49 protein-coding genes and 4 tRNA genes (2 of these 53 cut by a window edge) are annotated in these 57,671 nt (G+C 67.1%); 22 read left to right on the forward strand and 31 right to left on the reverse strand.

What is annotated here, in order from left to right; all coding sequences use genetic code 11:
- A protein-coding gene (locus OK17_RS02565) for an FdhF/YdeP family oxidoreductase (RefSeq protein ID WP_461416572.1) crosses the window boundary here: on the forward strand, positions 1-2,076 show its 3' portion. The gene continues 231 nt to the left of window position 1, outside the view; the window shows 2,076 of its 2,307 coding nt (coding positions 232-2,307); its start codon lies beyond the left edge, outside the window; the stop codon is at positions 2,074-2,076.
- Positions 2,077-2,161: 85 nt separating this feature from the next.
- Here OK17_RS02565 and clpX read toward each other — a convergent pair whose 3' ends face one another.
- The 5 genes from clpX to OK17_RS02590 all read right to left on the reverse strand — a co-directional run bounded on the left by clpX (position 2,162) and on the right by OK17_RS02590 (position 6,773).
- Positions 2,162-3,442 (reverse strand): ATP-dependent Clp protease ATP-binding subunit ClpX, encoded by a 1,281-nt coding sequence (gene clpX, locus OK17_RS02570; RefSeq protein ID WP_232719093.1) that lies wholly within the window; start codon positions 3,440-3,442, stop codon positions 2,162-2,164.
- A gap of 198 nt (positions 3,443-3,640) precedes the next feature.
- Entirely contained in the window at positions 3,641-4,339 is a 699-nt protein-coding gene (locus OK17_RS02575; protein WP_461416573.1) for an ATP-dependent Clp protease proteolytic subunit, read from the reverse strand.
- Positions 4,340-4,394: 55 nt separating this feature from the next.
- Positions 4,395-4,994, reverse strand: coding sequence for an ATP-dependent Clp protease proteolytic subunit (locus OK17_RS02580; RefSeq protein WP_006866776.1), 600 nt, complete (start codon positions 4,992-4,994; stop codon positions 4,395-4,397).
- A 257-nt stretch (positions 4,995-5,251) separates the two neighbouring features.
- Positions 5,252-6,613: a trigger factor gene (gene tig, locus OK17_RS02585; RefSeq protein WP_461416574.1), complete on the reverse strand. Its 1,362-nt coding sequence runs from the start codon at positions 6,611-6,613 to the stop codon at positions 5,252-5,254.
- Positions 6,614-6,699: 86 nt separating this feature from the next.
- Positions 6,700-6,773, reverse strand: a tRNA-Pro gene (locus OK17_RS02590).
- 198 nt (positions 6,774-6,971) lie between these two features.
- Between OK17_RS02590 and OK17_RS02595 the strand changes: the two genes are divergently transcribed.
- Positions 6,972-7,045 (forward strand) — tRNA-Gly (locus tag OK17_RS02595).
- A gap of 114 nt (positions 7,046-7,159) precedes the next feature.
- On the opposite strand, the gene OK17_RS02600 is transcribed toward OK17_RS02595, so the two are convergent.
- Complete coding sequence (locus tag OK17_RS02600; protein ID WP_232719095.1) at positions 7,160-7,429, reverse strand: hypothetical protein; 270 nt, start codon at positions 7,427-7,429, stop codon at positions 7,160-7,162.
- Between the two features lie 211 nt (positions 7,430-7,640).
- Between OK17_RS02600 and OK17_RS02605 the strand changes: the two genes are divergently transcribed.
- A complete protein-coding gene (locus OK17_RS02605) occupies positions 7,641-7,826 on the forward strand; it encodes a hypothetical protein (RefSeq protein ID WP_232719096.1) in 186 nt (61 codons plus the stop codon).
- Between the two features lie 289 nt (positions 7,827-8,115).
- Complete coding sequence (locus OK17_RS02610) at positions 8,116-8,814, forward strand: L,D-transpeptidase (protein WP_232719097.1); 699 nt, start codon at positions 8,116-8,118, stop codon at positions 8,812-8,814.
- Positions 8,815-8,915: 101 nt separating this feature from the next.
- Here OK17_RS02610 and OK17_RS02615 read toward each other — a convergent pair whose 3' ends face one another.
- The 4 genes from OK17_RS02615 to OK17_RS02630 form a co-directional block, all read right to left on the reverse strand.
- The gene (locus OK17_RS02615) at positions 8,916-9,878 is read right to left on the reverse strand and encodes a PE-PPE domain-containing protein (protein WP_232719098.1); all 963 of its coding nucleotides are present in this window, start codon (positions 9,876-9,878) and stop codon (positions 8,916-8,918) included.
- An 83-nt stretch (positions 9,879-9,961) separates the two neighbouring features.
- Positions 9,962-10,399 carry a cupin domain-containing protein gene (locus OK17_RS02620; RefSeq protein ID WP_232719099.1) on the reverse strand — a complete coding sequence of 146 codons (438 nt, stop codon included), beginning with the start codon at positions 10,397-10,399 and terminating at the stop codon, positions 9,962-9,964.
- A gap of 94 nt (positions 10,400-10,493) precedes the next feature.
- Positions 10,494-11,297 (reverse strand): Fpg/Nei family DNA glycosylase, encoded by an 804-nt coding sequence (locus OK17_RS02625; protein WP_461416575.1) that lies wholly within the window; start codon positions 11,295-11,297, stop codon positions 10,494-10,496.
- A 3-nt stretch (positions 11,298-11,300) separates the two neighbouring features.
- On the reverse strand, positions 11,301-11,780 hold the full coding sequence (locus OK17_RS02630; protein WP_039880516.1) for a ribose-5-phosphate isomerase: 480 nt from the start codon (positions 11,778-11,780) through the stop codon (positions 11,301-11,303).
- A 22-nt stretch (positions 11,781-11,802) separates the two neighbouring features.
- Between OK17_RS02630 and OK17_RS02635 the strand changes: the two genes are divergently transcribed.
- Complete coding sequence (locus OK17_RS02635) at positions 11,803-12,828, forward strand: M48 family metallopeptidase (RefSeq protein ID WP_461416576.1); 1,026 nt, start codon at positions 11,803-11,805, stop codon at positions 12,826-12,828.
- Between the two features lie 47 nt (positions 12,829-12,875).
- Here the strand turns inward: OK17_RS02635 and OK17_RS02640 are convergent, their stop codons facing one another.
- Positions 12,876-13,499 carry a mycothiol-dependent nitroreductase Rv2466c family protein gene (locus OK17_RS02640; protein ID WP_461416577.1) on the reverse strand — a complete coding sequence of 208 codons (624 nt, stop codon included), beginning with the start codon at positions 13,497-13,499 and terminating at the stop codon, positions 12,876-12,878.
- Between the two features lie 206 nt (positions 13,500-13,705).
- Here OK17_RS02640 and OK17_RS02645 point away from each other — a divergent pair, with 206 nt between their 5' ends.
- Positions 13,706-14,941 carry a TetR/AcrR family transcriptional regulator gene (locus OK17_RS02645; RefSeq protein WP_461416578.1) on the forward strand — a complete coding sequence of 412 codons (1,236 nt, stop codon included), beginning with the start codon at positions 13,706-13,708 and terminating at the stop codon, positions 14,939-14,941.
- Positions 14,942-14,970: 29 nt separating this feature from the next.
- Positions 14,971-17,556 carry an aminopeptidase N gene (pepN, locus tag OK17_RS02650; protein WP_461416579.1) on the forward strand — a complete coding sequence of 862 codons (2,586 nt, stop codon included), beginning with the start codon at positions 14,971-14,973 and terminating at the stop codon, positions 17,554-17,556.
- A gap of 27 nt (positions 17,557-17,583) precedes the next feature.
- Here the strand turns inward: pepN and OK17_RS02655 are convergent, their stop codons facing one another.
- Positions 17,584-18,264, reverse strand: a complete 681-nt coding sequence (locus OK17_RS02655; RefSeq protein ID WP_461416580.1) for a response regulator — start codon at positions 18,262-18,264, stop codon at positions 17,584-17,586.
- Positions 18,261-19,826, reverse strand: coding sequence for a sensor histidine kinase (locus OK17_RS02660; protein WP_232719106.1), 1,566 nt, complete (start codon positions 19,824-19,826; stop codon positions 18,261-18,263). The genes OK17_RS02655 and OK17_RS02660 overlap by 4 nt, the downstream gene beginning before the upstream one ends.
- A 177-nt stretch (positions 19,827-20,003) precedes the next feature.
- On the opposite strand from OK17_RS02660, the gene OK17_RS02665 reads away from it, so the two are divergent.
- Both OK17_RS02665 and OK17_RS02670 read left to right on the forward strand, forming a co-directional pair.
- On the forward strand, positions 20,004-21,404 hold the full coding sequence (locus OK17_RS02665; protein ID WP_232719107.1) for a cation:dicarboxylate symporter family transporter: 1,401 nt from the start codon (positions 20,004-20,006) through the stop codon (positions 21,402-21,404).
- Positions 21,405-21,597: 193 nt separating this feature from the next.
- Positions 21,598-22,662 (forward strand): fatty acid desaturase family protein, encoded by a 1,065-nt coding sequence (locus tag OK17_RS02670; RefSeq protein ID WP_232719108.1) that lies wholly within the window; start codon positions 21,598-21,600, stop codon positions 22,660-22,662.
- Positions 22,663-22,753: 91 nt separating this feature from the next.
- On the opposite strand, the gene OK17_RS02675 is transcribed toward OK17_RS02670, so the two are convergent.
- The 3 genes from OK17_RS02675 to OK17_RS02685 form a co-directional block, all read right to left on the reverse strand.
- On the reverse strand, positions 22,754-23,248 hold the full coding sequence (locus OK17_RS02675; RefSeq protein WP_006866759.1) for a DUF5130 domain-containing protein: 495 nt from the start codon (positions 23,246-23,248) through the stop codon (positions 22,754-22,756).
- Positions 23,235-23,483, reverse strand: a complete 249-nt coding sequence (gene ctaJ, locus OK17_RS02680; RefSeq protein ID WP_232719109.1) for an aa3-type cytochrome oxidase subunit CtaJ — start codon at positions 23,481-23,483, stop codon at positions 23,235-23,237. Before ctaJ ends, OK17_RS02675 begins: the two co-directional genes overlap by 14 nt.
- 152 nt (positions 23,484-23,635) lie before the next feature.
- On the reverse strand, positions 23,636-24,235 hold the full coding sequence (locus tag OK17_RS02685; RefSeq protein ID WP_461416581.1) for an HNH endonuclease: 600 nt from the start codon (positions 24,233-24,235) through the stop codon (positions 23,636-23,638).
- Positions 24,236-24,385: 150 nt separating this feature from the next.
- On the opposite strand from OK17_RS02685, the gene OK17_RS02690 reads away from it, so the two are divergent.
- Both OK17_RS02690 and OK17_RS02695 read left to right on the forward strand, forming a co-directional pair.
- A complete protein-coding gene (locus OK17_RS02690; protein ID WP_461416582.1) occupies positions 24,386-24,814 on the forward strand; it encodes a globin in 429 nt (142 codons plus the stop codon).
- A gap of 100 nt (positions 24,815-24,914) precedes the next feature.
- Entirely contained in the window at positions 24,915-26,948 is a 2,034-nt protein-coding gene (locus OK17_RS02695) for a glycoside hydrolase family 13 protein (protein WP_461416583.1), read from the forward strand.
- Between the two features lie 7 nt (positions 26,949-26,955).
- On the opposite strand, the gene OK17_RS02700 is transcribed toward OK17_RS02695, so the two are convergent.
- The 6 genes from OK17_RS02700 to OK17_RS02725 form a co-directional block, all read right to left on the reverse strand.
- On the reverse strand, positions 26,956-27,642 hold the full coding sequence (locus OK17_RS02700) for a hypothetical protein (RefSeq protein ID WP_232719113.1): 687 nt from the start codon (positions 27,640-27,642) through the stop codon (positions 26,956-26,958).
- Positions 27,642-28,112 carry an acyl-CoA thioesterase gene (locus OK17_RS02705; protein ID WP_461416584.1) on the reverse strand — a complete coding sequence of 157 codons (471 nt, stop codon included), beginning with the start codon at positions 28,110-28,112 and terminating at the stop codon, positions 27,642-27,644. Before OK17_RS02705 ends, OK17_RS02700 begins: the two co-directional genes overlap by 1 nt.
- Positions 28,113-28,228: 116 nt before the next feature.
- Positions 28,229-30,511, reverse strand: coding sequence for a molybdopterin-dependent oxidoreductase (locus OK17_RS02710; protein WP_461416585.1), 2,283 nt, complete (start codon positions 30,509-30,511; stop codon positions 28,229-28,231).
- 79 nt (positions 30,512-30,590) lie between these two features.
- On the reverse strand, positions 30,591-35,333 hold the full coding sequence (locus OK17_RS02715; RefSeq protein WP_461416586.1) for an NAD-glutamate dehydrogenase: 4,743 nt from the start codon (positions 35,331-35,333) through the stop codon (positions 30,591-30,593).
- A 39-nt stretch (positions 35,334-35,372) separates the two neighbouring features.
- Positions 35,373-37,046, reverse strand: coding sequence for an energy-dependent translational throttle protein EttA (gene ettA, locus OK17_RS02720; RefSeq protein WP_232719117.1), 1,674 nt, complete (start codon positions 37,044-37,046; stop codon positions 35,373-35,375).
- Positions 37,047-37,317: 271 nt separating this feature from the next.
- Positions 37,318-37,752, reverse strand: a complete 435-nt coding sequence (locus tag OK17_RS02725; RefSeq protein WP_461416587.1) for a single-stranded DNA-binding protein — start codon at positions 37,750-37,752, stop codon at positions 37,318-37,320.
- 158 nt (positions 37,753-37,910) lie between these two features.
- Between OK17_RS02725 and OK17_RS02730 the strand changes: the two genes are divergently transcribed.
- Positions 37,911-38,504, forward strand: coding sequence for a chorismate mutase (locus OK17_RS02730; RefSeq protein ID WP_461416588.1), 594 nt, complete (start codon positions 37,911-37,913; stop codon positions 38,502-38,504).
- Positions 38,505-38,517: 13 nt separating this feature from the next.
- On the opposite strand, the gene OK17_RS02735 is transcribed toward OK17_RS02730, so the two are convergent.
- Positions 38,518-40,542 (reverse strand): cytochrome c oxidase assembly protein, encoded by a 2,025-nt coding sequence (locus tag OK17_RS02735; RefSeq protein ID WP_461416589.1) that lies wholly within the window; start codon positions 40,540-40,542, stop codon positions 38,518-38,520.
- Positions 40,543-40,686: 144 nt separating this feature from the next.
- Here OK17_RS02735 and OK17_RS02740 point away from each other — a divergent pair.
- Positions 40,687-40,760 (forward strand) — tRNA-Arg (locus OK17_RS02740).
- A 67-nt stretch (positions 40,761-40,827) separates the two neighbouring features.
- Here the strand turns inward: OK17_RS02740 and OK17_RS02745 are convergent.
- Complete coding sequence (locus OK17_RS02745; RefSeq protein WP_461416590.1) at positions 40,828-41,328, reverse strand: nitroreductase/quinone reductase family protein; 501 nt, start codon at positions 41,326-41,328, stop codon at positions 40,828-40,830.
- A gap of 63 nt (positions 41,329-41,391) precedes the next feature.
- Complete coding sequence (locus OK17_RS02750; protein WP_461416591.1) at positions 41,392-41,901, reverse strand: GNAT family N-acetyltransferase; 510 nt, start codon at positions 41,899-41,901, stop codon at positions 41,392-41,394.
- A gap of 255 nt (positions 41,902-42,156) precedes the next feature.
- On the opposite strand from OK17_RS02750, the gene OK17_RS02755 reads away from it, so the two are divergent.
- Both OK17_RS02755 and OK17_RS02760 read left to right on the forward strand, forming a co-directional pair.
- Positions 42,157-42,432: a hypothetical protein gene (locus OK17_RS02755; protein ID WP_461416592.1), complete on the forward strand. Its 276-nt coding sequence runs from the start codon at positions 42,157-42,159 to the stop codon at positions 42,430-42,432.
- Positions 42,432-44,087 (forward strand): alpha/beta hydrolase, encoded by a 1,656-nt coding sequence (locus tag OK17_RS02760; protein ID WP_461416593.1) that lies wholly within the window; start codon positions 42,432-42,434, stop codon positions 44,085-44,087. The genes OK17_RS02755 and OK17_RS02760 overlap by 1 nt, the downstream gene beginning before the upstream one ends.
- 74 nt (positions 44,088-44,161) lie before the next feature.
- Here the strand turns inward: OK17_RS02760 and OK17_RS02765 are convergent, their stop codons facing one another.
- Positions 44,162-45,460: a uracil-xanthine permease family protein gene (locus OK17_RS02765; protein WP_461416594.1), complete on the reverse strand. Its 1,299-nt coding sequence runs from the start codon at positions 45,458-45,460 to the stop codon at positions 44,162-44,164.
- Between the two features lie 125 nt (positions 45,461-45,585).
- On the opposite strand from OK17_RS02765, the gene OK17_RS02770 reads away from it, so the two are divergent.
- The 3 genes from OK17_RS02770 to cmrA all read left to right on the forward strand — a co-directional run bounded on the left by OK17_RS02770 (position 45,586) and on the right by cmrA (position 49,170).
- Positions 45,586-46,134 carry a PadR family transcriptional regulator gene (locus OK17_RS02770; RefSeq protein ID WP_461416595.1) on the forward strand — a complete coding sequence of 183 codons (549 nt, stop codon included), beginning with the start codon at positions 45,586-45,588 and terminating at the stop codon, positions 46,132-46,134.
- A gap of 93 nt (positions 46,135-46,227) precedes the next feature.
- Positions 46,228-48,291 (forward strand): oxidoreductase, encoded by a 2,064-nt coding sequence (locus OK17_RS02775; RefSeq protein WP_461416596.1) that lies wholly within the window; start codon positions 46,228-46,230, stop codon positions 48,289-48,291.
- Positions 48,292-48,363: 72 nt separating this feature from the next.
- Positions 48,364-49,170, forward strand: coding sequence for a mycolate reductase (gene cmrA, locus OK17_RS02780; protein ID WP_232719127.1), 807 nt, complete (start codon positions 48,364-48,366; stop codon positions 49,168-49,170).
- A 19-nt stretch (positions 49,171-49,189) separates the two neighbouring features.
- Here the strand turns inward: cmrA and OK17_RS02785 are convergent, their stop codons facing one another.
- A complete protein-coding gene (locus tag OK17_RS02785) occupies positions 49,190-50,788 on the reverse strand; it encodes a helicase HerA-like domain-containing protein (protein WP_461416597.1) in 1,599 nt (532 codons plus the stop codon).
- A 70-nt stretch (positions 50,789-50,858) separates the two neighbouring features.
- Between OK17_RS02785 and orn the strand changes: the two genes are divergently transcribed.
- From orn to OK17_RS02805, 4 genes are all read left to right on the forward strand, one after another.
- The gene (orn, locus tag OK17_RS02790) at positions 50,859-51,458 is read left to right on the forward strand and encodes an oligoribonuclease (protein WP_006866715.1); all 600 of its coding nucleotides are present in this window, start codon (positions 50,859-50,861) and stop codon (positions 51,456-51,458) included.
- Positions 51,459-51,560: 102 nt separating this feature from the next.
- Positions 51,561-51,633, forward strand: a tRNA-His gene (locus tag OK17_RS02795).
- A gap of 144 nt (positions 51,634-51,777) precedes the next feature.
- Entirely contained in the window at positions 51,778-52,122 is a 345-nt protein-coding gene (locus OK17_RS02800; protein ID WP_232719129.1) for a YciI family protein, read from the forward strand.
- A gap of 3 nt (positions 52,123-52,125) precedes the next feature.
- Positions 52,126-53,418 (forward strand): RNA polymerase sigma factor, encoded by a 1,293-nt coding sequence (locus OK17_RS02805; RefSeq protein WP_461416598.1) that lies wholly within the window; start codon positions 52,126-52,128, stop codon positions 53,416-53,418.
- A 65-nt stretch (positions 53,419-53,483) separates the two neighbouring features.
- Here OK17_RS02805 and OK17_RS02810 read toward each other — a convergent pair whose 3' ends face one another.
- The 4 genes from OK17_RS02810 to OK17_RS02825 all read right to left on the reverse strand — a co-directional run.
- Positions 53,484-55,139: a hypothetical protein gene (locus tag OK17_RS02810; protein WP_461416599.1), complete on the reverse strand. Its 1,656-nt coding sequence runs from the start codon at positions 55,137-55,139 to the stop codon at positions 53,484-53,486.
- 39 nt (positions 55,140-55,178) lie between these two features.
- A complete protein-coding gene (locus OK17_RS02815) occupies positions 55,179-55,964 on the reverse strand; it encodes a signal peptidase I (protein ID WP_232719132.1) in 786 nt (261 codons plus the stop codon).
- A gap of 131 nt (positions 55,965-56,095) precedes the next feature.
- Positions 56,096-56,728, reverse strand: a complete 633-nt coding sequence (locus OK17_RS02820; protein WP_154884040.1) for a SipW-dependent-type signal peptide-containing protein — start codon at positions 56,726-56,728, stop codon at positions 56,096-56,098.
- 326 nt (positions 56,729-57,054) lie between these two features.
- Positions 57,055-57,671: the final stretch of a cutinase family protein gene (locus tag OK17_RS02825; protein WP_461416600.1), read on the reverse strand. 649 nt of this gene lie beyond the right edge of the window; only the last 617 of its 1,266 coding nucleotides appear in the window; the start codon falls outside the window, past its right edge; its stop codon occupies positions 57,055-57,057.

Consider the following 57,671-nt stretch of genomic DNA (forward strand, 5'->3'; position numbering starts at 1 on the left):
GCCGAGTTCTGTGAGAACGGCGCGAAGGCCGTCGCGGAGGAGGCCACCAAGCGCTCGGTGACCCCTGAGTTCTTCGCCGCGCACAGCGTCGAGGATCTCGCCGGCCGCAGCGGCTACTGGCTCTCCCAGCAGGGCCGACTGGCGCACCCGATGTATCTCGCCCCGGATGAGACCCACTACCGCCCGGTGAGCTGGGACGAGGCCAACCGCATCATCGCCGACGAGTTCGCCGCGATGTCCTCCCCCGACGAGGCCGTCTTCTACACCTCCGGGCGGACCAGTAACGAGGCCGCCTTCGTCTACCAGCTGTTCGCGCGCAGCCTCGGGACCAACAACCTCCCCGACTGCTCCAACATGTGCCACGAGTCGTCGGGCGCCGCGCTCGGGACGTCCATCGGCATCGGCAAGGGGTCGGTGACCGTTCCGGACCTCGAGGCCGCCGACCTCATCCTCATCGCCGGACAGAATCCCGGAACCAACCACCCCAGGATGTTGGCCACGCTCGAGAAGGCCAAGAGCAACGGGGCGCGGATCGTCGCGATCAACCCGCTGCCCGAGGCGGGCCTGATGCGGTTCAAGGACCCGCAGAAGGTCGGTGGCGTCATCGGTGAGGGAACCAAGCTCGCCGACGACTTCCTCCAGGTGCGCCTCGGCTCCGACATGGCTCTGTTCCGGGGTGTCGCCCGACTGCTGCGCGACGCCGAGCAGGCGAACCCCGGCACCGTCTTCGACCACGAGTTCCTCTCCGAGTCGTGCGCCGGTACCGAGGACTACCTCGCACTGCTCGACGACGTCGACATCGACGAGGTCGCCGCCATCACCGGTCTGACGAGAGCCCAGATCATCGATCTCGCCGACGCCGTGCGGACCTCGCAGCGCATCGTGCTGTGTTGGGCGATGGGACTCACCCAGCACCGCCACGCGGTCGCGACGATCGCCGAAGGCACCAACGTGTTGTTGCTGCGCGGCATGATCGGCAGGGTCGGGGCCGGGTTGTGCCCAGTGCGAGGACATTCCAACGTCCAGGGCGACCGCACGATGGGCATCTTCGAGAAGATGCCCGAATCCTTCCTCGCCGCACTGGATGCCGAGTTCGGGATCGTCAGTCCACGCAAGCACGGGTACGACACCGTCGCCGCGATCAACGCCATGGCCGCGGGCAAGGTGCGGGTGTTCATGGGGATGGGCGGCAACTTCGTCTCCGCCACCCCCGACACCGAGGCCACCGCCGACGCGCTGCGCCGTTGCGCCCTGACCGTGCAGGTGTCGACCAAGCTCAACGAGTCGCACACCGTGACCGGTCGCGCGGCGCTCATCCTGCCCACCCTCGGCCGGACCGACCGGGACGTCATCGACGGTGTCGCCCAACGTGTCTCGGTCGAGGACTCGATGTCGGTGGTGCACCTGTCCCGGGGCTCACTGCCGCCGGTGTCGCCCGACCTGCGCAGCGAGGTCGCCATCGTCTGCGACCTCGCCACCGCTGCGCTAGGCGCCGATCACCCGGTGCCGTGGCAGGAACTCAAGGGAAACTACGACACGATCCGCGACCGCATCGAGCGGGTGATCCCGGGGTTCGAGGACTTCAACATCCGCGTCCGGCGCAGCGACGGCTTCGTGTTACCGAACCCGCCGCGTGACAACCGGTCGTTCGACACCCCGAACGCCAAGGCCAACTTCGCGGTGCACCCGCTCGAGTGGGTGCACATCCCGGAGGGCCGCCTCATCCTGCAGACGCTGCGCAGCCACGATCAGTACAACACCACCGTCTACGGTCATGACGATCGCTATCGCGGGATCAAGGGCAACCGGCATGTGGTGATGGTCAGCCCCGCGGACATCTCCGCACTCGGGCTGCACGACGGCCAGCGGGTGGACATCGTGTCGGAGTTCGAGGGCGAGAACGGACTCGAGGAGCGTCGCGTGCGCGGCTTCGAGATCGTCGCCTACGACACCCCGCCGGGCAACGCGGCCGCCTACTACCCGGAGACCAACCCGCTGGTGCCGTTGGGTGCGGTGGCGAAGGAATCCAACACCCCGGTGTCCAAGGCGGTGGTCATCCGCCTCGAACCGGCCTGACCCGCCGGGCCACGGGCCATCCGACAACAAGAATCCCCGCCCAATGATCCGGGCGGGGATTCTTGTTGTCTACGAACCGTTTACGTCAGGCGGTCTTGTCGCGGCGCTCGTCGTTCGACGCCTTGCGCGGGACGATGGTCGGCAACACGTTGTCGCGCACCGTCTCACCGGTGACGACGACCTTCTCGACGTCGTCTCGGCTCGGGATGTCGTACATGACCGGCAGCAGGACCTCTTCCATGATGGCGCGCAGACCACGAGCACCGGTGCCACGATGGATCGCCTGGTCGGCGACCGCCTCGAGGGCGTCCTGGGTGAACTCGAGTTCGACGTTGTCCATCTCGAACAGGCGGGTGTACTGCTTCACCAGTGCGTTCTTCGGCTCCGACAGGATGCTCACCAGCGAGGCCTTGTCGAGGTTGGTGACCGAGGCGACGACCGGCAGACGGCCGATGAACTCGGGGATCAGCCCGAACTTGATCAGGTCCTCCGGCATGACATCGGCGAACTGATCGGAGGTGTCGACCTCGTCCTTGCTCGCCACTTCGTTGCCGAATCCCAAGCCGCGCTTGCCGATTCGCTCGGACACGATCTTCTCGAGACCCGCGAACGCACCAGCGACGATGAACAGCACGTTGGTGGTGTCGATCTGGATGAACTCCTGATGCGGATGCTTGCGCCCACCCTGCGGCGGCACCGACGCCTGCGTGCCCTCGAGGATCTTCAGCAGCGCCTGCTGCACACCCTCACCGGACACGTCACGGGTGATCGACGGGTTCTCGCTCTTGCGGGCGATCTTGTCGACCTCGTCGATGTAGATGATCCCGGTCTCGGCACGCTTGACGTCGTAGTCGGCGGCCTGGATCAGCTTCAGCAGGATGTTCTCGACATCTTCACCGACGTAGCCGGCCTCGGTGAGCGCGGTGGCGTCGGCGATGGCGAACGGCACGTTCAGCATCTTGGCCAGCGTCTGCGCGAGGTACGTCTTGCCACAACCGGTCGGGCCGAGCATGAGGATGTTCGACTTCATCAGCTCGACGGTCTCACCCGTGCGGGAGTCCTTCTTCTCCCCCGCCTGGATGCGCTTGTAGTGGTTGTAGACGGCCACCGCGAGCGTGCGCTTGGCGGTGTCCTGACCGATGACGTACTTCTCGAGGAAGTCGCGGATCTCCGCGGGCTTCGGGAGTTCGTCGAGTTTCACGTCGCCGTTCTCGGCGAGCTCCTCCTCGATGATCTCGTTGCACAGGTCGATGCACTCATCGCAGATGTACACGCCGGGGCCGGCGATGAGCTTCTTCACCTGCTTCTGACTCTTCCCGCAGAAAGAGCACTTGAGCAGGTCGCCGCCGTCTCCGATTCGTGCCATCTCGCGTAGTACCTACTTCCTCGTTGCCGGACTGTCGTCGTGGTCCGTCGCGTCGCACGCAGCCGGGCACGGATGATCTGACGACCTCCGAATGCCCAGTAACCCGACGGTACCCGCGCACCGCTCGAACTTCGACCGATAAGGCCAAATGTCGCGACAGAAAATCCCCGCGACTTCTGTACTGGTTGTGGGTTGTCCCTAGGACTTCTTCATCGACTTCTTGCGGTATTCGAAGACCTCGTCGACGATGCCGTATTCCTTGGCAGCCGCGGCGGTCAGGATGTTGTCGCGATCGGTGTCCTTGCGGATCTTCGCCTTGTCCTGGCCGGTGTGGCTGGCCAGGATCTCGTCGAGCCGGTCGCGGATGCGCTCGATCTCGGCGGCCTGGATCTCGAGGTCGGAGACCTGACCCTGGTAGGCGCCACCGGTGCGCGGCTGGTGGATCAGGACGGTCGCGTTCGGCAGGGCCGCACGCTTGCCCGGGGTTCCGCCGGCGAGCAGGATCGCCGCGGCCGAGGCCGCCTCACCCAGGCACACCGTCACGATGTCGCAGTGGACGTACTGCATCGTGTCGTAGATGGCGAGCATGTCGGGAACGCTGCCGCCGGGCGAGTTGATGTACATGGTGATGTCGCGATCGGGGTCCTGCGACTCGAGGACGAGAAGCTGGGCCATCACGTCGTTCGACACGACCTGGTCGATCGGGGTGCCGACGAAGACGATGCGCTCCTCGAACAGCTTGGCGTACGGGTCGTACTGGCGCTGACCGTTCGGGGTGTGCTCGATGAACGACGGCAGGATGTAGCGCGCCTCGATGTTCTTGAGCGCCAACGCCGACGACGGGATACCGGCGGCGACCTCGGCGGGCACGCCGTCCAGGGAAAGGGAGTTGGTCATCTGTTGCTCCAATGAGTAGGTGTGGCTCGGAGGTGGCGGGATGCTCGGGACCGGGTCACTGCCCCGGACGCGAGATCACCTTGTCGACGAAGCCGTACTCCTTGGCCTCCTCAGCGGTGAACCACTTGTCGCGATCCGCGTCGGCCTCGATCTTCTCGAGCGGCTGACCACTGAACTCGGCGTTGAGCCGGTTCATCTCCTTCTTGGTGAGCGCGAACTGCTCGGCCTGGATGGCGATGTCGGCGGCCGTACCGCCGATACCCGCGGACGGCTGGTGCATCATGATCCGCGCGTGCGGCAGGGCATGACGCTTGCCCTTGGCGCCGGCCGCGAGGAGGAACTGACCCATCGATGCCGCCATGCCCATCGCGTAGGTGGCGACGTCGCACTGGGCGAGCTGCATGGTGTCGAAGATGGCCATGCCCGCGGTGACCGAGCCACCGGGCGAGTTGATGTAGAGGTGGATGTCCTTGGTGGGGTCCTCGGCGGCGAGCAGCAGGATCTGCGCGCACAGCCGGTTGGCGATGTCGTCGTCGACCTGGGTGCCCAGGAAGATGATGCGTTCGCGCAGCAGACGCTCGAACACCGAATCGGTCAGGTTCAACCCAGCCACACCCGAACTCATCGAGGGTGTGTGGATGGTCGGCTCACTCACAGGTTCCTACCTTTGCCTTGTTGTCATGACCTGTGCGCGCCGTCGCCGGCGTCGCACACGTTCTCTGTCTGATGACGTCCTCTCCGACACTAACCAATCCACACCCACCGGCACTCCCGAGGACACGTCTATTCGCTGAGAGCAGAACGGGTCATCACAGTGAACGGCGAATGCAGACCGGTGCACCCGACGCCGATCGCCGGCCCCCGCGAACGGGGACCGGCGATCGGTGATGCGTGGTGAGGTTCCGGGTGGACTCAGTTGTCGGCGTCGGCCGCCTCGTCGGACTCGGCCTCGTCGTTGCTGCCGAAGAACTCGGAGGTGTCGACGGTCGCACCCTTGGTGTCGGTGACGGTGAACTCGCCGACGATGCCGGCCAGCGACTTGCCGCGACGGACGTCGGCGTAGACCGCGCCGACCTGGTTCGCCTGGGTCAGCTGCTGGATGAACTCCTGCGGCTGCATGCCGTAGCGCTGCGCGGTGAAGATGATCTGCTGGGTCAGCTCGTCCTGGCTGACCTCGGTCTCCTGCTGATCGGCGATCGCATCGAGGAGCAGCTGCTGCTTGACCGACTTCTCGGCCTCCTCGCGGGCCTCGGCGTCCCACTCCTCGCGGGTCTTGCCCTGCGCCTCGAGGAACTTCGCGACCTGCTCGTCGTCGTGACCGAGAGCGTGGATGATCTGGTGCTGCTGACCCTCGATCTCCTCGGCGACGACCTTCTCCGGCAGCGGGACCTCGACGGTCTCGATCAGCTTCTCGAGCACGGCGTCGCGGATCTTGTTGGCCTGCTCGAGCTTCGCCGACTGCTCGACGCGCTCGGCCAGGCTCGCACGCAGCTCCTCGACGGTGTCGAACTCGCTGGCCATCTGCGCGAAGTCGTCGTCGACCTCGGGGAGCTCGCGCTCCTTCACCGACTGCACGGTGACCTTCACCAGAGCCTCTTCGCCGGCGTGGTCACCGGCGACGAGCTTGGTGGTGAACTCCTTGCTCTCGCCGGCCTTCAGGCCGATGAGGGCGTCGTCGAGTCCGTCGATGAGCTGGCCGGAGCCGACCTCGTGGGACAGACCCTCGGTGGTGGCCTCCTCGACGGCCTCGCCGTCGACGGTGGCCTCGAGGTCGATCGACACGAAGTCACCGTTCTCGATGCCGCGCTCGACACCCTTGAGGGTGCCGAAGCGGGCGCGCAGGCCCTCGAGCTGCTCGTCGACCGCGGCGTCGTCGATCTCGATGGCGTCGACCTCGACCGCGAGGGTCGAGTAGTCGGGCAGGGTGATCTCCGGGCGGACGTCGACCTCGGCGGTGAAGGTGACGGACTCGCCGTACTTCAGCTCCGACAGGTCGATCTCCGGCTGGCCGATGGCCTTGGTCTCGGTCTCGGCGATGGCCTCCGAGTACTTGGCGGGGATGGCGTCGTTGACGACCTGCGCCAGGACCGAGTCGCGACCGACACGGGCCTCGATCAGCTTGGCGGGCGCCTTGCCCGGGCGGAAGCCGGGGATCCGGATCTGCTGGGCCAGCGACTTGTACGCCCGGTCGAAGTCTGCGGACAGCTCCTCGAACGGGACCTCGACATTGAGCTTCACTCGGGTCGGGGTCAGTTGCTCGACAGTGCTCTTCACGCCTACTGCTCCTTATATCTGGGGTGGTGATGAAAGTTCGGTTTCGGGTGGTGTGCCCCCGTGACCCACACGGTCACATCGACAAGTCGGGATGACAGGATTTGAACCTGCGACCCTCCGCTCCCAAAGCGGATGCGCTACCAAGCTGCGCCACATCCCGCGGTCCTCAGGTCGCGGTGGAGGCCTCACGGCCGACCGCACATCAGGGCCAACAGAAGATAGTACGTGGCGCCGGTTGCGCCGCGACCAACGGGTGCCGGACGCACCGCCACCCCACCCGATTTAGAAATACGGCGCGCTGCCATGTACAGTCACTCATCGCACGCGGCGAACTCCGGTTCCCGGTGATCGCGAGCACGCGGGTGTAGCTCAATGGTAGAGCCCTAGTCTTCCAAACTAGCTACGCGGGTTCGATTCCCGTCACCCGCTCCACCACACCCCTCGACCCGGTCGAGGACACGATCCGACCCTGGTCCGTCGAAAGACGAACGGACCAGGGTCGTTTCGTTTCTCTGGGCGGTCGGCGGCCTCAGGCCACGGTCGACCTCAGAATTCCCAGAAGGGGAAGCCCTCCCCGAACTCGTAGAAGTCAAACGGGTAGTCGTAGAACGGCGGGAGCTCCGGCAGAGGCGGTGTCTCCGGCGTGTCTTTCACCGCGCCGTTCTCCCCCGGGCCCGTCGAGATGACGGGTGGCGGACATGGAGCGGTCTGCCCGTTGGCGATGGGCATCGTGCATGGTGTGTCGGCGCTCGCGAGTGCCGCGCCACCGAAAAGCCCGGCGGTGGCGGTGGCGACAGCGAACGTCAAGGTGGTCAAGGGTCGGTTCATTGCTCTCGGTCTTCCATTCGCAGACGTCAGCACCCCCCTCCGCGCGGAAATGTCTCCCGACCTGCGTGCACTCTCGTGCACGCGCCCTGTCCTTCCCGGGTGCCGACCTCCAGATTGCTCCGGCCGACGACGTTGTTTGCGGTGTTCGCGAAGCCGCAACCCAGCTGTGACACACGACACACTCGCGTAAGCTGAGGGCATGTCATCCACACATACGAAAACCCAGCGAAAGTGTCAGACCTGCGGCGCACCGCTGTACATACGCAGGGACATCACCGAATCCGAGACCGGACTCGAGCGCGTCGACATCATGCTCGTCTGCCGGGACGAGGCGTGCACGCAGCCGGTGCGGCATCTGCGCACAGAGCACCCGCAACCCGTCTGAGTCCCGGCGCCCCAGTGGGACAACCGATCCTGTTGACACCACCGCGACAGGGACGATGATGCACGCCGATGAGATGATCGGCGGAGTCCGCCATCGGTCTGTGACGACCATCACTCGAGTTGCGGTCACGGCGCTCACCACTGGTTTTTGCCAGCTCGCACGTCCCGTTTGCGATCGCGGCGCCGGCGGGGCCGCCGCATTCCTTGGCCGTTAGACAACGGTTGTGTAACGATGGATTCGCGCTTTCAGATGTACAGCGCGAGATACTCATCGAACGAAGGTACGACTAGTGCAGACCAACAATGTGCCGACCTCGCGGTCTCGCCGACGCTCCACTCGGCGCCTCAGCGGGATCGTCGTCGGCGTCCTGGCCATGGCTCTCGCCCTCCCCGGCGTTGCGAACGCTGCACCCGTCACCGTGATCCCCGGCCTTCCGCCGGTCGAGATCCCCGTGATCCCCGGCCTGCCGACGCCGCCGGCGCCGAGCACCCCGAAGGCCCCGGAGCCGCCGTCGAGCAGCACCACCCCGGAGAAGCCCGCCGGTCCGGCGATCCCGAACGTGAAGACCCCGACCGGGTACATCGCCCTGGCCGACGACAAGACCCACACCATCACGTGGTGGAAGAACGGTGAGGTCGTCAAGTCCATGCCGATCTCGATGGGTTCGGACAAGCACCCGACCCCGAACGGTGTCTACTACACCAAGGAGAAGTACCGCGACATGTACATGGATTCGTCCACGTACGGTGTGCCGGTCGACTCCGCCGAGGGCTACCGCACCTACGTCGAGTACGCGACCCGCATGTCGTGGGACGGCATCTTCATCCATGCGGCACCGTGGTCCGTCGCGCAGCAGGGCAACAGCAATGTGAGCCACGGCTGCATCAACGTCACCACCGAGTTCGGCAAGTGGGTCTACGACAACGTCCCGCGTGGAACCCCGATCGTCGTCCGCAACACCATCGGCGGCCAGTACAACGGCAACTGACCCCCGTCACATCCGACCTCGAAGGCCGGTCACCGCCACGGTGGCCGGTCTTCGTCGTCGGTGTGGGACTCGAGTCGCGACGTCACGACTCGTGCGACTCGTCACGCAGCGCGGATGTGATCCGCGGAAACGGCCGCGAACGTCGCCTGCACCTGCAGCCAGCCCGCGATCACCTGGCACCCGGTCGAGGCGGGATCGGTGACAGATGCGCGTCGATAAGGCTCGTGCCCGTACGAGGTGTGGCGTCCGCCCGGCGAATTCGCCCACGCGATACCGAGGAACCGCATCATCGACGGCAGATAGCAACGGATCTCCCACCAGGCCGATGCGAGTCGTCGGATGTCCCGTCGCCACTGTGACGGCCGCACTGCTGTGCGGCGGGCGTTCTGGAAGGCATTGCGGCGCAGCACCTCGAATGCGCTGCGTCCCCAACGGCCCATCGCGGCGAAGGTCATCGCCCGGGTGAGGTCGGCGATGTCACGGACCAGGGAATCGGCGCGTGCGTTGCAGATCATGTCGTCGGGTGCGCCCACCCACATCACGGGCAGGCCGGAAGGCAGCTGTTCACCGGGACCCGCGACACCCCAACCGTCGCATCCGGGTACGGCGCCCGGCGGCTGGTGCGGGTCCGCGACGAGTCCGACGCCGAGCACTCGGTCGACAACCGGATGACGGCGCGCCCCCAGTTCGGCGAGCGCCGCCCGGATCACCACGGCGCCTTGCGAATACCCCAGCAATGCGACCGATCCCGTGGCCTGTTCGAGCAGCTCGGACAATCGCCGGGCACCGATCGCCACACTGTCGACGAAGCTCATGCCACCGGGATGGGGCGCCGGGCCGTAACTCGCCGGATAGGCGACCCAGCGGCAGGAGAACCGATCGTCGAGTTCGTCGGTCACGCCTGCGAGAAGACCGGTCACCTCGGTCCGGACATCACCCGGGTACGACTCCCCGGTTCCGCCGACCACGAAAACGGTGATCTCCGGCTGCTGGATCTTCCCGAGTTGTTCGACATCGCCGAGGGCGTCGTCGCGGGTCCGCTCGTCGCTGTACACCTCATCCATCGTGACGACCGCACATGTGAACGGACGTCAGACGACGCTGTGGGTTCGCTGAGATCCTCCGGGGGCCTCGCGACCGACGGAGGTCAGAAGGTGGCGCCGGGCGGCGGCTTGGCGACGTAGTCCGCGGTCTCGATGATCGCGATGAAGAAACCACTCCCCTCGATCACGTTCGCGCTGTGACTCAGGCCGGCCGGGATGTAGATGCTCGCCGGCGCTTCCACCACATACGACTCGTCACCCAGCGTGATCTCGTAGACCAGGTGGTCGAGCGAGAGGAGGATGTTGATCTCGGGGCAGTCGTGCACGTGGGGCTCGCAGTAGTCCCGGGTCGCGGCCGAGACGGCTCGCATCTCGTGGGCGACGACGCGCTTCTCGGCCTCGGGGAACAGATCGCCGCCGGCGAGGACGCGTCGGGTGATCGGCGCATCCGAAGCACCGTGGAACGGCACGTCCTTCAGTGGCGACACCTCACCGCGCGAGATCAGGCCGGCATGGACACGGGATTCCTCGACGATCGACACGCTTACCCCCAGAGATTCGACGCGGATGCCGTACATCCCGAACTCCCGCGATGCTACTGAGGTTCGCCTATCCATACATCTTTTGAGGGGAGCATCACGTCTGGCACACCGGACACCAGTAGAGCTTGCGGGCCTCGAGTTCGGCGAGCAGGACCGGAGTACCGCAGATGCGACACGGATCCCCTGCCCGGCGGTAGACGTAGGTCCGCGGACGATTCGCCGCATACGCCGGCGCCCCGTGGTCGTCCTCGGGCCGGATCACGTGGATCCGGCCGCGGCGAACGCCCACCTTCATCAGCGCCACCAGATCGGTCCACATCTCGTCGAATTCGCCTCGGAGAAGGCGCTTCCCCGAGCGCATGGGATCGATACCGGCACGGAAGAGGACCTCGGCACGGTAGACGTTCCCGATCCCCGCGATGACCTTCTGGTCCATCAGCAGTGCGCCGATCGGCCGCGACGAGCGGGATATCGCCGCCCAGGCGCGGTCCGGGTCGGCGTCGCGTCGCAGAGGGTCGGGACCCAGACGGGCGATCAGCGCGTCGAGATCGGCAGGGTGGTAGATCTCACACGCCGTCGGCCCGCGCAGGTCGGTGCCGGTGTCCTCGGTCTCGATACGCAGCCGGACCTGACCGACCGGCTCCGGCAGCGGCGCCGTCAACTCGGTGAAGGCGCCGTACAGGCCGAGGTGGATGTGCACCATCCGCTCGGTCCGACCGTCGCGATAGCGATGGAGCAGATGTTTGCCCCACGCCTCCGCGGCGTGGAAGGTCATCCCGTCCACGGCGGCCGCACCGTCGGCGAACCGCCCCTGGGGGCTGGTCACCCGGACCGGCCGGCCACCGAAGAGTCGCTGTTGCCGGCGGGCGAGCCGGTGCAGCGTATGACCCTCGGGCACCGATCAGGCCGGCGGCTGCGGGACCTCGGGGGCAACGCCGGTGCGCTCGTACTCGGCGAGGATGTCGATGCGGCGCTGGTGGCGAGCCTCATCCGACCACTCGGTGGCCAGGAAGGCGTCGACGATGGCGAGGGCTTCCTCGGTGGAGTGCATGCGCCCGCCGATGCCGATCAGCTGTGCGTTGTTGTGCTGACGTGCGAGCTGGGCGGTCTCGACGCTCCAGGCCAGGGCGCAGCGGGCGCCGGGCACCTTGTTCGCGGCGATCTGCTCGCCGTTGCCGCTGCCGCCGAGCACGATGCCCAGGCTGCCGGGGTCTGCGACGGTCCGGGCCGCGGCGTCGATGCAGAAGGCCGGGTAGTCGTCGAGGGCGTCGTAGACGTGGGCGCCACAGTCCACCACCTCGTGTCCGTTCGCTGTCAGATGGTCGGCGATCTGGTTCTTGAGTTCGAATCCGGCATGGTCGGCACCGAGATAGACACGCATGGCGCCACTATAGATTGAGGGCGTGGACACGCCTGCGCCCATCCCCCGAGCGTTGCCGAACCCGATCCCGAACGTGCCCGGGGTCGCCGACCCGCTCCCGGAGACACCTCCCGACCCGTCACGACGCTGGCTTCGCGCGGCTCGTTTCGCCGCACGCCCGCAGCTGCATCCGTGGGAGATCCCCGTCCTCATCCTCGTCATCCTCACCACGACGGTGGGATACGCGGCGATCATCCTTCTGGTCGCACTCGGCATGCTGGACCAGATCCTGCTGGCCGCCTTGGCATTTCCGCTGCTGCTGTTCGTGATCCGTGGCCTCACCTATGCGACGCCGCGCGTGAACGGCGTGCAGATGACGCCCACCCAGTTCCCGGAGGGCTACCGGATGGTGGTCGAAGCCGCCGCTCGCTATGGACTGGAGTACGTACCCGACGCCTACGTCGTGCTCGGGAACGGACAGATCAACGCCTTCGCCTCCGGCCACGGCTTCCGCCGGTTCGTCGTCGTCTACTCCGACCTGTTCGAGGTCGGTGGCACCGCACGCAGTCCCGAGGCGCTGGAGTTCATCATCGGCCACGAGGTCGGACACATCGCGGCCGGGCACACGTCGTACTGGCGTCAGCTGGCGACGGTCTTCGGCACCAACATCCCCCTGCTCGGCAGCGCCCTGTCACGAGCGCAGGAGTACACCGCCGACAACTACGGCTACTACGCGAAGCCGGCGGGAGCTCCGGGCGCGATCGGCGTCCTGGCCGCCGGCAAGTACATGCTGTCGGCGGTCGATTTCGACCAGTTCGCCGACCGTGCCACCCACGAACGCGGATTCTTCGTGCACCTGGTGAACGCGATCTCGACCCATCCCGTCCTGACCTGGCGCGCGGCCGCACTCCGTGACCGCACCCGGGCCGGCGCCATGCTGCTCCGACCACGCCGGATCGTGCGCGGTATCGGCAGCGGCAACGTCGTGGCCGTGCCACCGCCGGCGCATCCGGCGACGGTCCCGCCCGGTTCGCTCCCGAACGGCATCGAACCCCCGCCCAGGTTCTGAGCGGGGGTTCGAGGAGCGGGTTCGCGGTGGGCGAATCAGGCTGCGACTCAGTCGAACTCGGGACCCTCGGTGCGGCTGCGCTTGAGCTCGTAGAAGTGCGGGTACGACGCGAGGGCGAGTGCCCCGTCCCACACCTTGCCGGCATCCTCGCCGCGCGGGATGCGTGACAGCACCGGGCCGAAGAAGGCGACACCGTTGACGTGGATCGTCGGGGTGCCGACGTCGTCGCCGACCTTGTCCATACCCTCGTGGTGGCTCTTGCGGATGGCCTCGTCGAACTCCTCGGAGTCGGCGGCCTCCGCCAGCGAGGCGTCGAGCCCGAGCTCGGCGAGCGCACCGGCGATGACCTCGTCGAAGTCCTTGATCCCCTCGTTGTGGATTCGGGTGCCCATCGCGGCGTAGAGGGGTGCGAGGATCTCGTCGCCCTTCTGCGCTGCTGCGGCGGCGATCACCCGGACCGGACGCCACGCGTTCTTCAGTGCCTCGCGGTACTCGTCGGGGATGTCCTTGCCCTCGTTGAGGACGGCCAGGCTCATGATGTGGAAGTTCACGTCGATCGGCCGGACCTTCTCGGCCTCGAGGACCCACCGGGAGGTGATCCAACACCACGGGCAGAGCGGATCGAACCAGAAATCGACCCGATCGGTGGTGGACTGGCCCTGCTCTGACATCGTCGACGTCCTCTCAGAAGTGGTGATCGATCTCGACCGTACCGGTGGCACCGTCAACCGTGCTCAACATCGGCATGCGTCCGGCTGTTCCCGGTTTGTGATGTGAGCTGCGAAAATCTGGTCCGGATCCGGTTACCGTTCCTTGGGAGGATCCCGTCGGATGAGCCACGTCCGGGTCCGCCACCGTTCTCGGAGAGGAAACGTCCATGTCGTCGACGCCGCATGATCCGGGCTCCGGTCCCGATCCGGCGGGCGCGCGGGCGAACCCCCGGGGGCTCCGGGCCGAGCAGATCGTCCGTGCGGCGACGATCCTCTTCCAGGACTTCGGGTACCGCAACGTCAGCATCGAACAGATCGGTGCCGCGGTGGGTCTCACCGGTCCCGCGGTGTACCGCCACTTCCCCGGCAAGCACGACATCCTCGTGCAGGCGTTGTTGACCCAGGTCGACCTGGTGGACCAACTCGTGCGCGAGGCCGACGGTCACGGTGAGACGCCGGAGGCCCAGCTGTGGCGTTTCCTCGACCGTCTCGGGGACATGACCGCCAATCACGACGTGTCCATCCTCTGGCGCCGCGAACAACGGCACCTACAGCCCACGCAGCTCGCGGAGATGCGGGGCTACTTCACGAAGTACGGCGACTACATCGCCGACAAGGTCGTCGCCGTACGACCCGACCTGCCGGACGCCGACGCCCGTCTGCTCGGGTTCGCCGTTCTGAGCCTGTACTCCAACACCTCGGTGATCCGCGGGCCGATGCCGCCCGCGCGCGTGATGCAGATCCAGCGGGCCATAGCCCGGTCGATCGTCGACTGCGAGGTGCCCGCAGCCGGACCCGACGCCTCATCCCCGTCGCCGCCCACCCGACGCCCCGCCGACCGGCACGAGCGCATCCTCGATGCCGCCACCGACCTGTTCGCCGAGCGGGGTTTCCACGACGTCCGGATCGACGACATCGCGCGGGCGGCCGACATCTCGGTCGCCACCTTCTATCAGCAGATCCCGGGCAAGACCGAGGTCTTGCGCGCGATCCTGTTCCGCGCCCTCGAGGGAATGCTCTTCCTCACGGCCCACGACCTCGACGGCGTCGAGCCGAGCGACGCCCTCGACGTGCTGATCTCACTGCACGTGGAGCAGGCGCTCGGCGTGCACGGACGGATCGTCCCGATCTTCACCCGCGACCTCGTCTACCTGCCCGAGGCCGACCAGGACGTCTTGCGGTCGGCCCAACGCGCATACATCGCCGAATGGGCCGCCGCGATCCGCGCCCGCACGCCCGAACTGTCCGAGGGCGACGCCGCAGGCCTCACCCGCGCGTTCATCGGGGTGACCGGTGACATCGTGCAGTCGCCGGAGCTGCGCGCGCGACCGGGGATCTCCGACGCCCTCATCGCACTCGCGACCGCGATCCTCCAACCCGCCGATCTGCTGTCGGACGGCTGAGCACCGCCAATCTCTATAAGCTGGCCTGCGTGACTGCCCCGAACCTCACCAGAGACCAGGCCCGCGAGCGCGCCGCGATCGTCGACGTGTCGAACTACCAGATCGAACTCGACCTCACCGACGGCAACGGTTCGCCCGGCACCCAGACGTTCAGATCCACCACGACGGTCACGTTCACCGCGACCGAGGGCGCCGAGACCTTCATCGACCTCGTTGCGCCGACGCTGCACTCGGCGACGCTCAACGGCGTCGAGCTCGACGTCTCCGGTTTCGACGAATCCGTCGGCATCGCCCTGCCCGGGCTGGCCGCGGAGAACACCCTCACCGTGGTCGCCGACTGCGCCTACTCGAACACCGGTGAGGGACTGCACCGCTTCGTCGACCAGTCCGACGACTCGGTGTACCTGTACTCCCAGTTCGAGACCGCCGACGCCAAGCGCATGTTCGCCTGCTTCGATCAGCCGGACCTCAAGGCCACCTACACCCTCACGGTCACCGCACCCGAGGACTGGAAGGTCATCTCGAACGCGGCACACGTCGAGACCACCGCCGCCGAACCGGGTATCCACCGCTTCCGCGAGACAGCGCCGATGAGCACCTACCTCGTCGCGCTGATCGCCGGCCCGTACGCCGAGTGGACCGACGTCTACTCCGACGACCACGGCGACATCCCCCTCGGCATCTACTGCCGCGCCTCACTGGCCGAGCACATGGACGCCGATCGGCTCTTCACCGAGACCAAACAGGGATTCGCCTTCTACCACAAGAACTTCGGTATCCCATACGCCTTCGGCAAGTACGACCAGCTGTTCGTGCCCGAGTTCAACGCCGGCGCGATGGAGAACGCCGGCGCGGTGACCTTCCTGGAGGACTACGTCTTCCGGTCGCGCGTCACCAAGTACCTCTACGAGCGTCGCGCCGAGACCGTGCTGCACGAGATGGCGCACATGTGGTTCGGCGATCTCGTCACCATGCAGTGGTGGGATGACCTGTGGCTCAACGAGTCCTTCGCCACCTTCGCCTCGGTGCTCTGCCAGTCGGAGGCGACCGAGTACACCAACGCCTGGACGACGTTCGCCAACGTCGAGAAGTCCTGGGCGTACCGGCAGGATCAGCTGCCCTCGACCCACCCGGTCGCCGCCGACATCCCCGACATCGCCGCCGTCGAGGTCAACTTCGACGGCATCACCTACGCCAAGGGCGCCTCGGTGCTCAAGCAGCTCGTCGCCTACGTCGGTGTGGACGACTTCCTCGCCGGTCTGCGCGATTATTTCGCCGCCCACAAGTTCGGCAACGCCACGTTCTCCGATCTGCTGGGCGCACTGGAGAAGTCGTCCGGTCGTGACCTGTCGGACTGGGGCGACCAGTGGCTGCGCACCACCGGCATCAACGTCATGCGACCCGATTTCGAGGTCGATGAGGCCGGGGCGTTCACCCGGTTCACGATCGTCCAGGACGGCGCCGCCCCGGGCGCGGGCGAGACCCGCGTACACCGGCTCCGCGTCGGCATCTACGCCGACAACGGTTCCGGCGCCATCGAACAGACCCACAGCGTCGAACTCGACGTCGAGGGTGAGCGCACCGACGTGGCCGACCTCGTCGGCGTGAACCGCGGAGACCTGGTGCTGCTCAACGACGGTGACCTCACCTACGCGTCGATCCGCCTCGACCCCGAGTCACTGGCGACCGCGACCGCACGCATCGGAGACATCACCGACTCCATGCCCCGCACCCTGGTGTGGTCAGCGGCGTGGGAGATGACCCGCCAGGCCGAGATGCGCGCCCGCGACTTCGTCGAACTCGTGCAGCGCGGGATCGCATCAGAGACCGAGATCGGTGTGGTGCAGCGTGTCCTGATACAGGCGACCACCGCGATGGAGTCCTACGCCGACCCCGCTTGGGTGTCCTCGACGGGCCGGCCCGCGTTCAGCGCCCGGCTGCTGGAACTCGCACGGGGTGCCGACGCGGGCTCCGACCACCAGCTCGCCTTCGTCAACACCTGGCTGGCCGGCAAGCTCAACGACGACCAGGTCGACGTGGTTCGCGCACTTCTCGACGGTGCGGACCCGGCCGAGCAGGGTTTGGACGGTCTCGCCGTCGACACCGACCTACGGTGGAAGCTGGTGCGGGCGTTGGCAACCGCCGGTGCGATCGACACCGACGCGGGTTCGACGCCGACCATCGACGCCGAGGCGCAGCGTGACAACACCGCCACCGGCACCCGGCAGGCCGCCGCGGCGCGCTCGTCGCGACCGATCCCCGAGGCCAAGGCCGACGCGTGGTCGCAGGCGATCGACGACGATTCGCTGTCGAACATCTACACCCGCACCATGATCGAGGGCTTCGCGCGGCCGGGTCAGGGCGAGCTGCTCGAGCCGTACGTCGAGAAGTACTTCGAGGCGATCCCCGAGGTGTGGGCGCGCCGTTCGAGCGAGGTCGCCCAGACCGTCGTCATCGGCCTCTACCCGAGCTGGGCGATGACGCAGCATGCCCTCGATCTCGCCGAGGAGTTCGTCGCGGGTGACCATCCGCCAGCCCTCAAGCGGCTGATCTCCGAAGGCCGTGACGGCGTTGCACGTTCGCTGCGAGCGCGCGAGTTCGACGCCCAGGACTGATGTTCCGGGTACCGGTGGTGTCGGCGATCAGCGCCGGCGCCACCGATACCGCACCTGCGGCCGACCGGCCGAGCCGTACTGGGTGTCGCGGCCGAGGACGCCGTCGTCGGCGAGTCGCTCCAGATATCTCCATGCGGTGACGCGCGAAGATCCCAGCGCGCGAGCCACTTCCGATGCGGTGAGCCCGTCGGCACTGTCGCGCACGGCCCGACACACCGCATCCTCGGTCTGCGGTGCCGACCCCTTCTTCGCCGACCGTCGGTGATCGCCGGAACGCAACTCGGCCAGTGCCCGGTCGACGTCGCGCTGACTGACCGCCTCCGCCTCACCGGTCAACGCCTCCCGATATCGCAGATACTGTTCGACCTTCTCGCGGAAGGCCGCGAACGTGAACGGCTTGAGCAGGTAGAGCAGCACCCCGCGCGACATCGCGTCGCGCACGGTCGGCAGGTCTCGCTGCGCGGTGATGGCGATGACGTCGGGGGCCGGGCGCACCCCGGACAGCGCGGAGGCGAGGTCGGTGCCGCGGGCGTCGGGGAGACCGAGGTCGAGCAGCACCAGGTCGACGCCATGCGTCCGTGCGGAGCGCAACGCCTCCTGCGCGGTCGTCACCGCGCCGACGACCTCGAAACCGCCGATGCGTGCGAGGTAGTCGCGGTGCGCCTCGGCGATCACCGGCTCGTCCTCGACGATCAGTACGCGGATCATCGGGCCTCCCCCGTTCCCGACTGCGCCGCCCGGATACGCACGGTCACGACCGAACCGTAGGTGTTCTCGGCGGTCAACGTCCCGTGGTGCCGGGAGACGACCTGCGAGACGAGGGCGAGGCCGAGTCCGCGGCCGGCGTCGTCGCCGCCGGACTTGGTGGAGTACCCCCGGGCGGTCGCGCGCCGGAACAGTTCGTCGTCCATCCCGGGTCCGCTGTCGGCGACGACGATCTCGAGCGCCTCATGGTCTCCGACGACCCCGACCTCGACCCACGGGTCGTTCGGATCGCAGGCGTCGAGGGCGTTGTCGACGAGGTTCCCCACCACGGTGATCATCTCGCGCGAAGACAGGATCTGGGTGGCCTCGTCGCTCACCTGCGAATCCTCGGTGAGCGAGAACGCGATTCCCCGTTCGGCCGCCTGCGTACTCTTCCCGAGGAGCAACGCGACCAGCGCCGGCTCGGCGACCGCCTGGGCCATCTGATCGATGAGGTGTTGGGACAGTTCGAGTTCGGTGGTCGCGAGTCGGACCGCTTCGTCCGGCCGCCCCATCTCGACCAGTGCGACCAGTGTGTGCAGCCGGTTCGCGGACTCGTGAGCCTGGGAGCGGAGCGCCTCGGCAAATCGGGTCATCGAATCCAACTCTCCCATGGCCTCGGCCAATTCGGTCCGGTCGCGGATCGTGACGACCGACGAGCCTCGTCGTCCGGACACCGGCGAGCGACTGACCAGCAGTACCCGTCCGCCCTCGGCGTGCAACTCGTCGGACACCCCGTCGCCGCGGGTCAGGAAACCCGGCAGTTCGCTTGCGGGGGTGCCGGTTCCGATGCCGAGCAGGCGGTGCGCCTCGGCGTTGACCAGCGCCGGCCGACCGTCGGAGACGACGATCAGGCCCTCGCGGACCGCGCGCAGCACCGCGTCGTGGTGGTCGTACATCAGACGCAGGTCGTCCGGGGCCAGTCCGCCGGTCTGCCGCAACAGTCGGCGTCGGATCCACCAGACGCCGGCAGCTGCGGTCAACAGGGCCGCCAGGGCGGTGACGGCGATCCGAGGGAGCTCCCCGCGCCAGGTCGACGTGAGCGAACGCTGGGTGATCCCGGCGGCGACCATCCCGATGATCCGGCCGTCGGGACCCCGGACCGGGGTGATCGTCCGGATGGACGGGCCGAGGGTGCCGGTGTAGGTCTCGGTGATCGTCTCGCCGCGCAGGGCCGCGTCGATGCTTCCGATATAGGGCGCACCGATCAGGGACGGGTCGGTGTGGGTGTAGCGCGTCCGGTCCGGACCCAGCACGGTGATGAAGGCGATGCCCGTCTCCCGACGGACACGGTCGGTGACCGACTGCAGGATCGCGCTCGGATCCGGCGAGGTGAGTGCGGACACCGTCGAGGGCGCCTGGGCGAGGCTGACCGCCACCGCGGTGACCTCGTCGCGGGCGGCCCGGTCGCCGTCGACGCGAGCATCGATTGCCGCGAGCACACTGCCCGCGACGACCACGACGGCAACGACCGTCAGCGCGAGCGCCGCCACCTGACCGGCCAGCGTCCGCGGAAACCACCGCATGCTCGGCCCCTAACTGCGTCGCGAGTGCGTGACTCGCCGTGTCGTGTTTGGCAAAGCCCCATATCGGGCTATTCCCCGGCAGCGGTGAACGTAATGAACAGAACCGTGACGGTGGTCACCTGGTCGGTTCACAATCCTAACCACCCATGTTCCCGGTACACGAGGAGAGAACTGCCGATGAACGTAGACCCGAAGGCCGGTGACGAGACGACGGAAGCCGAGGCCCCACGGGCCAAACGCGACCGTACGCACTGGCTCTACATCGCGGTCATCATCGCGGTGGTCGCCGGTGTCACCGTCGGCCTCGTGGCCCCGGAGCTCGGCAAGGACCTCGGCTGGCTGGGCACCACGTTCGTCGCTCTGATCAAGATGATGATCGCGCCGGTCATCTTCTGCACCATCGTGCTCGGCATCGGATCGGTGCGAAAGGCCGCGACCGTCGGCAAGGTCGGCGGCCTCGCCTTCGTCTACTTCCTCGTGATGTCGACGGTCGCACTGGCCATCGGACTGGTGGTCGGCAACCTCCTCAAGCCCGGCGAGGGTCTCGACATCGACTCGGTCTCCGGCGAGGGCTCCAAACTCGCCAAGGAAGCCCACGAGTCGGGCGGCACCATCGACTTCATCCAGGGGATCGTCCCGGAGTCGATGCTCTCGGCACTGACCGACGGCAGTGTGCTGCAGGCGCTGTTCGTCGCGCTCCTGGTCGGCTTCGCGATCCAGGCGATGGGACGCACCGGCGAGCCGATCCTGACCGCGGTCTCCTACTTCCAGAAGCTGGTCTTCAAGGTGCTGACCATGGTCCTGTGGGTCGCGCCGATCGGCGCGTTCGGCGCCATCGCAAACGTCGTCGGCCAGACCGGATGGGCAGCGGTGCAACAGCTTCTGACCCTGATGCTCGCTTTCTACCTCACCTGCCTGGTCTTCGTGTTCGGCGTGCTGGGCGTCCTGCTCCGGACCATCGCCGGCGTGTCGATCTTCCGCCTGGTGCGGTACCTGGCCCGCGAGTACCTGCTGATCTTCGCGACCTCGTCGTCGGAGTCGGCCCTGCCGCGACTCATCGCCAAGATGGAACACCTCGGCGTCGAGAAGACGACCGTGGGTGTCGTGGTGCCCACCGGGTACTCGTTCAACCTCGACGGAACCGCGATCTACCTGACCATGGCGTCGATCTTCATCGCCGACGCGATGGGCGACCCGCTGTCGGTCGGCGAGCAGATCGGTCTGCTCGCGTTCATGATCATCGCGTCGAAGGGCGCCGCCGGCGTCAGCGGCGCGGGACTGGCGACCCTCGCCGCCGGACTCCAGGCTCACCGCCCGGAGATGCTCGAGGGCGTCGGCGTGATCGTCGGTATCGACCGGTTCATGTCCGAGGCGCGTGCGGTCACCAACTTCTCCGGCAATGCGGTGGCGACTCTCCTGGTCGGTTCCTGGACCAAGACGGTGGACAAGCACCAGGTCGACGAGGTGCTGGCCGGTCGGGTCCCGTTCGACGAGTCGAACATGGTCGACGACGACCTCAACTCGACCGGGGCCGCGACCCACGAGAAGGCGCTCGAGGGTTCCGCCCCACGCTCCTGAGCGTTGACCTGGGCAGGCCCGGCCCGCGCCATCACGGCGCGGGCCGGGTCCGTCGACCGGAATCGTGGCATGATGGGCCTCGCCCCTTGATGCATCGCAATCCCGGTTCATGTCTCTCGTGACGCGCCTCAGTTCCGAAAGCTGATCCCTCCGGCGTACCTGGCACCAATCAGAAGGCCAGAGGTACGCACTCTTGTCCCTTTCAACTGTGTCGCAGGCCCGTGACAACAAATTCGTGAGTTCCTACACCGAACTCGCGGCAGAGGTCCGCGCATCAGGACTGCTGGACCGTCGGCGCGGGTTCTACGTCGCCCGGATCGGATTGACCGTCCTCGCGTTCGTCGGGATCTGGACGGCGGTGATCCTGCTCGGCGACACCTGGTGGCAGATCGTGCCCGCCGCTCTCCTCGCCGTGGTGAGCACCCAGTTCGGCTTCCTCGGTCACGACGGCGCCCACCGCCAGATGTTCGCCTCCGCCGGGGCCAACGAGTGGAACGCGCGGATTCTCGCCGCCGCGGGAGCCGGTCTCTCCTTCCACTGGTGGCGCAACAAGCACAACCGGCACCACAAGGCCCCCAACCAGGTGGGCACCGACCCCGACATCGCCGATGGCCCCATCGCCTTCGTGCCGGCCGTCGCGGAGAAGCGGACGGGCCTGTACGGCTGGTTCACCAGACGCCAGGGTTGGTTCTTCGTTCCGCTGCTGACCCTCGAGGGTGCCGCCCTCCATGTCGCGAGCCTCCAGGGCCTCGCCGCACGCACCGCGGTCCCGCACCGCGCCGTCGAGATCGCATTGATCCTGCTGCGCCTGCTCCTCGGTGTCGCGGTTCCGTTCCTCGTGATGTCACCCGGCCTCGCGATCGCCTTCATCGCGGTCCAGCTCGCCGTCTTCGGGCTCCTGCTCGGCGGGTCGTTCGCGCCGAACCACAAGGGCATGCCGCTGGTTCCCAAGGACATGCGCGTGGACTTCCTGCGCCGGCAGGTCCTGATGTCGCGCAACATCCGGGGTGGCCCGACCACCGACTTCATGATGGGCGGGCTCAACTACCAGATCGAGCACCATCTGTTCCCGAGCATGCCGCGGCCCAACCTCAAGAAGGTGCAGCCGCTGGTCCGGGCGCACTGCGCGCGTCACGGCGTGCAGTACACCGAGACCTCGCTGGTCGGGTCCTACGGCATCGTGATCCGCTACCTCAACCAGGTCGGGCTCGGGGATCGCGATCCGTTCACCTGTCCCCTGGTCCGCATGTACCGCTGACCCGACACCCGACCGGGCACAACGACAGACGCGACCACGAAGAAGGCCGCCCCACCCGGAGGTGGAGCGGCCTTCGTCGTGGTCTGCTGGACTAGCCTGCTGCGGCGGCAGTCGCCATCACACGCAGCGACGCGATGAGGCCGTCGATCAGGTTGCCCTGACGGAAGCCGGTGACCGCTGCGGTCACGCCGAGTGCGGCGACGCGGTCGTTGACGCGGCTCGACACCTCGCTACCGGAGACGATGACGACGTCGCGCGTGTTCGGCGACACCGCGATCAGCGTGCCGTGGGCGGGCTCGGGAGCCTTCGCCAGGACGGCACGGGCGCTCGCGTCGAGGTCACCGTCGAGATCGCCGATGTAGACCGAGAAGCGCACGAGAGCCTTCTCGCTCGCGGCCTTCAGGGTGTCGTCGAGAGCGATCAGATCCTTCTTGCTGAAGGGCGGCGTCGACGGGGTGTCACCCGGGTAGCGGGCCGCCGAGATGCGTCCGCTGTTGGTGATCACGGCGCCCAGCGGAAGTTCGGCGGCCGAGCGGGCCGCGACCTCTGCACTCACGTTCGCGTGCGAAACCTCACCACTTGCCACTTGCCGAGCTCCCATCAACGTCGCCGGGTTCCGCGTGCCGCGGAAGTGCCATCGGTTCGATGTCGGTGGCACTGAAGAGAAGCGGAGCATGCTCCCATTGCTGATCGAGGGTGTACTCCTTGACCTTCGGGTACTTGACCCCGCTGGAGAACACCATCGCGACAACGCAGAGCACGACAAAGAGCACCGTCACGATCGTGACTGGCACTCCGATGGGGACGATCAGGCTGTCCATGTCACCCTTTCGATGGTCGCGCCGGACCAGGCCGGTTGTCGGCACAGGTCATCGTTGATCAATCTAGCCCACATCACACGGCCCGGTGCAGCGACCCCTACAGCGCGTCGTAGACAGTTCCCGGACGGCAATTCCCGGCGTGTCCACGCGCCTCATGCGGCACCTGCGTCGATGTACTGCATCCAGGCCGGATCGATGTCCTTGACCGCGGCGATGAGCCCCCAGTGCCGGCCTTTCGGTGCGACCGGCCGGTTCCGCAGCGTCCAGCCCAGTTCGCTGAGCAGTCGGTCGGCCTTGCGGTGATTGCACGACGCACAACACGCCACGCAGTTCTCCCAGTTGTGCGCGCCTCCCCGGCTACGCGGCACGACGTGGTCGATCGTGGTGGCGGGTTTGCCGCAGTAGCCGCAGCGGAACCGGTCCCGATGCATCAGCGCCGCCCGGGTCATCGGCACGGACGCGCGGTACGGGACCCGCACATAGTTGCGCAGACGGATCACCGTCGGCACCGGGACCTCCGTCGCGGCCGAGTGGAACGCTCCCCCGGACTCGTCGGCGTGGACCATGTCGGCGCGTCCACGCAGGATCAGGACGACGGCGCGGCGGATGGTGACCGCACTCAGCGGCTCGTAGGTGGCGTTGAGCAACAGCACCCGGCGGCGTGTCCGCGGCCGAGACCCGGCCGTCTGCGAGGCGGCACCGCCGTGCAGCCTCGTCACCTCGCCCGTCTTGTGATGTGACCGGTGCGTCATTCGCCCTCCCGCCAGGTCGGCGTGAACAGGTTGACCTGCACAAGTTCACCACGGACACCGACCTCGTGCACGGAAAATCCGCGGCAAGACACCCCGTCCGGAACCCACCGGGGGCACGCGACGTTGAGGCACCCCTCGGTCGTAGGGACAATGGCGGCTGTGACTGGCGAATCCGGCAACTCCCCCGACCCGGCCCCGCGGAGCTTCTACGAGGAGATCGGCGGCGCGGAGACGTTCCGACGACTCACCGAGGTCTTCTACACCGAGGTGGCGAAGGACGAGGTGCTCCGCCCGCTGTATCCCGAGGAGGACCTCGGTCCCGCCGAGCGACGGCTGCGGATGTTCCTCGAGCAGTACTGGGGCGGTCCGCGGACCTACTCCGAGGAGCGCGGCCATCCGAGGTTGCGCATGCGCCACAACCCCTATCGGGTCGGCCCGATCGAGCGCGACGCCTGGTTGCGGTGCATGCACACCGCCATCGCGTCGATCGACGACGAGACCCTGGACCCGCCGCATCGGCAGGCACTCGTCGACTACATGGAGATGGCCGCCCAGTCGATGATGAACTCCCCGATCTGAGATCCGCGGATACCCTCTGCTTTTCGGCACCCGAACATTCGACACGCCCACGACGCGCCGATTGACCAGGATTTCTCGCCGAAAACTCAGGTAGGGCAGAATGACCACGGTGAGCGATGAGACACCAGATGTTGTCCCCGCCGAGCCATCTGACGGGGGTCAGACCGACGGCGCACACACCGACGTACCGGAGACCACGGGTACCGAGGGCAACGTGAGTGACTTGTCGGGAGACACCCCCGAGATCGCCGGAGACGCATCGGATGCCGAGACCGGCGACGCCGTGAGCGCCGTTCCCACCCAGGACGCGGCAGCAGCCGACGATCCCGAAATCGACGATCGCGCAACCACAGACACCGAGGCCGTCGACCCGGAAGTCGTCGATCCCGCGACGACCGATCCGGAAGCCCTCGACGACGAGGCCATCGAGGCCGAGGCGGATACCGAACTCGACCCGGACGCCGACGTCGAACCGGATACCGAAACCGCCGCCGCACGAGTCGAACCGGCCACCGTGACGGTGCCCCAGCTGGACCCGACCGACACCACGTGGTGGAAGTCCGCGGTCTTCTACCAGATCTATCCGCGGTCGTTCTGCGACGCGAACGGCGACGGCGTCGGCGACCTCGCCGGTGTCATCGGCAAACTCGGATATCTCGAACTGCTGGGCATCGACGCGATCTGGCTCAGCCCCATCATGACCTCCCCGATGGCCGACCACGGATACGACGTGGCCGATCCGCGCGACATCGACCCGCTCTTCGGCGATCTCGCCACCTTCGACGCCCTCATCGCCGAGGCCCACGCCCGCGACATCCGGGTGACGATGGACCTCGTCCCCAACCACACCAGCGATCAGCACGAGTGGTTCCAGGCCGCGCTCGCCGCCGGTCCGGGCAGTCCGGAACGCGACCGGTACATCTTCCGCGACGGTCGCGGTGAGAACGGCGACGAGCCACCGAACAACTGGCACAGCATCTTCGGCGGGCCGTCGTGGACCAGGGTCACCGAGGCCGACGGCAGTCCCGGCCAGTGGTACCTCCACATCTTCGCCGCCGAGCAGCCCGACCTGAACTGGGAGAACCCCGAGGTCTTCGAAGATCTCGAGAAGACACTGCGGTTCTGGCTCGATCGCGGGGTCGACGGTTTCCGGATCGACGTCGCGCACGGGATGGCCAAGCCCGCCGACCTACCCGACATGGATCTGACCAAGACCGCGCTGCTCTCGAACGACGACGACGATCCGCGGTTCAACAACTATGCGGTGCACGACATCCACCGGAAGATCCGCAAGGTCCTCGACGAGTACCCGGGCGCCGCGAACGTCGGCGAGATCTGGGTGAACGACAACGAGCGGTTCGCCGAGTACCTGCGCCCCGACGAACTGCATCTGGGTTTCAACTTCCGACTCGCCAAGGCCCCCTTCGGCGCCGAGGCCATCCGGGAGGCCATCGAGAACTCGCTCGACGCGGTCCTGTCGGTGTCCGGGACGCCCACCTGGACGCTGTCGAACCATGACGTCACCCGAGAGGTCACGCGGTACGCCCCCGTCGACCCCGCGACCGGCGAACTCGATCTCGAACGCGGGACGCGCCGCGCCCGGGCGATGCTCGTCGTCGAGATGGCCCTGCCCGGTTCGATCTTCCTCTACAACGGTTCCGAACTCGGCCTGCCCAATGTCGACGACCTGCCCGAGGAGTCCCTCCAGGATCCGGTGTGGGAGCGGTCGGGTCACGCCGAGCGGGGCCGCGACGGATGCCGGGTTCCGTTGCCGTGGCAGGGCACCGAGCCGCCGTTCGGTTTCAGCTCGTCGGCCGACACCTGGTTGCCGATGCCGGAGTCGTGGCGGTCGCTGACCGCCGAGGTCCAACTCGAGGACGTGGGCTCGATGCTGTCGCTGTACCGAGCGGCCATCGAATTGCGTTACGACCGAACGGAATTCGCCGGCGACTCGATCGACTGGTACGGGGCACCGGAAGGCTGCCTGGCATTCCGGCGGTCGGAGGGGTTCCTCATCTGCGCACTGAACGCAGGCGAGGTCCCGGTTCCGCTGCCACCGGGCGAGCTGCTGCTGATCAGTTCGCCGCTGGTCGACGGCATGCTGCCGCCCGACGCCGCCGCCTGGTTGGTCTGAGCAACGCCTAGAGAACCGTGACCGACAGGTCGCGGTGCCGCCGCTGGTACACCGATCCGTAGCGGGCGTCGACCCGGATCCAGGCCGCGGACAAGCGGATCCGGACCGGCTCGGCGGCATCGATGTCCTCGACCGGCGAGCTCTCGGTGACCGCGCGCCCGTCGCGGTCCCGGATGAAACCCATTCCGGTCAAAGCGAAGAGCGACCGCATGGTGACCGCCGCGCGCAGCGCACCGTCCTCGGTCGAGACCTCGAGCACGTCCTGGTCGAGCACACCCGTGGCGGGTCCGTGAGCACTTCCCTCCTCGCGCGCCACGCGGGCACCGTCGCGCGCGAGGCCGACGATGCTGCGCGCGGGCACATCGTCGACGTGTCGGTAGCCGACGGATGCGGGAAGTGCACCGCGCCAGGCGGAGTCGAGGGAGAATCCGGGATCGATCTGTTCACCCGCGGGCGCCGCGGCGAGCGCGGAGTGCAGCGTTGCGGCGTCGCAGACGATGTCGGCGGGTGCCACCCGCCCGGAGACCGCGCGGGTCGCGAGCACCTCGAATCCGGTGTGCGTCCAGAGTCCGACGAGACCGTCCGAGCGTGCGACGACGCGCACGACGGCGGCGTCGTCGAGCCGTTGGGCGTGGGCGAGGAAGGCCGACGCGTTGGAGCGATCGGACTCCGCGATCTGGATGAACCGTTCCATCAGCGCTGTTTCGCCGACGTGTCGTCGCCGCGGCGGAAGGAGTTCAGGTACTCCTTCTGTTCCGGGGTCAGCCGGGCGATGCGTTGGCCGGCGACGTCGAAGGCGACGAGCTGGGTGCTGGCGACGACCGCCGGTTTCGACGCGGGGTCGGCTCCGGCCGCGCGGACCTCGTAACCGACGGTGAAGTCGACGGCGCGCAGACGCTCGACGAACATGGTCACTTCGATGGGCCCCTCGGAATGTCGCAGCTGTGCCTGGTACTTCACGTGGAGGTCGGCCACGAGGCAGCCGTCACGCAGCGGCGCGGTGGGCCGGCCGTCGAGGAAGAGCCACGGGATGCGCGCCTCCTCGAGGAGCGTGACCATCCGGGCGTGGTTGATGTGCTGGTAGACGTCCATGTCCGACCATCTCACCGGAACCTTCACCACGTAGCCGTCGGCGGTTGCGGTCCCCGAGTCCTCGTTGAGCACGTGTGTTCCATCCCCTGTCGATCCGGATCTGCTGGTACGACGCCGGGCGCCGCGAGATCAACCCTACGCACGACGGGCCCGGCACCCCGGACAGGCGGTCACGGACCCGCGGGGGCTCAGGCGGGGCCGACCTCGACCCGCACGCCGTTGAGGACGACGGTCCCCGAGAGCGGGTCGAGCCGTGCGCCGTCGTTGAGGATGTTCACGTTCACCCCCGGCTCGGCGGCCGCCACCGACAGACGGGACCGGGCGTCGTCGTGTCCCCAACCGTGCGGCATCGAGGCGACGCCGGGCTTGATGTCGGTGGTGATCTCCACCGGGACGGTCAGCGATCCGCCCGCTCCGCGGACCGTCGCGATGCCGTCGATGCCCAGTCGCGTCGCATCGTCCGGGTGCATCTGCAGGGTGCATCGGTTCGTGCCGCCGGTGAGAGCGGGGAGATTGTGCATCCAGCTGTTGTTGGACCGCAGGTGCCGGCGCCCGACGAGGAGCAACGACCGGTCGCCCGTCGGGTGACCGGCGTCGACCGCGGCGCGCAGCCGGGCGAGATCCTCGATCAGCGGGTCCGGTGCCAGCTCGACCTTTCCCGACGGGGTGCGGAGCACGCCGGGCAGCCGCGGCCGCATCGGCCCGAGGTCGATGCCGTGCGGGGCGGCCAGCAGATCGGCGAACGTCAGGCCCTCCCGTGCACCGAAACCGTCGCCGTACGCGCCGAGGCGCAGCATCATGTCCAGGCGGCGCTGATGGCCCGGCGCATCGGGCAACATCGCCACCAGCGTCTCGGTGTCGCGCCCGGCGACCGGTGAATACGGGTCGGTCACCTCCTTGGCCAGGGTCGCGGCGATGACCTGCTCGTCGACCAGGCCCGGATCGGCGTCGACGCCCACCCCGGAGAGCCCGAGGATCAGGCGGCACACGATGTCGATCTCGTCGGGTCGACCGTCGGGCAGTGGCAGCACTCGCGGCGAGTAGCGTGCGTTCGCGCGCACGGCGAGGTTGTTGAGGATCGCGTCGAAGTGCGGGCTCTGGGAGGGGCGAGGTGGCGGCAGGATGACATCGGCGTGCCGGGTGGTCTCGTTCAGATACGGGTCGACGCATACGACGACGTCGGCGGCATCGAGCGCCGCGGCCAGGCGGCCGCCGTTGGGCGCCGACAGTACGGGGTTGCCCGCGACCGTGACCAGTGCCCGCAGCTGTCCCTCGCCGGGCGTCTCGAACTCCTCGGCCATCGCCACGGCGGGCAACTCCCCCGCGACCTCGGGATGTCCCGACACCCGGCTGCGCCAGCGGCCGGTCCGGAATCCGCGCCCCGGCCGGGCCGGCCTGGGTGCGGGGGCGGTCGGCGCCGTCGGGAACATCACCCCGCCGGGCCGGTCGAGGTTGCCGGTGAGGACGTTGACCACGTCGATGAGCCAGCTGCCGAGGGTGCCGAACTCGACGACGGTGGTGCCCAGACGGCCGTAGACCGCCGCCGACGGTGCCGCCGCGATCTCACGGGCGAGCGCACGGATGTCCCCGGCCGGCACATCGCAGTACAGGGCCACCCGCTCGGGCGTGAGATCGGCTGTCTCGTTGCGCAATTCGTCGACGCCCTGCACGTGGGGCGCGATGCCGCCGAGGTCGTCGGCGACCAGCCCCTCGTCGAAGAGACAGGTGACGATGGCGGCCAGCAACGCCGCGTCTGTTCCCGGGCGCGGTGCGAGGTGGGTGTCGGCGAGGCGGGCGGTGCGAGTGCGCGCCGGGTCGATGACCGTGAGCCGCCCGCCGCGATGACGGAGGGCGGCCAGCTTGCCGGGGAAGTTCGCGGCGGTGGCCATGCTCCCGTTGGAGACAACGGGATTCGCGCCGATGATCACCAGGTGATCGGTGCGGTCGAGATCGGGAACCGCGAAGGTCCCGGCGTGGCCGAAGAGGTAACCCGACGCCGCCTGCTTGGGCATCTGGTCGAGGGTGCCCGCGCTGAACACGTTGCGGGTGCCGATGGCTCGCGCGAGCAGCGGCGCGTACATGGTGCCCGCGATGGTGTGCGCCGACGGGTTGCCGAGATAGAAACCGACCGACGACCCGCCGTGGGCGTCGATGACCGCGCGCAGACGCGTGACGGCCTCGTCGAGCGCCTCGTCCCAACCGACCTCGACGAACTGCCCGTCCCGTGCGACCAGCGGGCGTTCGAGGCGGTCCGGGTCGTTGTCGAGCTGCGGGAAACTCGCCCCCTTCGGACAGATGTAGCCCTGACTGAAGACATCCTCGGCGTCGCCGCGGGCACCGGTCACATGTTCCCGCAGGTGACTGTTCCCCTCGGCGTGTTCCTCGATCGGGCCGCTGTGGGTGTCGACGACGAGGGACAACCCGCAGGTCGCTTCGCAGAGCGGGCAGATTCGCGGTGCCGTGCGCGTCATGAGGTCAGGCTAGGCCCGGCATCGGGTCGGCGGGGCCGAACGGAGCAGGGGGCCGAAACGGATCAGGGGACACGACGAATCAGCGGATCACACTCCGGAGCTGTCGCGCCGCGACCGACAGCGTCGCAAGGTCGAGGGTCCCGGTCTCCTCGATCTCCCCGAGGACGCTGCGCAGGCGACCGAGCCGGTTCGACTGGGAGGACTCCCATTCGGCGATCTTCTCGACGCTCGACTCGTCGGGCTCACTGACCTCGAGGATCTTGAGGGTGAGCGCCCGTAGCGCGCCGTGCATGTCGTCGCGGAGCGCCAGTCGGGCGAGCGCGTGCCAGCGGTCGCCGTAATCCAGGTTCGACACCGCGGTGAGCAGTTCCTCGAGTCCGAAGTGCTCCATCACCGCGAAGTAGAGGTCGCCGACCTCTTCGGGATCGCGGTCGGAGATCTCCGCGGCGTCGATGATGTCGAGGAGGCAGAACCGGTGGAGACTGACGGCCACCGTCCGGGCGAGGTCGTCGGGGACCCCCTCGTCGACGTAGGCACGCACGCGATCGGCGATGTCCTTCGCGGAGCTCTCCCCCAGCCAGCCGTCGACGGCTGCGGACAACTGGGTGATCCGATCGGAGTAACGGGTGATCTCCGCGGCCAGGGCGAGCGGCTGCGGACGGAACGCGAGCAGCCACCGCGACGCCCGGAACAGCAGCCGGCGGGCGTAGAGCATCATCCCGTCGACGACCTCGGCCGGCGCCGGCGCGTGCCGGATGCCTTCGAAGACGTCGCCCATGCCGAAGATCAGGTTGGACACGACGTAGGCGCGGACACCTTCTTCGGTGGTGCACCCGGTGCCCTCGCTCAACCGGAACAGGTGCGTCATCCCGGCGTGATCGATGACGTCGTTGACGAGGGTCGTCGTGACGATCTGGCGGCGCAGCCGGTGGGAGTTGATCTGCTCGCTGTACGTCTCACGCAGGGCTTCCGGGAAGTAGCGGGCGACGCGCGGGGAGAACACATCGTTGTCGGGGAGATCGCTGGCCAGCAGATCCGACTTCGCCTCGAGTTTCACGTGCGCCATCAGGGTCGCGAATTCGGGCGAGGTGAGCCCGCGGTGCAACTCCCCGTCGAACCGTTTGCGGAGTTCACGCGCGTGCGGGAGCGCTTCGAGCTCGAGGTCGACGCCGCGTTCTCGTGACAGCTGGTCGAGCATCCGGGCATGGACCTCCACGCGCGTGAGTTCGAAGGTGCGGCAGAAGCCCAACTCGGAGTTCTGTGAGATGTTGTCGGCGAGAACGAGATCGGCGACGTCATCGGTCATCGACTCGAGCAGCGGGTTCCGGTCGTCGGGGTCGAGCACATCGCTCGACACCGCGGAGTCGAGCAGGATCTTGATGTTGACCTCGTGGTCGGAGCAGTCGACACCGGCCGAGTTGTCGAGTGCATCGGTGTTGATCCGGCCACCGGCGAGGTCGTATTCGATCCGCCCCCGTTCGGTGACCCCGAGATTGCCGCCCTCCCCGATCACCTTGGCGCGCACCTGATCACCGTCGACGCGGATCGCATCGTTGGACTTGTCGCCGACGTCCCCGTGGGTCTCCGCCGACGCCTTTATGTATGTGCCAATCCCGCCGTTCCAGAGCAGGTCGACCGGCGCGAGGAGGATCGCCCGGATCAGTTCGGGCGGTGAGAGTTCGTCGACGCCCTCCTCGATGCCGAGCGCGGCCGCCATCTCCGCACTGATGGGGATCGACTTGCGGTCACGGGACCAGACCCCACCGCCCGTGCCGATCAGATCGGTGTCGTAGTCGGCCCACGACGATCGCGGCAGCTCGAACAGACGTCGGCGTTCGCGGTAGGACCGGTCGGCGACGGGTTCCGGGTCGACGAAGATGTGCCGGTGGTCGAAGGCGGCGACGAGCCGGATGTGTTCGCTGAGCAGCATCCCGTTGCCGAACACGTCGCCGCTCATGTCCCCGATGCCGACGACGGTGAAGTCCTGCGTCTGGGTGTCGACGCCCATTTCCCGGAAATGCCGTTTCACCGATTCCCAGGCACCGCGGGCGGTGATGCCCATGGCCTTGTGGTCGTAACCGGCCGAGCCGCCCGAGGCGAACGCGTCACCGAGCCAGAAACCGTACGACCGGGACACCTCGTTGGCGATGTCGGAGAACGCCGCCGTGCCTTTGTCGGCGGCGACCACCAGGTAGGTGTCGTCCTCGTCGAGCCGGACCACGCCCCGCGCCGGGATGACCTCGCCGGTCGAGCGGTCGATGTTGTCGGTGATGTCGAGCAGACCGGAGATGAACTGCCGGTAGCAGGCGATGCCCTCCGCGCGCTGCGCATCCCGGTCGGCTGCTGCGTCACCGGTCGGCGCCGGCGAACGTTTGACGACGAATCCGCCCTTCGCGCCGAGCGGGACGATGACGGCGTTCTTGACCGCCTGTGCCTTCACCAGGCCGAGGATCTCGGTACGGAAATCCTCCTTCCGATCCGACCAGCGCAACCCGCCGCGGGCCACCGCACCGAACCGCAGATGGACGCCCTCGACCCGAGGCGAGTACACGAAGATCTCGTGCAGCGGACGGGGTTCGGGGGTCTGCGGGATCTCCCGGGGCCGGAGTTTGAACGAGATCACCGGGCGGTGCTCGCGATCCCCGTCGCCGACCGTCACGAAGTAGTTGGTCCGTGACGTCGCGGTCATGACGGCGGCGAACGCCGACACGATGCGATCGGCGTCGAGGCTCAGCACCGTGCCGATGTCGGCCCGTAGTTGCTCGCTCACCCGCTCGCGCCGTTCCGGGTCGGCGGCGGCCGGGTCGAAGGAGGCCACGAACAGGTCGACCAGCCCGCGCGTGATCTGCAGATGACGACCCAGCACATTCGCGACATGTGCTGTGCTGTAGGAGAATCCGCACTGCCTCAGGTACTGCCCGTAGGCACGCAGCATCGCCGCCGATCGCCAGTCCAGACCGCAGCGGATGATCAGCTCGTTGTAGTCGTCGACCTCCGCTGCGGCGAGCCAGATCTGACGGAACGCCTCGGTGAAGCGCTCCTCGAGGTCGTCGGCATGGTCGAGGTCCACCGACATCCCGGCGGCGAGTTGCACGATGAACTCGTAGGCCCAGCAGGCGGTGCCGTCGGACCGCCGGATCTCGTACGGATGCTCTTCGAGAACGTCGAGGCCGAGACTGTGCAGCACCGGTAGGACATCGGTGAGGGTCGCCGACTCGCCGCACAGGTAGAGGGTGAACCGCCAGCGGTGGTGGTCGCCCGGCCCGCGCTCCTCGGTGGCGTCGAGGGTCACCGCCAGCGCGCCCGGTTCGAGCGAGACGACGTGGATCAGGTCCTCGAGGGCGTCCTGGGGTTCGCGGATCTCCTTGTAGTCGTCCGAAAGTGAGGGCAGTTGCCGCAGAAGAAGTTCCGGTCCACCGGCAAGTGATCCGGAACGATCACCGAGGTTCGCGGCGAGTTCCCGGACACGTTCGTCCCAGCCGCGGATCGCCGCCGCGAGCGCCGCCTGCATCCGTGCGTGCGCGGGCGATCCGGTGTCCACCGATCCGAGTTCGGATGCGGCGCCCGGTTCGATGCAGACCAGCACCTGCAGGAGCGCGAGCGGCATCTCGCTCACGCGAGCCGTGTATTCGAGTGCGCTACCGTGCAATTCGTCCATGAGGGCACGTTCGAGGGCGAGCCGACTCTGGGTGTTGTAGCGATCCCGGGGTAGGTAGATGAGGGCGACCGCGGTCTTGCCGTCGGCGTTGGTGCGCACGAACAGTCGCAACGACCGGGTCGCGACCGCGTCGAGCATCTCGGTGACGCGACGGGTGAGTTCGTCGGTGGTGGAGGCGAACATCTCCACCACCGGATAGTTCTGCAGCAGCTCGATCATGGACTGCCCCGCGAAGGAGTCCTCGTCGACGCCGGCCCGTGCGAGCACGTCGTGCACCTTGGTACGCAGCACCGGGACGTCGAGCACGGTCTGGTGCAGACCGGAGGAGGTCAGCGTGCCGAGGAACCGGTGCTCACCGTCGTAGTTGCCGTGCGAATCGAACGCCGGAACCTGGAGCAGCACAGGGAAATTTGACCGTTGGATGCCGGTTGTGACGTAGACCCGGCTCGCCCGCGGGAGCAGGGGCCGCGTGGTCACCGCCGGGAAGTCCCGGTTGATGGAGTCGGTTCGCCAGACACCCAGCCGCTCGTCGCCCTCCCCGACGCCGTCGGTGCCCACCCTGGTGTAGCCGAGGGGATGGAAGTGGTTTCCGGCGAACCATTCGAGGAGCTTGGAGTACTCGTAGCGGTCGGTGTTGCGGATGCCGGTGGACTCGCGCACCGGCGCCACCGACAGGTCGGCCGCACAGGTTGTCATCCGTGACCGCATGCGGGCGGCGTCGTGGTCGACGTCGCCCACCCGGAACACGACTTCGAGAAGATCCGAACGAAGTGCCTCCGGGTCGACGCCGGGATGTCCGGCGAGTCCGCCGACGAAGATCCAGGACTCCCAGGCGGCACCGGACCCGTCGTCGATCGCCTCGAGCCGGCCGTCGGAGTCGCGTTGTACCGGCATGACCGGATGGTCCATGCGGTCGATGGAGAGGTCGTGGGCCTCGACGGTCGCCAGGACCGCCTCCACTAGCATCGGCATGTCGTCGTTGACGACGACGATCTCGACCGCACCGCCCTCGTCGACGACCACGTCGACCAGCGCCTGGCCGGGATCGCGCCGGGTCGCGACGTCAAGGTGACGCATCACCTGCTCGGCGGCGCTGTCCGCCCCGGAGCCTTCGGCCCGGGACTTGAAGTAGTGGTTCACCGCGTCCGGCACGAGTGACGTCACATCGCCGATGCTAGTCACCCGTGCCGGACGGGGGTGGCATTAATCGCGGGTGAGTTTGCGGTGGGTCACCCGGTGCGGACGTGCCGCGTCGGCGCCGAGACGCTCGACCTTGTTCGCCTCATATGCCTCGAAGTTGCCCTCGAACCAGAACCACTTTCCTTCTTCGACGTTGCCCTCCCACGCCAGGATGTGGGTACAGGTGCGGTCGAGGAACCAGCGGTCGTGGCTGATGACCACGGCACAGCCGGGGAAGTTCTCGAGCGCGTTCTCCAGCGAGCCGAGGGTCTCGACGTCGAGGTCGTTGGTCGGCTCGTCGAGCAGGATCAGGTTGCCGCCCTCTTTCAGGGTGAGGGCAAGGTTCAGGCGGTTGCGCTCGCCACCGGAGAGCACCTCGGCCTTCTTCTGCTGGTCCGGGCCCTTGAAACCGAAGGCGCTGACGTAGGCGCGCGAGGGCATCTCGTTCTGGCCGACCTCGATGTAGTCGAGTCCGTCGGAGACGACCTCCCACACGTTCTTCTTGGGGTCGATGTTGGCGCGCGTCTGGTCGACGTAGCTCAGCTTGACCGTCTCGCCGACCTTGACGGTGCCCGAGTCGGGCTCCTCGAGACCGACGATGGTCTTGAACAGCGTGGTCTTACCGACACCGTTGGGGCCGATGACGCCGACGATGCCGTTGCGCGGCAGCGTGAAGGACAGGTCCTTGATGAGGACGCGGCCTTCGAAGCCCTTGTCGAGGTGGGAGACCTCGACCACCACGTCGCCGAGGCGCGGCGGCGTCGGGATCTGGATCTCCTCGAAGTCGAGCTTCCGCGTCTTCTCGGCCTCGGCGGCCATCTCCTCGTAGCGTGCGAGGCGGGCCTTGTTCTTGGTCTGGCGCGCCTTGGAACCCGAACGGACCCAGGCCAGCTCTTCCTTCAGGCGACGCTGCAGCTTCTGGTCCTTCTTGCCCTGGACCTCGAGACGCTCGGCCTTCTTCTCCAGGTAGGTGGAGTAGTTGCCCTCGTAGGGGTGCAGCTTGCCGCGATCGACCTCACAGATCCACTGCGCGACGTGATCGAGGAAGTACCTGTCGTGGGTCACGGCCAGGACGGCGCCCGGGTAGGAGGCGAGGAACTGCTCGAGCCACAGCACCGACTCGGCGTCGAGGTGGTTGGTGGGCTCGTCGAGGAGCAGCAGGTCGGGCTTCTGCAGCAGCAGCTTGCACAGTGCGACGCGGCGGCGCTCACCACCGGACAGGTGGGTGACCGGCGAATCGGCGGGCGGGCAGCGCAGGGCGTCCATGGCCTGCTCGAGCTGCGAGTCGAGGTCCCAGGCGTCGTTGTTGTCCAGGTCTTCCTGGAGTTTGCCCATCTCCTCCATCAACTCGTCGGAGTAGTCGGTGGCGAGCTGCTCGGCGATCTCGTTGAAGCGGTCGAGCTTCACCTTGATCTCGCCCATGCCCTCTTCGACGTTCTCCTTGACCGTCTTCTCCTCGTTGAGGGGCGGCTCCTGGAGCAGGATGCCGACGGTGGCCTCGGGGTCGAGGAAGGCCTCGCCGTTCGACGGCTGGTCGAGGCCGGCCATGATCTTCAGGATCGACGACTTACCTGCGCCGTTGGGACCGACGACGCCGATCTTGGCGCCCGGGTAGAAGGACATGGTGACGTCATCGAGGATGACCTTGTCGCCGTGCGCCTTGCGCACCTTTTTCATCGTGTATATGAACTCTGCCATGTCTTAGCCTCTCTACCAGCGATTATTGGCTCATCTGCCGCGGCCCCTCCCGCAAACCCCCCGCACGGGGAGGCATGAGCACAGTGGAGGTGGGCCCTCGTGGCACAACAGCAACCCAGTCTAGTCATCGACTCCCCGGAGACCGCCGATGGGCGCTGGAGCAGAGCTCGGCGAAATGAGGTCGCGTGCGACGTCGATCCGGCCGAACGACCTCGGTCGCCGTCGCGCGGCCGGATCGAGCTCGCATGCGACCTCGTTCCGAAACCGAGACTCACGCAGCCGTCTGGGTTTCCGCCTTCCCCGCAGCGGCGACCGGCAGGGCGGCCGCGATGTCTCGCTCCGACGACGGCGTGCCGCGGTAGGTGACGATGCAGCGACTCAGGTCGAGTCCCACGGCGACGGCGGTCATCTCGAGATCGGACCGGCGTGACCCGTCGGCGGTCGGGTACTCATTGGTCTTGATCTGACCGTGCGCCATGACGGGCCGCCCCTTCGCGATGGCGAGGCCGACACCGGCGAGGAGTCGGCGCCAGCAGCTCACCGTCAGATACAGCGTCGGCCCGTCCACCCACTCGCCGCTGCGCTTGTCGATGCGGCGCGAGGTGCAGGCCACGCGGAACGAGATCACGTCCTCGCCGGTGGTGGTCTGGCGTCGGCGGGGCTCGGACACAACGGTTCCGATGACGGTCGTGTACGTCTCAAACATGGTCGTCTCCTACTGGTGTCGGCCACGGGAAGTGTGGCCGCATCAGCATCACCCCCGAGATGGGCCCAAGACGGGGACGTCATCGGGCTGTGGAGAACTCGCCGTGGTTTACCCACAGATCACCGGCACCTCTGGCGTTCCGCCCATAGGATCGCGACATGCGACTGCGAGGGTTCCTGGTTGGTCTGATCGCGGCGGCCACGATGCTGGTCGCGCCACCTTTGTCCGCGCCACCCATGTCCGCGGCGGCACCGGCCCCTCCCTTGTCGGGCCTGACCGACGCCGTCGCCGGTCGCCTCGTACTGGCCGACGCGGTCGCCGCATCGAAGTGGGCATCCGGTGCAGCCATCGACGATCCCGCACGTGAACAGGTCGTCCTCGACACCGTGTCGCAGCTGGCCGTCGACCGGAATCTCGACCCCGCCTACGTACGCAACGTCTTCCGTGACCAGATCGAGGCGAGCAAGACGGTCCAACGCGGGTTGTTCGCCCTGTGGGAGTTGCCCGGACAGGCCGCGCCGCCCGCCACCCCGGATCTCGGTCCGGTCCGCGCGGCGATCAATGAGTTCAACGTGGCGATCGTCGATGAGCTCGCGGCCTCACGCGACATCGTGACGACCCTGCGCTGCCCGCCGGAACTGGCTGTGTCGAGTGCTCGGTCCGCCGCCGGTGCAGGTTTCGACCCGCTGCACGTCGCCGCCCTGGCCCAGGCCGGTGCGTCCGTCTGCGCGGTCTCGACGGGATCGAGCTGAGACCCGTTGGAGCTCAGCCTCGTTTGTTGAGTTCCTTGAGCATGTCGTTGTAGTTCTCGAGTTCGGCGTCGTGGTCGCGGGCCGCGTTGCGGTCGTAGCGTTTCGCCTGCCGGGTGTCGCTGCGCTGCCATTGGACCAGCAGGGCCAGCATGATGACGACAAGCGGGATCTCGCCTGCCGCCCAGGCGATTCCGCCACCGGCGCGCTGGTCGTCGAACAGGTTGTAGGTCCACGGCAGATTGAGGCCGCGGTAGTAGTTCTCGGCAATGACGGCCGTGGTCATCATCAGGGCCACGCCGAAGAAGGCGTGGAACGGCAGCGAGCCGAGAACGATGCCGAGTTTTGCGACCGGTTTGACCTGTCGTGGTGCGGGGTCGATCCCGATGACGAGCCAGTAGAACAGGTAGCCGCTGAGCAGGAAGTGCAGGTTCATCAGCAGGTGCGCCGCGTGGTACTCGACCACCGACTCGTACAAACCGCCGAGGTAGAGGATGTAGAAGCTGCCGACGAACATGATGGCCGCGATCAGCGGGTGCGTCAGGAAGCGCGACGGCCCCGAGTGCACGCCGGCCTGAATCCACTCGCGGGGTCCGGGCGGGTTGCCGCGACCGGCCGGCGGGAGTGCGCGCAGCGCCAGCGTCACCGGACCACCCAGGACCAGCAGGACCGGGATCATCATCGACATCAGCATGTGGGCGATCATGTGGATGCTGAACATCGCCGGGGCGTACCGCCCGAGGCCCGACGAGGTCGCCAGAAGCAGCAGCACACATCCGAGAAGCCACGCGAAGGTGCGGCCGACCGGCCAGTCGTCACCGCGGCGCTTCAGGCGCACGACTCCGCGGATGTACACGACCGCGAGAACGATCGCGGCGAGACCGAAGATGAGGTCGAAACGCCAGTCGGTGAAGAACCGGACGAAGGTCGGCGGACCGTCGATGTCGTAGCCGATGGCGTTCTCGACCGGCGAGACGTTCGCGGTGTCGAGGGCCGGCGGCGGGGTGCGGCTCAGGCCGACCGCGAGACCGAAGGTGGCGGCGAAGACGCCCAGTTCCACGAGTCCGAAGCGGACGAACAGCGACGGCCGTTCGTCCGACTCGAGCTGGGCGATGGTCACCCGGCGGTGCCACGCACCGAGAGCGCCGAGGACGACGAGCGCCGCGACCTTGGCGATGACGAGCTGCCCGTAGGTGTCGGAGAAGAGCTGATCGAGGGGCACGCGAACGGCGGCGTTCACCACGCCGCTGAGGCCGACAACGATGATGCACCAGAACGCGACCCGCGAGAAGCGTCGGACCGCCAGTGCCCGCCACCGCCCGGACGCAAGCGCGTAGACGACCACCGCGGCGAGCCCGCCGAGCCACAGTGTCGCACCGATCAGGTGGAGGATGAGGCTGTTGGTGGCGATGTCGTGGTTGCCGCCCGACGACGAGTGCCCGGCCAGCGCCGACGGCATCAGGCTGAAGATCGTGAACGCGATGACCGCGACCGTCGGCCCCCACTTGAGGATCGTCCGCGCGATGATCGCCGCGACCAGCGCGAACACCGCCGTCCAGAACCAGGTGCGCACCTCGGCGACCTGGCCGTAGGCGTTGATCAGGTTGGCGGGTTTGATCGCCTCCGAGAGCGGCGACCCACTGACCTCCGACGCCGACAGAGGCATCAGCAGCAGCGCGCACACCGACCACACCAGCGCCGACGACGCCGCGATCCGGATGGCGCGGTAGCCGCCGACGTCGAGGACGTTGTCGGACTGCGGCGGCACGAAGAACGCGGCGAACACCGCACATCCGAGCGCGATCGCGGCCGCGAACTCACCGATCGCGGTCAGCGTCGGCAGGCCGTAGGTGGTGAGCGGGCCGGGGTCGGGGACGCCGGTCAGCTTGAGTGCGGTGGACGCGGAGACGGCGGTGACGGCGACGGCGACGATCGCGGCGAGCCATCCCGACGCCCAGAGGACCGCGGTGACGACGCCGCGCGGTTCGTTCATCGCGTCGCGATTCTGATCCGGCGTGGCGGACGTCGACGAGCGGGTCATTCCTCAACTGTAGGTCCGAGCGCCGACGACACACCCTCCGACCTGGTCAGGCCGTGGTGCGCGGCACACCTGCGGCGGAACCGGGGTCATGTCGTAAACTCCATGTGCCCGACGCCCCGTGTCTGATGCCACGGGCGCCGGCCAGCCTCCGTAGCTCAGGTGGATAGAGCAAGGGCCTTCTAATCCCTAGGTCGCAGGTTCGAATCCTGCCGGGGGCGCTCACGCCGCGGTGCCGCACCGGATTACCGCATGTCAGTCCTTACCGCTGATCGAGCACGCGGGAAGTCAGCGCGGCTCGAGACGGAAGATCGGGATCTGCCGACCGAACGCCGCGGTATTCGTCCGGTACTCGGCGAACCCGGAGAAGACACGGTCCGCGAGTCCGAAGAGCCGGGCGCGTTCGTCCGGGTCGGTGACCTCCGTCGCCCTGAACATCTCGCCGCCGAGTTCGCACTCGGGATGAGTCTTGAGGTTGTGGTACCACCCCGGGTGGTGGTTCCCGCCGCCGTTCGAGGCGATGAGGATCGGGTCTCGTCCATCGTGGAAGTACATGAGTTGCACTTCCCTTTGTTGCCCCGATCTGGCGCCGATCGTCGTCAGGGGTGCGGTGGCCATCGCGCCGAGGATCCACGGGTAGCGGCCGCCGGTCGCGCGATAGATGATCGGGTCGAAGCGGTGTCCGTAGCGCAGGGCATAGCCTCTGCCCCACCGTGACCGTCCGAATCTCTCGTTGGCCCGGTAGACGCGGCTCCGTTTCGCGTACGGATCGACGTGGTGCAGGGGCACGATTCCAACGATAGTCCTCGCAAAACCGCCTGTTAACTGCTGTTTCTGTACTACGCCGGGGGCTCAGATGCCGAACGGCGCCGCGTAATGGACCAGCCCGGACGGGATGTCGGTCCCGTCGAGACCGAGCACCATGAGCGCTTCATCAGGGACCTCGACGCTGAGCCGGATGCCGTGGTCGACGGCTCGTCGGAAACCGAAGCGTGGGTAGTAGTCGGGGTGGCCAAGCACGACGACGGTGCTCTCCCCCATCTCGCGCGCCGCGTCGAGCGCGGCGATGATCGCGGCTGAACCGGCTCCGGTGCGCTGGTGGTCGGTGGCAACCGCACATGGTGCGAGGCACAGCGCCGGGGCGTCGTCGATGTGACAGCGCGTCAGCAGCGCGAAGCCGACGGGCCGATCGTCGGCATCGACGGACACGAAGGACAGCCCGTCGATCCAGGACGGGTCGACACGCAGCGCATCGACCAGTTCGGCTTCCTCCGACGTCGGGAAGGCGTCGGCATTGATCTCATGGACGCGCGCGATGTCGTCGGCCCGTTCCGTCCTCGTGCGCCAAGCCGGTTGCGGCATCGGTGGCTCCCCTGTCCTGTGTCGAAGTGCCCCCAACGTAGCGACCGCGCGTGGCCGGGGCGAACGATTTTCTCGGAACCGGCGGGGCACCCGGCGCGTCCAAGAATTGCACCACCTCTCCGGGTGGCCGCAGTCCTCGACGAGTCGCGGAGGATCATGCTCGTACCGTTCCCCATTCCTTCTCCCATCCCGCTTGTGCCCCGGTGGTTTCCCCGACCCGAACGCAGAAACGATTCGGACAACGGCACTTTCGGGGTGTCGCCGGACGAGATCGAGGCTGTGGTCAGGTCGTGGCGCGGCAACGGCATCGCCATCTCCGCGATCGGCACCGCAGCCATCGGCGAGGTCCAGGGTTCGTCGAGCCGGGTAGCGCGTGCACTCCGCGACACCGCTGAACCCGCCCGTCGCGCCGTCGAGTCGATCGGCGACCGACTGCTGACGATGGGCGAACTCCTCGACACCTTCGTGTCGACCACCGTCGCGTCGGATGCCCGGGTGGCATCGAAGTTCGACTCACTACGAACCCGCTGATGCGCCCCACCATCTCGGCGCTGCGCACCTGGAATCCGCAGACCTTCACCGACGCCGGATCGGCGGCGACCCTGGCCGCCGAAGCCGTCGACACCGGAATCGACCGCTCTGTGCGGACTCTCGATTCCGCACGGTCCTGGCGCGGGCGCACCCACGACGCCGCACATCAGAAGATCTGGCAGGAGCACGACCACGGCGGTGAGGTCCGCAACGTGCTGCAGATGATCGCCGACGAGGCCTCGGGCGCGGGGACGGATCTGTCCCATGCACGCGATCACGTGCTACGGATCGTCGACGCGGCGACGTCGTCCGGATTCGACGTCGCCGACGACGGGACCGTCACCCATCCGGATCCACGTCGAGCATCGACCGCCGCCGAGGTCTCCGAGACCATCGCCTCCGGACTCACCGCGATCGACGCCCTCGACGAACGCTACGGCTCCCGGCTCGACGAGTTCGCCGCCGATCTGACGGCCATGGTCGACGGCCAACCCGACGTCACCCTGCCCGGCGGCCGGACGATGGACGCCGACGCGGCGGTCCACACGCTCGAGAGCCTCGGTGCACCCCAGATCCGAACGATCGTCGAACACATGGAACCTGACGACGTCCGACGCCTCCTCCAGGCGAATCCGCATGTGATGGGCAATCTTCCGGGCGTCCCCTTCGAGATACGCATCCAGGCCAACGAGATCAACATCCGCAACGCCCTCGTCGACGAGATCCAGGCCGGCCGGGGTGAGGGGCGTCGCGCCCGAACACTGCGAGAGATGTTGGCGCCCGGCCCGGTCGAGCGGCAATTCGTGACTTTCGTGAACACACCGCGGGGACGCGTCGTCGAGATGATCGGATCGCTGCGCCCCGGCACCCGGAATGCGGCGACGTATGTCCCCGGCACCGGCACCACCATCGACACCGCCGCCGGCGACAACCGGCGCACCGCAGCCGAACTCGCCGCACAGACGGGCGGCCCGGTGTTCCTCTACCTCGACGGCGATCTGCCGGCGGACCTCCGTGCGGCCACGAGTCCGGCCTTCGCCGCCGCCATGGCGCGTCGGCTCGAACTGTTCGGAACCGAACTCGACGCCGAGATCGCCCGCCACGCACCCGAGGCGAGCACCACCTACATCGGGCACTCGTATGGCGGAGTGGTGGTCGGGACCGCCGAGCAGCTGGGCTTGACACCGGACCGCGTCATCTACGCCTCGTCGGCCGGGACCGGAGTGCACGATCTGCCGCACCCCGCCGGCGTCGATCGCTATTCACTGACCTTTCCCGGCGACCCGATCCACCTCGCGCAGTCCCTGCCCGGCAATCCGCATGGCTCCGACCCCGATTCCGCGCCGGGCGTGACACGCCTCGACACCGGCACGGTGACGATCGACGGCCGCACCTACGACAGCGGGATCAAGACCCACGGCGGTTACTGGAACGACCCCGACTCGACGGCCTTCCGGAACATGGTGAAGGTCATCACCGGCCGGGAACCCGACCTGTACGTCGAACGCAAACCGGATGTCCCCGAACTCCCACCACCTCCACCTGGTGCCGCGTTCGCACCGCTGTGGTGGCTGTATCTGTTCAACGACCGCGCCGACGGGGACATCGACCTACCGGGACCGATCCCCGACATCCCGCTGAGGCTCCCGTGGTGACGGCCGACTGCCAGACCTCATCTCGACGACGCGACTTTCGATCGAGCTCGCGCAGCCGAAACGAGGTCGACCGGTCAGGACTTGTCGGGAACCACCGTCCCGCGCCAGCCGCCGATGATCCGCATCGAGTGGTAGATCACCAGGGCGGCCACCGAGCCGAGCGAGATACCGGCGAACACGAGATCGCCGATCTGCCAGGTGTAGTCGGCGATGCCGATGATGAGTGGGATCGCCGCGGTGAACTGGTTGATCGGTTTGGAGAAGTCGACCTTGTTGCTGACCCAGATCTGCACGCCGATGATGCCGACGAGGCCGTAGAGGGCGGTCGTGACGCCACCGAGGACGCCCGGCGGGATCGCGGCGATCACCGCACCGACCTTGGGCGACAGGCCGAGCAGGATCGCCGCCGCACCGGCCACCCAGTAGGCCGCGGTCGAGTAGACCTTGGTCGCCGACATCACGCCGATGTTCTCGGCGTAGGTCGTCGTTGCCGAACCTCCACCGCTGCCCGCGAGCATCGTTGCGAGACCGTCGGCGGCGAGCGCGCGACCCATCGTGTCGTCGTAGTCCTTGCCGGTCATCATCGCCACCGACTTCACGTGACCGATGTTCTCCACGACGAGCACCAGGACGACGGGGAGGAAGAGCGGCAGGACACCGAGATCGAAGGTCGGGGTCTGGAAGTCGGGCAGGCCGACCCACGCGGCGTCGGCGATGCCGGAGGTGTCGATGTAGTCGTTGTCGGAGTCGATCCAGTCGAGGACGAGCGCCAACACGTAGCCGAACGCGACGCTGAGGAAGATCGCCAAACGCCCGAGAAGGCCCCGGAACAGCACCGCCGAGGCAACGAGCAGTACCAGCACGATGGTCGCGAGAACCGGGTCCTCGACGAAGTTGTTCTTCGCGGCCGGAGCCAGGTTGAGGCCGATCAGTGCCACGATCGCGCCGGTCACCACCGGCGGCATGAGCGTCTCGATCCACTTCACGCCGGCGAAATGGCTGATCAGACCGATGATGACGAGCAGCGCACCAACCGCGACCAGGCCACCCAGCGCCGACGATGCACCGTCGGAGGCCACCGCCGCAGTGACCGGCGCGATGATCGCGAAGCTCGAGCCGAGATAGCTGGGCAGACGGTTACGGGTGATCAGCAGGAACAGGATGGTGCCGATACCCGAGAAGAGCAGGGTCGTCGACGGCGGGAACCCGGTGAGCACCGGCACCAGGAAGGTCGCACCGAACATCGCGACCACGTGCTGCAGACCGATACTCACGGTCTTCGGCCAGGTCAGCCGTTCCTCCGGTGCCACCACGGTGTTCGTCGTGAGCTTCCACGACAGCAGGTTCTGGGATCTCGTCCCCGGTTCAGTCATGCGCAACAGTTTGCGGCACTCACGGCGTGCCCGCTCCCCTTACCCCGCGCTTACCCCTTCCATATGCAACAAGACTCATACGCACCTTGTTGCATAGTGCGCTGTTGCAGTGTTAGCGTGCTCACATGGCGCTCGAACATGCGATTCTGGTGTCGCTGGCGGAGCGACCCGGCACGGGTTACGAGATCGGTCAGCAATTCGACCGATCCATCGGCTACTTCTGGTCGGCCACCCACCAGCAGATCTATCGGACGCTCAAGAAGCTCCTCGACGACGGACTCGTCAGCGTCGAGTCGATCAGCCAGGACGGCCGCCCGGACAAGAAGGTCTACACGATCTCCGACACCGGCCGGGATGCGTTGGCGCAGTGGGCGATGAGCCCCACCCCACGGCAATCACTCCGTAGCGACATCGGCGTCAAACTCCGCGCCGCCGAGTTCGGCGACCTCGCCGCCATCATCGGCGAGCTCAAGGCCCACCGCGACGAGCACGTCGCACAACTGAAGCTGTTCAAGGGGTTTCAGGAGGACTACTACCCCGAACCCGACACCCTGACCGGCCGCAAGCTCCACCAGTACCTCGTGCTGCGCGGCGGCATCCGGCAGGAGGAGGGCTACATCGAGTGGTGCGACGAGGTCATCCCGGCACTCGAACGCGAACTCGCCGGTATGTGAACCACCGCCGCCGGTGACTGCACGAACGCCCCACCCAGACAGAGCGATACACGCACGAAACGTCACGACGACACCGAGATGAAAGGTCGCGCCATGTCAGCCCACACGGCACAACCCAACCCGTATTACCCACACCTGTTCACGCCGCTGCAGATCGGCGGCATGACCATCGAGAACCGTCTGGTGATGGGGTCGATGCACACGGGTCTCGAGGATCGTCTCTGGGACACCGACAAGCTCGCCGCCTACTTCGCCGAACGCGCCAAAGGTGGTGCGGGACTGATCATCACGGGCGGGTTCGGCACCAGCCGTACCGGTCTGCTCATGTTCGCGGGCGGCAAGATGACCAACACCCTCGACTGGAAGCGTCATCAGCGCGTCACCAAGGCCGTGCACGACGAGGGCGGCAAGATCGCCATGCAGCTCATCCACGCCGGCCGTTACGGGTACACCCCGTTCAAGGTCGCGCCGGGCAAGGAGCCGTCGCCGATCCACCCGTTCAAGCACCTGCGGATGACCGAGCCGATCATCCGGCACGTCATCAAGACCTTCGGTCAGTCGGCCAAGCTGGCCCGCAAGGCCGGGTACGACGCCGTCGAGATCATGGGCGGCGAGGGATACCTGATCAACCAGTTCCTGTGTCCGCACACCAATGACCGCACCGACAAGTGGGGCGGCAACACCGAGAACCGGCAGCGCTTCCTCGTGGAGGTCATCAAGGAGATCCGCCGTCAGGTCCCCCGCGACTTCCCGATCATCCTGCGTCAGTCGATCGCCGACCTGGTTCGCAAGGGCCAGACCTGGGACGAGATCGCCCTCATGGCACGCAAGGCCGAGGAACACGGCGTCGACGCGATCAACACCGACATCGGCTGGCACGAGGCCCAGGTCCCCACGATCGTGACCTCGGTCCCCCGCGGCGCCTTCGTGAAGTTCACCGAGCGTCTCCGCGACGAGGTCTCGATCCCGCTGATCGCCGCCAACCGCATCAACACCGCGGAGTTCGCCGAGGAGATCCTCACCAACGGCCGCGTCGACGCCATCCAGATGGCCCGCCCGTTCCTCGCCGACCCCCACCTGGCCAACAAGGCCCGCGAGGGACGCGCCGACGAGATCAACACCTGTATCGGCTGCAACCAGGCCTGCCTCGACCACGCCTTCGTCGGCAAGAAGGTGTCGTGCCTGGTGAACCCGCGAGCGGGGCGCGAGACCACGCTGGTCCTCAGTCCGACGCGCAAGGCCAAGCGCGTGGCCGTCGTCGGCGCCGGTCCGGCCGGCCTGTCGGCTGCCGTCTCGAGCGCCGAACGCGGCCACAAGGTGACGCTGTTCGAGGGCGGCAAGTCCATCGGCGGCCAGTTCTCCATCGCCGCCCGCATCCCGGGCAAGGAGGAGTTCAACGAGACGATCCGCTACTTCACCCGCAAGCTCGAGGTCCTCGGCGTCGACGTCCGACTCAACACCCGGGTCGACGCCGACACCCTCATCGCGGAGAAGTTCGACGACGTCATCGTCGCCACCGGCGTCGTGCCGCGCATCCCGAGTTTCCCCGGCGTCGACCATCCGATGGCGATGTCGTACGCCGACGCCGTTCTCGGCCACCGCGAGATCGGTAAGCGGGTTGCCGTCATCGGCGCCGGCGGCATCGGTTTCGACGTCAGCGAGTTCCTCACCACCGACGAGTCGCCGACGCTGAATCTGAAGGAATGGGAACAGGAATGGGGTGTCACCGATGATCCGGAGAAGCCCGGTTTCGTCACCAAGCCCCGTCCCCTGCCGCCGGTGCGTCAGGTCTACATGGTGCAGCGCAAGTCCGGTAAGCAGGGCAAGTCGCTCGGCAAGACGACCGGCTGGGTGCACCGCGCCACGATGAAGATGAAGGGCGTCGAGCAGATCAGCGGCGCGACCTACGACAAGATCGACGACCAGGGTCTGCACCTGAGCTTCCGCGACGACGAGGGCAACGTGACCGAGACCCGCCTCCTCGAGGTCGACAACGTGGTCATCTGCGCGGGCCAGGAATCGGTGCGCGAGCTCATCGATCCGCTGACCCTCGCCGGCGTCACCACCCATGTGATCGGCGGCGCCGACTACGCGGGCGAACTCGACGCCAAGCGGGCGATCCGGCAGGGCACCGAGGTCGCCGCCGGTATCGACTGACAGGAAGAACCCGCTGTCGTTGCGCTCCGGCTCTCCTCGGGCCGGGGCGCAGCGGCCGCTACGATTGCTCCCATGCCGGTACCGCCGCCTTCAGAAAACGCACGCGCCGTCGTCACCGGGGCCTCCTCCGGTATCGGCCGCGAGCTCGCCCGGGCGCTGGCCGCCCGTGGCCATTCGGTCATCCTCGTCGCCCGTCGCGGTGAGCTCCTCGAGGAACTCGCCGGCGAACTGCGCACGGCGCACAATGTCGCCGTCGAGGTCCGCGCCGTCGATCTGTCCGACCCGACCAAGGTCGAGGTCCTCGCCGCCGAGTTCGCCGAACGCGAGATCTCGATCCTCTGCAACAACGCCGGCATCGCCACCTTCGGCCCCGTCGCCGAGCTCGACGCCGCCTACGAGAAGTCCCAGGTCCTCCTGAACGTCAACGCCGTTCACGATCTCACTCTCGCGGTGCTCCCCCAAATGGTGAAGCGCGGCGCCGGCGGCATCCTCATGGTGGGGTCGGCGGCCGGCAACATGCCGATCCCGAACAACGCCACCTACGCCGCGTCGAAGGCCTTCGTCAACACCTTCAGCGAATCGCTGCGCGGTGAGGTCTCGTCCCAGGGCGTCCACGTCACGCTGCTCGCGCCCGGGCCCGTCCGCACCCACACTCCGACGCCGGAAGAGGAATCGATCGTGGACAAGGTCGTCCCCGACTTCCTCTGGCATTCGTCGGCGAAGGTCGCGGAGATGAGCCTCGACGCGTTGGCGCACAACAAGATGCGCGTCGTCCCCGGCACCCTCTCGAAGGCCATGTCGGTGGCCGGCGGGTACACCCCGCGCGCCGTCGTCGCGCCGATCGTCGGTGGGTTCTACCGGAAGTTCAGCGCCGAGTAGGTCTCGCGCGGAACACTTCTCACCGCTTGCGGCGCCGCCCGGTACCGAAGATCGCGCGACTGAACTCGCGTCCCGCAGCGCTGGCCGCCGACCGCAGGAAGCTCTGCATGGGCTTGCTGGTCAGCACCTCGGTGAGGATGCCCGGCTCCTCCGGAACAGGCTTCGGTGCCGGAGCACGTTTCGGAGCCGGCGCGGGAGCGGGTGCCGGAACCGGGATGGGCGCCGGCGCGGGCGCGTCGGCGGACTCGCCGGGCGCCAGCGTGTTGGCGGCGAGCATCTCGTAGGCCGACTCGCGGTCGATCGACTGCCCGTACTTCGCGTACAGCGGGCTCGCCTTGGCGGCGGCGGTGATCGCCTCCGCCCCGATGGCGTCCATCGACGACCGCGGCGGACGCACAACGGTCCACGCGACGGGGGTCGGCGCACCCTTCTCCGACAGCACCGTCACCACGGCCTCACCGGTACCCAGCGAGGTGAGAACCTGCTCGAGCTTGTAGACCTCCGAGATCGGGTAGGTCTTGACCGTCTTCTTGAGCGCCTTCTGATCGTCAGGTGTGAAGGCACGCAACGCATGCTGGATGCGGGCGCCGAGCTGCGAGAGCACCTCGTTGGGGATGTCGGTGGGCAGCTGCGAGCAGAAGAAGACGCCCACGCCCTTCGAGCGGATCAGCTTGACCGTCTGCACGACCTGGTCGATGAACGCCTTCGACGCGTCGTCGAACAGCAGGTGCGACTCGTCGAAGATGAAGACCAGCTTCGGCTTGTCGAGGTCACCGACCTCGGGCAGGAACTCGAAGAGGTCGGCCAGGATCCACATCAGGAAAGTGGAGAACAGTGCGGGCCGGGCAGCTTGTGCGCCGAGTTCGAAAAGCGTGATGATGCCGCGACCGTCGGCGGCGAGGCGGATGAGGTCGGCGGGTTCGATCTCGGGCTCACCGAAGAACGTGTCGCCGCCGTCGGCCTCGAGGTTGGTCAGGGCACGCAGGATCACCCCCGCGGTCTGACGCGAGACCCCGCCGATGTTCTTGAGTTCTTCCTTGCCCTCGTCGCCGGTGAGGAATGCGATCACCGACCGCAGATCCTTCAGGTCGAGCAACGGCAGGCCCTTCTTGTCGGCCCAGTGGAAGATCAGGCCGAGGGTCGATTCCTGGGTGTCGTTGAGCCCCAACACCTTGGAGAGCAGGATCGGGCCGAAAGACGTGATGGTCGCGCGGATGGGCACGCCGATGCCGGTGTCACCGAGCGAGACGAACTCGACGGGGTGAGCGGCGGGCTGCCAGGAGTCGCCGGTCTGCTGTGCGCGTTCGACGATCTTGTCGTTGCTGACGCCCTCGCGGCTCAATCCCGACAGGTCACCCTTGATGTCGGCCATCACCACGGGCACACCGTTGGCGGAAAGCTGTTCGGCCAGCAACTGCAGCGTCTTGGTCTTGCCGGTACCCGTGGCGCCGGCGACGAGGCCGTGCCGGTTCATCATCGCGAGCGGGATGCGCACCGACGCGGTGGCGTCGACCTGGCCGTCCACCGACACCGTCCCGAGTTCGAGAGAGGTGGAGGTGAAGGCGTAGCCGGCGGCGATGGTCTGAGCAGGGCTGAGGGCTTCGGTCACGAGGGACACAATAGCCCGCGGAGGACCGCTGTTCTCCGTCTGACGCGGGCTTGTCGGGACGGTTCGTTAAGGTTGTCGGGTGCAGGACAAACTGGTGTGGATCGATTGCGAGATGACCGGCCTCCGACTCGAGTCGGACAAGTTGATCGAGATCGCAGCCCTGGTCACCGACGGTGACCTCAACATCCTGGGTGACGGCGTCGACGTCGTCATCCACGCCGACGACGAGGCTCTCGCGTCGATGCCGGACGTGGTGACCAAGATGCATGCCGATTCCGGTCTCACCGAAGAGGTACGTGCGTCCACCGTCACGCTCGCCGAGGCGGAGAAGATGGTGCTCGACTACATCCGCAAACACGTGACGACGCCCGGTGCCGTCCCGCTGGCCGGCAACTCGATCGCCACCGACCGCGGCTTCATCGCCCGCGACATGCCCGAACTCGACGCCTACCTGCACTACCGCATGGTCGACGTCAGCTCGATCAAGGAACTCGCCCGACGCTGGTTCCCGAAGGTGTACTTCGGGCAGCCCGACAAGGGCCTCGCCCACCGTGCCCTCGCCGACATCCGCGAGTCGATCCGCGAGCTCCGCTATTACCGCGCGGCGGCCTTCGTGCCGGCTCCCGGCCCCGACGTCGATGCGCTCGCGAAGATCGTCGAGGATCTCGGACCCGCCTGAAAACGCAGGTCAGATAACCGATTGGAGTTCTGCGGTATCTACCCGCTAGAGTGTTCTTGGCTCTGAGACCGGGCGCGCAAGCCCCGGCATCCGATGCCGATGGTGGATGTAGTTCAGTTGGTAGAGCACCAGGTTGTGATCCTGGCTGTCGCGGGTTCGAGTCCCGTCATCCACCCCGACGAGTGGGAGGTCCGATTTCGGACCTCCCACTTTTCGTTTCCCGGTGAGAAGTTTTCGGCCGGCTGTCGATATCAGGTCGGGCCGTACGTCACCATGGTGTCGGGCCACTCCGGTCCGGCGGCAGATGACTGGAGGAACGATGAAATACGCACTGCTGCTCATGGGACATGTCGACGACCCGGCGTGCGGCGAGGAGGGTGGTGCCACACCCGAGGAGTTCTTCGCCTTCGACGAAGAAATCACCGAGGCCGGCGTCGTGGTCAGCTCCTTCGCCCTCGAGGACGAACGCGCGGTCGTCCACACCAACGGCACCGGCGAGCGTGTGGTGGCGTCGTCGGGTCCGTTTGCCGAAGTTCGCGAGTTCGTCGGCGGTGTCTACGTCATCGACGTCGCCGACATCGACGAGGCGATCGAGTGGGCTCGTCGTAGCCCGGGATCGGCACCCGGCGGGCACGTGGAGATCCGGCCGCTCGCACCGTACTGAACCGTGACCGGGCCATCCGACCGCTCGGCGGGCGCAGAACCCGTCGCCCGTCGAGCGGTCGCCATGATCGACCGCGACGTCCGCACACGTGTCATCGCCACTCTCACCAAGAGATTCGGCGACCTCGACCGTGCCGAGGACGCCCTGCAGGACGCTCTGACCCAAGCCCTGGTCACCTGGCCGCACACCGGCGTCCCCGAGTCGCCGGAAGCATGGCTGATCACGACGGCCAAGCGTCGGGTGCTCGATGCGCTGCGCAGGGAGAACGTCCTCGCCGGGAAACTGGTACAGCTGCAGAATGATTCGGACCGAGCACCCGTCCCGGCCGACTTCGGCGACCCCGCCGACATCGCGCAGGAAGCGCTGCCCGACGAACGTCTCGGCATGTTCTTCGCGTGTACCCACCCGGTATTGAAGGTCGAGGACCGGATCGCCCTCATGTTGCGGTTCGTCGCCGGCCTGACCACGCAGGAGGTCGCGCACGCACTGCTGATCCCCGTTCCGACCGCCCAACAGCGACTCGTGCGCGCGAAGAAGCGGATCAAGGCACTCGGTGTCCCGTTCCATGCGCCCCGCCCCGACGACCTACCCGCCCGTCTCGGCGGCGTCTTACGTGTTGTGTACCTGCTTTATTCGGAGGGTTACGCACGGTCGACGGGCAGCTCACACATCCGCGACGACATCACCGCCGAGGCCATCTCCCTCGCGCGGACTCTTCAGGGGCTGCTCCCCTGCGCCGAGACAAAGGGCCTTCTCGCGCTGCTGTTGCTCACCGAGTCTCGGCGGCCCGCTCGGGTGGACTCCGACGGCCGTCCGGTACCGCTGCCCGACCAAGACAGAACCCGGTGGGACGGAGCGCTGGTGACTGAGGGCACGGCGATCGCCGAATCCGCTGCGGCCCAGCAAGACGCGGGCGCATACACGATCCAAGCGGCGATCGCCGCGGTCCACGCGGAGGCCCGAACCGCCGACGAGACGGACTGGGCACAGATCGCGGTCCTCTACCGCCTGCTCGAGGCTCACGACGCCGGCCCGGTCGTGCGCGTTGGCCGGGCGGTCGCCATCGGGCGGGCTTTCGGACCGTCACGAGGGCTGGAAATGCTCGACCGGTTGGCGTCGAACGCCGCACTCGACCGCTACCGTCCGTTCCATGTCGCGCGGGCACTCACGCTCGCGGAGCTCGACGATCACGACGGTGCGGCCGCCGCCTACCGACGCGCACTCGAGTTACCCGGCAACGACGCCGAAGACGACTATCTTGCAAGTGCTCTCGCCGGATTGACTCAGGACTCCTGACACGAAAGTTCCCGTTGCGTTTTGTCCCGGGTTACGGGACAAAACGCAACGCGATGTTCAACCGGTTACTCCTCGTCCGAGGGATCAGACGCGGACTCGCCGGAACTCGACCGCGTCCGGCTCTTCTTCTCCGGAGTGGGCACCGGGTCGGAGTCCTCGGTTTCTGCGGCGGGCGACTCGGCCGCGGGTGCATCCTCGGTCGGGGCCGCTTCCGGTTCGCTGGTATCCGGCGCGTTGGCGATGGGTGCGGGCGTGGACGTCGTCGAGGTCACCGGCACCTCCGGGTCCGGCAGGACGAACGTGAATCCCGCTGTGCCCTCGGGCTTCCAGATCGCCTTGCCGGCCGCGCCGGGCGCGGTGAACGTCACCCAGCCGGTGTAGGTCTGGCCAGGCGTCAGTTGGTCCGGCAACTCCGGCCCCTCGTTCGGCGCCGGCCCGGGTGCCTGTTGCACTCCCCCGACCATCGGTGCGAAGTCATCCCAGTCGATCGACGACAATCGTCCGTCGTCGTCGGTATCCGACGTTGTCACGGACATCTTCACCGCGACTGTCGCCGGTGCACCGTCCGAAGGAGCCGTGGACTCGACCTTCTGAATCGTCGCCGTACCGAGGTCGGTTCCGTCGGTCGCAGTCACCGGGAACCGTTCCCCGACATCGACATCGGTCGGCGTCGTCGGGCCCTGCTTCAAGACCGGGGTCTCGGCGGGTTCGCTCTCGGAAGAGCTTGCTGACGAGGAACTCTCGGACGCCGACTTCTCGGTGCTCGAGCTCGCGGAGCTCTCCGACTCGGAGCTCTCTGCCGCCGAGCTCTCCGCGGACTCGGACGGCGTGGTGCTCTCGGAGGTCGGGGCGAGGGCGGCCATGCGCGCAGCTGCGCCGGCAGCGACCGTCTGAGTGGCGTTGGGAAGTGGCTCTCCGACGGCGCATTCGGCACGCACCAACTGAATGGTGATCTCCCAGACAGGGGTGCGAGTGATCAGGGTCTTGACGTCGAGATGCAGAACCAGCGTCGACAGGGCACGTTTGCCGGTCGCGACAGCGATGCTCTGGAAGACCCCATCCACGTGGTAGCCGACGGCGTTGTCGTCGATCACAGTAGGGGCAGCATTGGCGGCAGGAACCGGAATTCTGTTGTTCGACTCGATGCCGAGGTAGATGCCATTACCTGTGGGCGCGACCGCTCGTGGGGTGACATTTCCCCCGTAATCGGTCGACTTGCAGTCAACCTCGGCATAGAACTCACTGGTGCGCGTGTCAAGGACCGACAGAGCCGAGTTCAGCGGGTTGATCAACGATGGCGCCGGGATCGCCTTTACTTCCTTTGCCCATGACTTGGCCGCGCCCTCGATGTTTCCGCCGTTTCGGGTGAACTCCGCGAACGAGCGACCCCGCGCAGCCACCAGACCGACACCGGCGAACCCCGAGTTGTAGTTCAGGACCCAATCCGATTGGTTGGGAGACCATGTGGTCCCTGCGGACTGGTAGGTATGCGTGGCGCTGTTGACAGTGAACTCTCCACCGGTGATCAGTCGCTGGTTCTTGGCGTGCGCGGTAATGGAGCGCGCGTACCCGTCAAGAGCAGCAGCACGCGAGAACGTGGTGCTGCCCCAGACTTTGTCGTTCCAGGCCGCGAGCACGCCGGTCGCCTGCGCGACCACGCCGAGAATAGCGATCAGGCCGACGACGGAGATCAGGATCTTGCTGCGATTGGTGAGGTTCATGCTTGCCGTGTGTCTCTTTGAGTTGCGGGGGAAGTGCGTTCAGGAGCGAAAGGATTCGGCGATCTCGTCTTCGCGGCGACCGGTGGCCGACTTCGGCCAGAAGGCCCACAAGACGAGGAGTGCCGCGCCAAGGGTGATGGCGCCGAGGACGTAGGGATTCGACAACCAGACGATCTGCTTCGCGAGGCCCGGCGCATGCCAGACGACTTTGCGTACCTGGCTGACGCGGTAGGGCTCCGGGTCGGGGTTCGGGTTCGCGTCGCCCTGCATCTCGATGAGGGCCTCGCCACCGCCGAGTTGCTGTACGGCGATGGCCCGGTGAGTGATCGGCTTCAGACCGACCCCGCGGTCGACGGTGATGATGTCGCCGACCTTCACCTCGGTCGCCGGGATCTCGTGCACAACAGCGATGGACCCCTGCGGGATGGTCGGGTCCATCGAGCCGGTCTTGAACATGATGATCGTGTAATTGCCCACGAACGCAAGGACTGTCAGCGCGATGCACAGGACGCCGAACACGGCGAGGATGTTCAGCGCCCAGTCGACGAGCCGACTCCCCAGCGAGCGCGTCCCCGGACGCGCTGAGTGCGACTCGACGGACAGCGACTCGGTGGGCGTCGAGTCCGTTGCCGGCGGCAGCGGCACCAGCGGAATGGGCATGGTCGGCGCGTCAGAAGCCGGGATGTACGCCCCCGGAGCCGACGCCCACACCGCACGCGGGGCGGGTGCCACGCCCCTTGCCGGCGCGGTCACCGTCCACGAGTCCCGGATCCCGGACACGTTCGTGTCGGGTCGGTCGGTACCGGGATTCGCGGTCGTCGTCATCGAGCCGTCTCTCTGGGTTGGTGGTGCGGATTCGCTGGGCAGGCGGGGCAACGCGTATCGCGTGAAACCCTCGATCCGGCGGCAGCTTCAGGGTTGGAAGGACTACCGCACCGCCGGATCGAGCATGATCATCAGCCGACGCTCTGCGCGCGCATCTCCCAGAGCGCGGTGACACTCGTGTCCGTGATCGCACTCGGGTTGGCGTTCGCCGGGAGGGTCACCTCGAAATCGACGACCTTGGTGCCACCCTTGGGGATCGTGAACTTGGCCGCAGTTGCTGCAGCACCCGTAGCACTCAGCGGCGAATTGCTGAGCAGTGTCGTTGAGCCCTCCTTGATGGTGACCAGCAGAGCCTGGCCGAGGGTGTTCCCGGCATTTGCCGCAGGCTGGATGACGATGTCGGCCGGCATCTTGTTGTGCGTCTCCTTGAGCCAGAACTTGCCCTTGGCAGTCTGACCGGGCATCAGATGCGCTGGATCGACGTTGAGGTCGACGTTGAACGCGATGGGTCCTGAGGTGGTGTTCGTCGCGTACTCGGCGTAAGAGCCCTCGACGCCGCTAGTGCTGCCCTGCACGTTCCACGCCGTGTCGCCGATACCGAAGGTTCCGGCACCGAACACGGTGTCGTTCCACGCGGCGAGCGTGACCACCGCGCCGACACCGAGGACTGCACCGGAGGCGAGGATCGCCTTGCGCTTGCGGCTCTTGCGGTTGCGCTCTTCGTCGGTCAGGGGGGCGCTGGTGGGGGTCTGGTTGTTGGTCATCTTCCGTCCATCATTCTGCGGGGGCGTAGCTCATTGCTACTCACGAGTAATTTAGATTGTTTTGCGTTTTTTGTTACCTGTTTTTGCAGATCAATCGTGTGAAGTGACTCACCGCCTTTTGGTCATATGTACCGATTTCTGGATACGCCCGTTGTCTTATTTGTAGACCGTTCAGACTACTTATTCGATGGTCATTCGACCCACTTCGTTAGTGTCCCGAAATTTACGACAATGACCATTGCGATAATGACAATAAGCATTGTTATTCGCGACAATGATCATTGATATTTCGACAACGGTTATTGGCAAACCGGGTCGAAGGCCGACTACTCGGAGTCGCGCTCCACCTCCGCGCCGGCCTTGTTGATGGTGTCCGCCAGCCAGACGCCCAGCCAGGCGATCGCGCTCCGGCCGGCCTCATCGACGACGAGCTTGGCGTAGTTCGTGTGCGAGTTACCGGAGTAGAAGTCCTTTGCCGTGACAGCGTCACGGATCAGCGACGCGGGGTCGCTGACGGCCTGCCCCGCGACGATCTTGGCCAGTTCCTTGCCGAGCTCCTTGAACTCGGGCGAGATCAGCTCGGACAACACCCCGCTGCCCTTCTTCTCCCCCTCGCCCTCGCCGTCGGAGACATCGACAGCCGTATCCGCCACCAGTGAGGCGAGCTGTTTGCCCAACTCGACAACCTCCTCGGCCGAGACCTCGGTGTCCGGGAGGGACGCGGCTCCGACGCGAGCACCCACCGATCCCGCCGCCGTCCAGGTCAGCTCCTGGACCTCCCCGACCAGGTTCGCGGTCCGCTCGATGTCCACCCGGTCGAGCACACGGCAGATCGAGGCGCCGACCTTGGCGAGGCCCGTCTGGTCCGGGATGAGGTCAAGGATGCGGGCGGTCTTCGCGTAGTCGACCGTGTCCGCGAGCTTCACGAACGGGCGCAGCTGCG

The sequence above is a fragment of the Gordonia sp. GN26 genome (genome assembly GCF_054823965.1).

What these genes read in the sequence shown, in the direction of transcription:
- clpX (WP_232719093.1), bottom strand. Translation starts at nt 3,442, where the DNA reads ATGGCACGAATCGGAGACGGCGGCGACCTGCTCAAGTGCTCTTTCTGC.
- OK17_RS02575 (WP_461416573.1), bottom strand. Translation starts at nt 4,339, where the DNA reads ATGACCAACTCCCTTTCCCTGGACGGCGTGCCCGCCGAGGTCGCCGCC.
- OK17_RS02605 (WP_232719096.1), top strand. Translation starts at nt 7,641, where the DNA reads ATGTCATCCACACATACGAAAACCCAGCGAAAGTGTCAGACCTGCGGC.
- OK17_RS02615 (WP_232719098.1), bottom strand. Translation starts at nt 9,878, where the DNA reads ATGGATGAGGTGTACAGCGACGAGCGGACCCGCGACGACGCCCTCGGC.
- OK17_RS02630 (WP_039880516.1), bottom strand. Translation starts at nt 11,780, where the DNA reads ATGCGTGTCTATCTCGGTGCCGACCATGCCGGATTCGAACTCAAGAAC.
- OK17_RS02640 (WP_461416577.1), bottom strand. Translation starts at nt 13,499, where the DNA reads ATGTCAGAGCAGGGCCAGTCCACCACCGATCGGGTCGATTTCTGGTTC.
- OK17_RS02645 (WP_461416578.1), top strand. Translation starts at nt 13,706, where the DNA reads ATGTCGTCGACGCCGCATGATCCGGGCTCCGGTCCCGATCCGGCGGGC.
- OK17_RS02655 (WP_461416580.1), bottom strand. Translation starts at nt 18,264, where the DNA reads ATGATCCGCGTACTGATCGTCGAGGACGAGCCGGTGATCGCCGAGGCG.
- OK17_RS02660 (WP_232719106.1), bottom strand. Translation starts at nt 19,826, where the DNA reads ATGCGGTGGTTTCCGCGGACGCTGGCCGGTCAGGTGGCGGCGCTCGCG.
- OK17_RS02665 (WP_232719107.1), top strand. Translation starts at nt 20,004, where the DNA reads ATGAACGTAGACCCGAAGGCCGGTGACGAGACGACGGAAGCCGAGGCC.
- ctaJ (WP_232719109.1), bottom strand. Translation starts at nt 23,483, where the DNA reads ATGGACAGCCTGATCGTCCCCATCGGAGTGCCAGTCACGATCGTGACG.
- OK17_RS02685 (WP_461416581.1), bottom strand. Translation starts at nt 24,235, where the DNA reads ATGACGCACCGGTCACATCACAAGACGGGCGAGGTGACGAGGCTGCAC.
- OK17_RS02690 (WP_461416582.1), top strand. Translation starts at nt 24,386, where the DNA reads ATGGCGGCTGTGACTGGCGAATCCGGCAACTCCCCCGACCCGGCCCCG.
- OK17_RS02695 (WP_461416583.1), top strand. Translation starts at nt 24,915, where the DNA reads ATGACCACGGTGAGCGATGAGACACCAGATGTTGTCCCCGCCGAGCCA.
- OK17_RS02700 (WP_232719113.1), bottom strand. Translation starts at nt 27,642, where the DNA reads ATGGAACGGTTCATCCAGATCGCGGAGTCCGATCGCTCCAACGCGTCG.
- OK17_RS02710 (WP_461416585.1), bottom strand. Translation starts at nt 30,511, where the DNA reads ATGACGCGCACGGCACCGCGAATCTGCCCGCTCTGCGAAGCGACCTGC.
- ettA (WP_232719117.1), bottom strand. Translation starts at nt 37,046, where the DNA reads ATGGCAGAGTTCATATACACGATGAAAAAGGTGCGCAAGGCGCACGGC.
- OK17_RS02725 (WP_461416587.1), bottom strand. Translation starts at nt 37,752, where the DNA reads ATGTTTGAGACGTACACGACCGTCATCGGAACCGTTGTGTCCGAGCCC.
- OK17_RS02730 (WP_461416588.1), top strand. Translation starts at nt 37,911, where the DNA reads ATGCGACTGCGAGGGTTCCTGGTTGGTCTGATCGCGGCGGCCACGATG.
- OK17_RS02735 (WP_461416589.1), bottom strand. Translation starts at nt 40,542, where the DNA reads ATGACCCGCTCGTCGACGTCCGCCACGCCGGATCAGAATCGCGACGCG.
- OK17_RS02750 (WP_461416591.1), bottom strand. Translation starts at nt 41,901, where the DNA reads ATGCCGCAACCGGCTTGGCGCACGAGGACGGAACGGGCCGACGACATC.
- OK17_RS02760 (WP_461416593.1), top strand. Translation starts at nt 42,432, where the DNA reads ATGCGCCCCACCATCTCGGCGCTGCGCACCTGGAATCCGCAGACCTTC.
- OK17_RS02765 (WP_461416594.1), bottom strand. Translation starts at nt 45,460, where the DNA reads ATGACTGAACCGGGGACGAGATCCCAGAACCTGCTGTCGTGGAAGCTC.
- OK17_RS02770 (WP_461416595.1), top strand. Translation starts at nt 45,586, where the DNA reads ATGGCGCTCGAACATGCGATTCTGGTGTCGCTGGCGGAGCGACCCGGC.
- OK17_RS02775 (WP_461416596.1), top strand. Translation starts at nt 46,228, where the DNA reads ATGTCAGCCCACACGGCACAACCCAACCCGTATTACCCACACCTGTTC.
- cmrA (WP_232719127.1), top strand. Translation starts at nt 48,364, where the DNA reads ATGCCGGTACCGCCGCCTTCAGAAAACGCACGCGCCGTCGTCACCGGG.
- OK17_RS02800 (WP_232719129.1), top strand. Translation starts at nt 51,778, where the DNA reads ATGAAATACGCACTGCTGCTCATGGGACATGTCGACGACCCGGCGTGC.
- OK17_RS02810 (WP_461416599.1), bottom strand. Translation starts at nt 55,139, where the DNA reads ATGAACCTCACCAATCGCAGCAAGATCCTGATCTCCGTCGTCGGCCTG.
- OK17_RS02815 (WP_232719132.1), bottom strand. Translation starts at nt 55,964, where the DNA reads ATGACGACGACCGCGAATCCCGGTACCGACCGACCCGACACGAACGTG.
- OK17_RS02820 (WP_154884040.1), bottom strand. Translation starts at nt 56,728, where the DNA reads ATGACCAACAACCAGACCCCCACCAGCGCCCCCCTGACCGACGAAGAG.